The sequence below is a fragment of the Kiritimatiella glycovorans genome, assembly GCF_001017655.1.
In the GTDB taxonomy this organism is placed as follows: domain Bacteria; phylum Verrucomicrobiota; class Kiritimatiellia; order Kiritimatiellales; family Kiritimatiellaceae; genus Kiritimatiella; species Kiritimatiella glycovorans.
The window spans coordinates 687,047-743,981 of sequence record NZ_CP010904.1 but is presented as its reverse complement, the minus strand read 5'-3'; the positions used below and the strand labels follow the sequence as shown (position 1 = coordinate 743,981).

Below are 56,935 nucleotides of genomic sequence, written 5' to 3'. Positions count from 1 at the left end.
CGGCGGCAGGTTACCCCACAACGTCACCTCTTCCCCGCACAACGCGCGCATTTCATCCAACCCGTGTTCAAAGGCGAAATTGAACAGGTTGATGCCGGCCCCGGAGAGATGCGGGGCGCACACCAGCCCTTTGGCATCATTGTGAAAGGCCTTCACACTGAACGGGAACGACTGGAAGATCCGCTCCAGGTAAGGATGGGCGAACTGAAGGTAATCCTCCTCGCCCACAAACCCCACGATGTCGTCGAGCACGAGCACGGCATCGATCGTATCGAACCGCTCCTTCTGATATCCGATCCAGTCGACGACAAAATCGGTAATGGTCTTCAGCAGCGCCTCGCACGCCTCGCGCTCGGTGTAGAGCGCGAGCAGAAACTCGGTGGTCCCCATCAGGAACGAGGCGATATTGAGCGGGCCACGGGATACGGCGAAGCGGATTTCATGGCCGGCCTCGCGCATGGCCGGCTGTGCGCCGGCGAGCCGTTCGATCACGAAAGGCAGCAGCCCGTCCCGGCGCACATCGGGCTTGGCGATCTCGCCCGCCCGGGCCGCCTCGGTAATCACGCGGTGGGCGTGCGGCAGCGCATCGGTCTCCCAGCTGCATTTTGCACCGAACGCCGAGGGTTCGGTACACATCCCGAACTCCGACCAGAACCCCGGGATGAACATCACCTCCGGGAAGGACTCGACCGCATTCAGGTTGGCCTCCAGCCAGGCGCGGTCGGAGGCGTAGTACGAGAGGGTGCTCACCCCGTGCCAGCCCGGCAGCCACGGGCTGTCGATGATGAATCCGACCGGAGGCGTCTCGACCGCCTCCCCCGCAACGATCCGGCATAAAAGTTCCCATTGATGATCCGTCATGATTCACACTCCGCTGTAGGCTGAAAACCCGCCGTCGATGGGGATCACCGCGCCGGTTACGAACGACGCCGCGTCGGAAAGCAGGTAATGGACCGTACCGTAGACCTCGTGCGCCTCACCGAAACGGCCGAACGGCGTCTGATCGATCACCTGCCGGCCGCGCTCCGTGTAGGATCCGTCCTCGTTCGTAAGGAGCCTCCGGTTCTGTTCGCCGATAAAGAATCCCGGCGCGACGGCATTGACGCGCAGACCGTCGCCGTACTTTTGCGCCAGCTCGGTCGCCATCCAGCGCGTGAAGTTCTCCACCGCCGCCTTGGCGTTGGAGTACCCCAGCACGCGGGTCAGCGCCCGCCCGGCGGCCATGGACGAAAAATTGACCACGCACCCCGCGCGCTGTTCCCGGAACGCCTCCGCGAACGCCAGCGTCGGCAGAACCGTGCCCTTCAGGTTCAGATCGAGCACCCTGTCGTAGGCCTCGACCTCCAGATCGAACACCTCCTGCTCCGGACCGATCGTCGCCCCGGCCATATTGCCGCCCGCGCCGTTGATCAGGGCATCCACGCGGCCGAATGTGCGCTTTACCTCGTCGCGCACCTGCGCCAGCCGGTCGCGGTCGAGCACATCACACGGAAACGCCGCGCACTTATCGGAAATGCCCTTCGCCTGTTCCAGCGCCGCGTCCAGGCGCTCCCCCTCCAGATCGAGGTAGACCGCCGTCGCCCCCCGCTGCTGGAGATAGCGCGCCGTACCGCCCGCCAGCACGCCCGCCGCCCCCGTGACCGCGACCACCCGGCCGCCGAGATCAAAATAATCGTTCATACATCAGGCTCCCTCAGCTTTACTCAATGGTTTGAGAATATAGAGTGTTTCTTCGGGACCGGCAAGATCTGATTCATCACAAATACGGCAAGGGCATGAAGAGGGGTCAGCTTCATGTCCTGCTTGTTTTCGTGGCCGATTCCCCGTCATACTGCCCTCTTATTATGGTGAGTCAGCGGAACATTGCGGAGCGGCTGGGCGTCTCGGTGGCGCTGGTCTCGCGCGTGCTTTCGGGCACGGCGGACGAGATCGGCATTGCGGCGGCGACGCAGCAGCGTGTGCTGGAGACGGCGGAGCGGCTGGGGTATGTGCCGAACGCGGCGGCGTTATCGCTGAAGGGCAAGGCGACCCGGACGGTCGGCGTGGCGGTCTACGACTTCAACGACCCCTTTTTCGGGATGATGATTCATCGGATCCAGGAGCAGGCCCACAGGCATGAGTACTCGCTGGTGCTGGCCGGATTTGTCAACCGGGTTCCGGACGAACGGGATCTGCGGCCGCTGCACAAGCACGCGATCGACGCGCTGATCATCGTGGGATCCGACGCCGGGGCACCGTGGCTGGAGTCGTTCACGCAGCTGCCGGTGGTGCGTGTGGGGCACGGTCCTTCAGAGGAGCGCAGCGTGCGGCTGACTACGGACGAAGAGGACGCGGCGGAAAAGCTGATCGATCATCTCGCCGCACACGACCGGCGGCGACTGCGATTTCTCTCTCAGAAACTGCCCGCGCACCGGCTGCGCGAACGCAAGCTGCGCGACGCCGCCCGTGACGCGGGACTCGGATTCACAGCCGCGGCGCCTCAATCGTCCGGCGGCTTCGAGGCCGGATACGAATCCGCGCGCCGGTGGCCGGGCTCGGGAGCGAGGGCCGATGCGCTGGTCTGCGCGACGGATCGCATGGCCATGGGCGCGCTCAAGGCCCTGCACGAGCGCGGGATCGACGTGCCGGGTGAAGTCGCGGTCACGGGGTTCGACGACATCCCCTTCGCGGCAAAGTTTATTCCTGCGCTGACCACCGTCCGCCAGGACGTGGACGCCATGGCCGGGCGCGTTTTCGAATCGCTCATGACGCCCGCCGATCCGGAGGAGATCCTTTTCCCCGGCAAACTGGTCATCCGTGATTCGGGATGAGGGGCTCTTCGCAGATTTTTGTGGTGAGATCCGGGCCGTCCGCGGCCCGGATACCCGTACGCCGAATCGTGCTCGTACTCAACGAAGCGGTCCTCGTGCTTCCCCTTCTGCCCTTTCCCACAAAAATCCACGAATAAAGCGGTTCTGACTTCACGTCGAGCCTATCCCTCTTTTTTCGGTTTGCGTGAGAAGTGTTATGTGAACTGCCGAATTAAAGGTCCGTTCGCCTAATTAAACGGGGGGAATAAGATGAGAACGAATGAGAAGAATGAGTCGCATGAATCTCATGGCTCCCATGACTCTCATCCCGTGCTCCCGCCAAGTGGCGACTACCAAACCCTGCTCTCATTCCAGAAAGCGGAAGTCGTCTACGACATTACCTTTCGCTTCGCGCATAAATACCTGTCGCGCGGCGACCGGACCGTTGACCAGATGATTCAGTCGGCCCGATCCGGAAAGAAAAACATTCTCGAAGGCAGCAAAGCCGCCCTCACCTCCAAGGAAACGGAAATCAAACTCACCAACGTCGCGCGCGCCAGCCTCGAAGAACTGCTCGACGACTACCTCGACTTTCTCCGCGTCCGCGACCTGACCATCTGGGAGCCGAACAGTAAAGAGGCGCTCTTCGTCCGCAATTTAGGACGACAAGAGCCGCAGACCTTTGAACTCTACCGGGAATTTGTCGAAACCCGCCCGCCGGAAACCGTCGCCAACATTGCCATCTGCCTTATTCATCAAACCAACTATCTGGTTGACCAGCAGCTCCGCCGCCTTGAGCAAGACTTCGTTAACCCGTCTTTCCCTGTTCGGCGGCGAAAACGCCTTTTTTCTTCGATTTCAGTTCAAAGGTCTGCCCCACATTTTTTCTTCAGCTCTTCAAGCCGAGGGGGTGGTTGTTCCGGAAGCGTCAGGTTGAGCTGGTGCAGCAGAAGCTGAAGGTCTTTCTCCGGTTGCGTGTAGCGCGGCAGGATCAGGGTGCGCCCGTCGGTCGTGGGCAGGTGCACATCGATCATCTGCACGGCTTTGAACTTTTCCAGGATGGCGCGGGGGGTCAAGCCCGGGGCCCTGGCTTTGGCCCGCTGTTTCAGCGTGACTTGCAGAGCGTAGCTCAAAAATGACACGAAGATGTGCGCTTCGATCCGCTCATCCTTCTGGTGATACACCGGGCGGATATCCAGATCATTCTTCAGCTCCTTGAAGGCCTGCTCGACCTCGTTCAGGACCATGTATTGCTTCCACAGCTCTTCGGGCTGTTCGGCCGCCAGATTGGTGCGCAACAGGTAGGTGCCTTCACCTCGACGGGCTTTACGCAGTTTTTTGCGGTTCAGCCGGAAGTGAAAGCTCTCCGGCGTAACGGCCTCGCGGGGTTGGGGAAGGCGGAGGTCCACCAGACCCCAGGCTTTGCCCGCTTCCTGTTTGGCGGCACCCAGTTTCAGCAAAAGTTCGTCGCGCTTGAGGTTTTTCATGCCCCCCAGTTGATGCAGGCGCTTCCAGAGCTTCTTGAGTTTGCGCTGTCGCATGGAGCGCTCTTTATCGCAGCGACTTCCGCTGCGGGTGAGGACGTAAAGATCCTCCCCGTCGCGGGCCAGCTTGACCTCGATCTGCTCCTGCACCTGCCTCCACGGTTGACCGAAGAGCTGGTCCTCGAGCTTGCTGAGCCGCCCGCGCGGCGTGCCCACCAGATAGCTCGCGCCTTCTGCTCGCATCTGTTCGAGCGCGTCCTCGGTCGGGATGCCCCGGTCCATGATCCAGAGCCGGTTCATCTTCCCGTACTGCGCCTCGATCCTGCGCAGGAAGTCCGGCAGGGTCGTTTTATCCGAGGTGTTCCCGGGCATCACCTCGTAGGCGACCGGAAAGCCCTCGGGCGTGACGATCAGCGCAATGACCACCTGCACGCAGTCGGATCGCTTGTCCCGACTGTAGCCGAACTTGCGCAGCCCTTCGCGTTCGGGCACGTCGCATTCAAAATAGGTGCTGGTCAGGTCATAAAGCAGCACCTCGTAGGAAGCGTCGAACAACAGGCGCCACTGTGTCTTTAGAAACGAAAACAGATCGGCTTTGTGTTCACCGAGTTTATCGAGACAGCGGTAGAGCGTGTTTTTGGCCGCGATGGACTCATCTTCGCCGAGCAGGTCCGCCATGGCACTGGCCTTAAACCAGTCGCGGTGCAGCCGCCACTCGCTGCCCGGATCGAGCAGACGATAGGTCACCAGCGTTTTGAGCACGTGGAGCCAGCCGGTGCCCTTGCGGCTCGCGGGAAGACGGGGGCTCCAGAAACGGTCCAGATCCAGCTCGTTCCACAACTCCATGGCCAGCCAGCATCCGCCCCACTGACGCGGATGATGCAAGCTCAGCCGGGAAAGCCGGATCCGAACGGGATGGGACACCTCCGGCGGCGGCGTGCGGTCTTCCGGGAACAGGCTTATCTGTCGAACCGAATCGGTCGATTCATCCAGCACGTCGAGTGCCGAGCACCATTGAGCCTTCTGGCTGTCGTTGAGTTCGCCCAGATAGAGCAGCGGACGCTTCATGACGCCGCGCCGGGTCCGCACACTTTCAACGATGCTCCAGTAGCGGTGCTCTTTGCCGTCTTTGCGTCGCCTGTGGCACTTCAAATACACAACCCGATTTTTTCACAGAAAATCAAGTCGTCAACCGGCAAGGTCTGCCCCACAGCCCCTTTTGGAACGTGACCCCTTGAAAACAAAGGACGAAACGGAGGTCACACCCCCGAAAAAAGACGTTTGGGCCGCCGAACGGGGAAAGACGGGTTAGAACCGATACCATACGAAATCCAAGTGCCACGCGCATTCCTGTTTGAGGCGAATATTGTTCCCGCATGGTAAGCAGAAGAGCGGCGCGCTCGGAGATCGCGCCCTACCCAAGAGCACAGGACGAATTCACGTATGAAGGAAGGCAGGGGTTCTGCTGTCCAGCAGAACCGTCCGGAAGAGCGGCGCGCTCGGAGATCGCGCCCTACCCAAAGGCTCTGATAGGTTCTGCTCATAAGGAGGATGACATGGGCCTGTTCAATGTACGCGATTTCGGGGCAACGGGTGACGGAAAGACGATGGATACGGCGTCGATTCAGAAGGCAGATCGACATCTGCGCGCAACAGGGTGGCGGGGAGGTGGTCTTCCCGGCGGGGACGTATAGCTGCGGCCAGATCCATTGGAGGGACGGGTTCCACCCCGTCCTTTTTTGCGGTCGGCGTGGAAGCCGACCCTCCACCCCGTCCCTCCACAATGCACGGACCCAAAAAAACCCCGCCGGGAAAAAAAACCGGCGGGGTCATGCTGAATCGTAAGACCAGACGAAACTACCTGTGCAGTTTACGGCGGAGGGCCGCAAGTGTAAGGCCGATAAATCCGAGCAGACCGAACGTGGTCGGCTCCGGAATCACCGTCAACGTCGTATTGTCGTCCGAAATTACAAAGTAATTCGCATAATAATCGTCCTGCGAAGCATTGGTGGTCTGCATCGCCTTGCCGTCGTACGTGATCCCGTTTCCGAGATAGTATTTCCAGACCGCCGGAGTCATCGCACTCGCACCGTTCGTCTCCCACACGATCGAACCCATGAAGTGATTGTCGCCGATCGTCGGATCCCCGTCCGGATCTTCGAACGCCATGGTCGGGATGGATTTTGCGCGAACCTGATGCCACACCCCGGTCCCCCCGGAGAGCAGGGTGAGCCCGCAGTTGGCGTTGATATTGTTGCTCATAATGTTGACCACAGCATTACTGAGCGTGAGCTGTGTGTCCGAAGCGTTGCCGAAGGTCTTGTCGGCGTACACGTTTCCCGCGTAAAGATTCAACAGGTTTGTACCACCCCACGTCCAGAGATTGAGCTTATAGTCGCGGACGATGATGTTCGTATACGACCCGTCATTGCCGGTGTCGTTCAGCGTGTAGACGGTGTCTTTACGGATGGAGAGATCCTCGCCGTAATCCATCAGCGTACCTCCACGCTGCTCGATCCAGAAATCATCGAGCGCCTTCGGGGTCCAGTAGTTCGTACCGGCCATGTTGGGTTCGTTGCCGGTCAGAATCCCCACCCGGTTGCTGCTCAGGTACGGGTTCGCGTTGTTGGTCCAGTTCCAGCCGTTTTCGAGCCGACCGTAACCGGCCGCAAAATCATTCTCAAACCACCATTCCGTCTGCGCATCGGCAACCAGCGTACCCACGAGAACTGCCGCCAAGGCCATACATAATTTTCTCATCCGATTCTCCTCCGTAATGAATCGCTATTCCGTCTCCCTCTCATCCACTCGCACGAAACTATCAGAAAACTCAATCCGTTCAAGAACAAAAATCACTAGCATCCCACTCACGAGGGACGGAAATTGTAATGGCTGACTGACTGGCTACAATCTTCTTCAGTGTCTAACCCAAAGGAGATTGCGTGATGCCAGCCAGTCGAGCCGGGAGTAAGCGTGCCATTTTTCGTCAGGTCTGTGAACTCATTCCGCCGCACCTTGTGCCGAAACTTGCGCGCAAGCACGGGATCAAGTCGAGGGGCATCACGCCCTGGAGCCATCTGGTGAGCATGCTCTATGCGCAGTTCACCCATGCGATCGGGCTGAACGACGTGGTGGACGCGCTGCGCGCCCATCGGGCGCCGATGGCCAGCATCCGTGGCGCCAAGCCACCGAGCCGCAACGGGCTCTCGCACGCGAACAAGACCCGCGATCCGAAAATGGCCGAGGAGCTTTTCTGGTCGGTGCTCGAGTACTTCGAGACGTTGCGACCGGGGTTCGGTGGCGTGAAGTTCCGCCGACTGCCGAGGCGCTTCAAACGAACGGTGTATGCCCTGGACTCCACGACGATCAAGCTGTTCGCCAACTGCATGGACTGGGCGAAGCATCGGCGGCGCAAGGCGGCCGCGAAGCTGCACCTGCGGCTGAACCTGGAGAGCTTCCTGCCGGCCTTCGCGATTGTCGACTCGGCCAGGGGGCACGACAGCACCAAGGCGCACGAGTTGTGCGCAGGCCTCAAGGCGGGTGAAATCGCCGTGTTTGACATGGCCTACATCGACTATACGCATCTGTTCAGACTGGCCGAGCGGGGTATCTTCTGGGTGAGCCGCGTGAAAGAAAGCATGAACTTGCGCTGCGTGAAGCGGCTGGTGAAGAAGCCCGCGGGGCGCATCCTGCGTGACGATCTCGTGCTCGTTCAGAATCCCGGTAAGCGAAAGGACTATCCGAAGCGCATGCGCCGGATCGTGGCCCGCATCGAGATCAACGGCGAGGATCGGATAATGACCTTCTTTACGAACAACTTCGAGTGGGCGGCCTCGAGCATCTGTGATCTGTACAAGGCGCGATGGAACATCGAAACCTTCTTCAAACAGATCAAGCAGACGCTGCACCTGGGCGACTTCCTCGGGCACAACCGCAAGGCGATTGAGTGGCAGCTCTGGACGGCGCTGCTGATGTACGTGTTGCTCCGCTTTCTGCATACCTGCAGCGATTGGGCGCACAGCTTTACGCGGTTGTTTACCTGCCTGCGCGCGGTTCTGTGGCAACGGCTTCATCTGCTCGCTTATTTGAAATCCTATGGGACAGCACAGGGCAGCTTCCGGATGCAATGGGCCCCACAACAAGCCTATTTGCCCGGATTAGGGTTGTCCCCTCTCTGAGATGTGGGACAGCATCGGGCGCATTTAAAAACAGGGGCATCCTTGATCGCGAAAATTATCAAATGAAACATAGCTCGGAGAAAAAGTGCGACCCTTGCAGGGCAAGGGGTTACGTAAGTCCTGTGCCCCGATATGGGGCCTTATGGGATGCTACTGACAGAAAATCAAGTCGTCAACCGGCAAGGTCTGCCCCACAGCCCCTTTTGGAACGTGACCCCTTGAAAACAAAGGACGAAACGGAGGTCACACCCCCGAAAAAAGACGTTTGGGCCGCCGAACGGGGAAAGACGGGTTAAGCAGGGCGGCCTCCGCGAACGCATGACCCGCGCCCGCATCGACTACCGCAATAAAAATCGGTAGCCCAAAAGCTTCGGGCAGGAACATCCCCCGCATCCTTTCCATAAAGTAGAGCACGCGTCCCGCTTGCTTTTCCAGGGTCCGGAACCTGAACACATTCGCGGTCGGCACATCCAATGGAATAATTAAAAAAGGGTTCTGACCCTTTTCTGACTAAAATCATGATTTAGGCGGACTCCTAATTCCGGAGTCGACACCCGGCTCCAGGTGCGGGGGAGCACCCTGGCGGGGAAATAAGCAGCATCGCGGATGACCATTAGCCGGGGGACTCCGACCACCCCATCGCGGTCAAGATGAGGCCCTCCCCCGGCGCGCACCCTCCTTGTGGTCGTTATTCCCCCCGGGCCTCCGCACACCGGTCCAGCCGGGTGGAGAGCGCGAAGAAGGAGGGTACCCAGAGGCCGATAAAGATACCGAAGCGTTCGGCGTACGCCTGCTTCTCGGGCGTCGTCCCGCCGGCCAGAAACCAGACGAGCACGGCCCCGACGATGGAGAGGAATCCGAGCAGGAGACACAGGCGACTCAACAGGCGGTACTGATTCGTGTTCATTAAGCACGCTCCTTTTGATGTTTGCGTTACTGCGGACGGCCTTTCGCTGAAGGTCTTATAGCCGCCGGAAGCCGGGATGTCGAGCCCCTGCCACCGCAACACCTCGTCCTCGTCCCGGCTCCGATTCGGGTTCAGGATGGGGATAAACCATGAAGAACATGAAGGGCATGAAGGTTGGTTGAGGGGGGGCGGAAGAATCAGCATGGGTCCGTGTGATCGGTTTCAACCTCGTGTCGGGCGGTGCGGACCCATTCGGAATTCTCGGAAGAATTCCCGCGACGCACGACACGGGAGCCGAGCAGAACAACCTTCCAGGCTACGAAGACGGGCACGAAGCACAGGCGCAGGTAGATTCTGGCGGGGGCGCGGATCACCGGCGGGCCGCTCAGGACGTGGATCAGTTCCGCCGTCAGCGCCAGGGTCGCCAGAGCGAGATTGAACGCGGCGAACCCATAGTACGCGGCGGAGGCCGCGAGCAGAGCGAGCAGCCACACCGCGAACGTCGCGCCCGCGAGCAGCGCCAGCGGCGGGATGAGCAATTCCATCGCGGCGTCCGCCTTGACCGCGCTCCGCTCGCATACCGCTCCGCGGAGCAGCCGGCCCAGCCAGGTCCGGATGACGGGCATCCGGCCGCCTTCCCAGCGCAGGCGCTGCGGAGCGGCCTCGGCGCTCCCGGTAACCATCTGGCCGTATACATGCGCCCCCGGCGCGAAATGCACCCGAATGCCGCGGTCGGCCAGATAGCAGGCGAGTTCGAGGTCCTCGACGATCGATCCGGCGGGGTAGCCGTGGGCTTCCACAAGCGCGCGGGCAAAGCCCATGCCGTTGCCTTTCAATCCGCAGGACAGCCCCATGCGCTCCCTGCCCAGAGGGCGCAGAAAGTGAAAACAGGCCAGGGCCACCGCGAGCAGCGAAGTGCGCCAGCCTTCGAGCGGATTGAGGACGCCGTAATATCCCTGTATCGCCTGTGCCCCGCGCTTCAGCTCGCGGTCCATGAACCACAGGAAGTCGGCGTTCACCTGCGAATCCGCGTCCACCACCGCCACCGCGTCCCAGCGCCAGTCCATGGGCACCAGCCGTTCGCGCATCGCCCAGTCGAGCGCCTGGCCCTTCCCGCGGTTCTCCGTGTCCGCGCGCTCGAAGACCTCCGCGCCCCCGTCGCGCGCGAGCGCAGCAGTCCGGTCCGAGCAGTTGTCCGCAATCACCGCCACCCGAAAGGCGTCCGCCGGATAGGACATCGCCCGCAGACTCGCGAGAGTCTGCCCGATGACCTGCTCTTCGTCGTGTGCGGGGATGAGCACGATCCATTTCGACGGCCGTTCGCGCGGACCCTCATAGCGTCCGCGGATCAGCCGACGGTCGCGGTTGCGCCAGGCCTGCACGGTCAGCAGGAGGAGGTAGGCGGCGGGGACCGCGCACGCCGCCGCCGCCAGCAAAATCGCGCTGTCGAGGAGGACGCTCATGACTCCCGCGCTTCTTCCGGTGCGCCGAACGTGCGCACCACCCGCGCCGGAGCCCCCGCGGCAAGCGAGTTCGGCGGCACGTCCTTCGTCACCACGCTCCCGGCACCGATCACCGCATTCTTTCCGATCGTGACCCCTTTCAGCACGATGACGCGCACGCCGAGCCAGACGTTGTCCTCGAGCACGATCGGTTTCGACTCACCGAGCGCATTCCGGTCCTCGACCCGGTGGTAGTCGTTGTCCATCAGGCACGCGTAGGAACCGATCTGGCATCCGTTGCCGATGCGGATTTCCTCGTGCGCCGAGAGGCTCGCACCGTAATTCAGGAACACCCGGTCGCCGATCGCGATGCGTCCGCCGGGATGGGTGATGAGTTCCGACCGCACCGTGGTGCTGAAGAAAAGGAAGCGTTCGCCGATCTCGATGCTCCCGCGGTTGATGATCGCCGGCCGGCCGTACACGCGCGGCCGCCGCCCCACGCGCGTACAGCGCCGCAGGTGGACATATCCGAGAAGCATGTGCCAGATACCGGATGCCAGGACCGTCGGTTTCATGATGGATCGATATGGGTTCTTAATTCCATTACTCAGGTTTCAGGTCTCAGCCTTCCCACTCCCTCTTATTCTGACTCTGATTCTGATTCTCTTACTCAGGTTTCAGGTCTCAGCCTTCCCACTCACTCTCCCTCCCCCTCCCCCGCCTCATCAAAGATCTTCCCGATCCGGTCGACGAAGTGATCGAGGGTACAGCGGGCGAGCACGTCGGAGCGGCCTTCCGCGCCGATGCGCAGCGCACGCTCCCGGTTCTCGAGAATGGCGAGGATTTCACGGCGCATCGCTTCGGCGTCCCCGCAGGGTACGATCACCGCGCTTCTCCCGGCGCGCAGACTGTCCAGAATGCCCGGGGATGCGGATACCACCACCGGCTTGCCGACCGCCTGGGCCTCAAGCAGCGTGGTCACCCCGGCCGGCGATTCGACCGGCTGGAGCGGGATGGCCGCCAGCGCGCAGTTGCGGTACAGTTCGCGGAGTTCACCGAATGAAATGCCGCGCTTCAGGCTGACGTTATCGGGCATCCGGCGGTTGCGAAGGCGGTCGCGCCGTTTCGACCAGGGGCTTGAGCCCACGATGGTCAGCGGGATATCCGTATCCCGGAGCGCCTCGATCAGCGTTTCGTAATCGCGGAGTTCTCGGCCCACGCTGAGGACGCCGACCCCCTCGTCGGCGCCGTCCGGGGAGTAGAAATCCTGGTCGACCTGAAAGCCGATGCGATGAATTTTCTTTTCGGGCACCCGGAGCACCTGCGCAGCGAACTTCGCCTGCCGGCTCGTATAACAGATCATCGCATCGATGCGGCTGAAGATGCGGAAGAGGCGGGCGAACCATTTCTTGTGCGGCGGGCTGAGCAGGTGTCCGATCATGACATGCCGCGCGTCCCGACGGAATTTGAGCAGCAGGGCCAGTGGATAGCCGACCTTCTCCGCGGTTGTGAAATAAGCGTCCGCATTACGGCGGAAACCGAGCCAGGCGAGCGCGACATTCGGCCCGGCGATCCTGCGCAGCAGCCGGGCGCACGCCGGCGCGGTCGCGCCGAGGTCGGCGTAGGACAGGATCTCCGCGTCCAGCCGCTCGGCCAGCACGTCGAAATCCTGGCGCGGATGGTCCTCTTCCTCCGCCAGGCGGCGGCGGATCGACGCCACGTCGGCGCTCACCAGGATCAGCGTCTTCTGTTCCGCGGTTGAAGCGTTCATGCCAGCAGCTCCTCGTAGGCGTTCCTGATCTCCGCGGCCACCCGGCGGCAGTCGTAACGCCCTTCCGCGCGTTCGCGGCCCGCACGGCCCAGATCCCTCCGGCGATCTTCGTCTTCCAGAAGCCGCCGCAGGGCGTGAGCCATGCGCAGATAATCGGCGGGCGGCACCAGGTCGGCGCATTCACCGACCACCTCCGGGATGGAGCCCGATTCGGTGGTGATGACGGGAAGTCCGGAGGCGAGCGCTTCGGCGAGGACGTACCCGAACTGTTCCAGCCAGCCCGGACGCGGGATGCTGCCGAGCACGAATACGTCGGCGAGGTTATACGCCTCGTGCATCCGGTCGTAGGGGAAGCGCGTGATCACGGCCCGGCCCCGCAACCCCAGCCGGTCAATGCGCTTCTGCAGTTCCTTTTCTGCGGGACCGCTGCCCGCGAAAACCAGCTTGAGACGCTCGCTGCCGGTGTCTTTGACCAGCTTTTTGAAGGCGTACAGAATCTGGAACACGCCCTTTTCCCAGCGCAGCGTCGCCACGCTCAGGATCACGAAGTCATCCTCACGGATGCCGTATTCCGAAGCGAGGTCTTCCGGCCGGGGTCGCGGTTTGAACCGTTCGACGTTCACGCCCGGCGGCAGCACCCTGATTTTCGCGGGATCGGCGCCCTCCAGCTCCAGGCAGTCCTTCACCCGCGGGGTCATCGCCAGAAACAGGTCCGCGCCCTCCAGCACCTCGTACTTCATGCGCCGCTTCGCGCCGAAACGCTCGGCCGCGAACGGACGGTTCTCCCACACCGTGACCACGAGCTTCGTCCCGTAACGGCGTTTCGCCTGCAGCGCCTGCCAGGAAAAGGCGTTGAACGTCTCCATCGTGTGCGCGATATCCCTGTCCGCCAGCGCCTTCACCAGTCCGAGGTGATAATAGTCCAGCCCGCACGTGGCCTGCAGGAAGAGATCGAAGTAGAATCCCAGCTTCGGGCTGATCACCGTCGCCGGATCGTCGATGCAGTGCAGCTTCCGGATCGGCACACTCACCAGCCCGGTATCGAAGCGGTTGATCATGATCTTGTAGGCCTCGAGTTCGACCTCCGGCTTCATCTGTTCGTAGATCTGCATCTCGAACTGCGAGAGATAGGCGCCGCGTATCAGTCCCACTTTCATGATTTGTCTCCCCCTCGCTCGATCACTCTCGCCGGCGGCGGACCGAACACGGCGCCGGCCGGTATGTCACGGACCACGATCGATCCCGGCTCGACCACCGCGCCCTCGCCGATGGTGACGCCCTTGAGCACGATCGTCCTCGAACCGAGGCGGGCGCCGTCGCCGACCCGCACCGGCCGCCGATCCGCTTCAGTCCCGCCGGGGCCGTGCAGGTCGGTATCCATGACCAGCACATCCACACCGAGACGGCAGCGGGCGCCTATGCGCAGCGATCTCCAGGACACCAGTTCGACGCCCTCTTCCAGAATTGTACCGTCGCCCACGTCGATGTCTCCCTCTGCGCCCGCCCACACGCGCACGCCGGGGCCGATCGTCACGGAACCCATCGCGATCCGCCCGCCCTCGTTCTTCCAGCGCGGCCCCGGCCGTCCGGGAAGAAAGGTCAGCCCGCGGGCGTCCTCGACCGCCCGCGCGGCCGCGGCTCTGCGCCACCCTGTCGACAGAGGATTCATGCCGCCCTCGCTTCCGCCGCGCGGCCGACGATCACCGCGCCCGGCGGATAGGTGCCCTGCACGATCGTGCCCGCCCCCACGATACAGTCATCACCGAGATCGGTCCCGCCGCGGATGACCGCCCGGGCGCCGATCCAGCAACGGTCGCCGATCCGCACCGGTTCCCGCCGCGTATCGCCGTCGCCCGCCGCCGGAACGTTTACGCAATCGCTGATTATGACGTGCCATGAGATCATACATTCGCCGCCGATGCGGATCGACGTCCCCGTCTCAAGCCGTGTGAAGCGGTTGATGTATCCCCCGTCGCCCATCGTAAGGGTGCCTTCGCCGAGACACGTCAGTCGCACGCCCGGATAGAGTGCCACGTGGCCGAGCCGGACGCGGCCCCGCCCGGCTTCGATCCGCGCCCGGGGCAGCCCCCGCACGCAGGCTACGGGCCCCGGTCCTTCCATGGTGCGCGGAAGCGTAAGACCCGCCCCGTAGGACACCCACGCATAGACTTTCCCGCCGTCCCGTGCCAGCCGCATCAGAGCCCGGATCCTTTCCGCCGCCGCGGTCATCGCTCCACCACCCGCTTCACCGCCCGGTTCAGCCGGTCGCCGATCACCGACCAGTCGAAATGTTCGCGCACGAACCGGAGTCCCTCCTCCTTCAGACGCTCCGCCTTTCCGCGGTCGTCCAGCAGTTCCGTGACCGCCGAAGCGAATTCCTCCGGCCGGTCCGCGAGCAGCGCATGACGCCCCTGCTCCAGCGGAATGCCCTCCGCGCCCAGGCGGGTCGAGACCACCGGTACGCCCGAGGCCATCGCCTCCACCACCTTGAACCGCGTCCCGCCGCCCATGCGGAGCGGGACGATAAAGACCGACGACGACCACATGTACGGCCGCACATCGTCGACAAACCCCGTGACCTCCACGTTCGCGGAGGCGTACTGGGCCACCGCGGGGGGCGGACGGCCGCCGACGAGGTAGACCTTGAGGCCCGGCCTCTGCGCGGCCAGCCGCGGGTAGACCTCGCGCATGAAAAAGTGGATGCCGTCCTCGTTCGGGTAGTAGTGGGTCGCGCCCACAAAGACGAGCGAATCGGGCTCGATCTCACGCTCTTCCGGCGGCGCGAAGTCGTCGCAGTCCACCCCGTTGGTGATCAAGGCCGTCTCGAGTCCGGGCACCTCCGATTTCAGCAGGTCGCCGTCGCGATCCGAAGTCACCAGCGTCAGCGCCGCCTCTCCGACCCATTCCAGCTCGCGGCGCTTGAATTTCGCGGCCTCGACGACATTGAAGATGCGTCGCATCGCGCCGCCGCCGTCGCCCGCCATGCGGCGGATGAGATCGTATTCGACGTTGTGTTCGTCGATAACCAGCGGGATACCTTCGGGAAAGCGGAAGCAGCCCATCTGGGCGAACTCGACCAGGATGAGGTCGGGATTCTCCTCGGCGCAGACGCGGTCGATCGCGGTCTGCATCGGCACGGAGAAGTGATTGAGTTCCTGGAACGACCTGGTCGAGAAGAGCGAGCGTGCCTGGAGGAGCCTCTTCGACGACGGCTTATGCGGTATACCTTCGACGCGTTCGCAGAGGGTGTCCATATCGCCGCGGTCCCGCACGGCCTCACCGTCGTGGTAGCACAGCAGCAGGAGCCGGTGCTCCCGGGCGAGCTGCCGCATCAGGTGGTAGACGCGCACCCCGCCGCCGAACTTGGGCGGATACGGGAAGAAGGGGCTGAGCACGAGCACGGTCATGGGGTTCTCCTTTCGAGTGCACGATCGAACACCGCTTCCATGTTCCGGACCTGGGTCTCGATGGAAAAACGATCGAGCACCGTGCTTCGCGCCGTCTCCCCGATCTCCCTGAGCCGCGCGGCGGACTCGGGACGCACCAGCTCCTCGATGATCTCAGCCAGCCGCGCGTGATCGCGCGGCGGGTAGAGAAAACCGTTCTCCCCGTCTCGGATAATTTCCGGGATACCGCCCGCGGAGGTGCCGACCGGGACTTTTCCGCAGGCCATGGGTTCGATCATCACCATGCCGAACGCCTCGTTCCACGCCGCGTTGACCACGATGTCGAGCCCGCGGTAGACGTTCACCATATCGTTGCGGTAGCCGAGGAACGTGGTGCAGTCGTCCAGTTCCGACTCCCGGCACAGCTTCTTCAGGTGGGGCACGTAATCGCGATTATCGCTGAAGATGGAGTCGTCGCCCACGAGGACGAAGTGGACGTGTTCGTGGCGGCGGTGCACCTCCGCCGCGGCGCGAATAAAGGTCTCCTGACCCTTGTCGGGAGCCAGCCGGCTGGCGATTCCGACCAGCAGCCGGTCATCCGGCAGCCCGAGCTCGTCGCGCAGCGAGGACCCGCCCGGGCTGTATTCCCCGGCGTCGAGCCCGTTATGCACGACCTCGATCGGCGGGGTGCGCGGTCCGAGCCACTCCCGGTAGTCCTCGCGCACGGCGGCCGAATTGACCACCACCGCGTCGGCTTCGCGCACCAGGCGGCGGTTGATCGCGTAATCGGCGTGGTGGGTATGGCCGTGATAGACGACGGGCAGCCCGGTCAGTTTCCTGAGCGCGGACGCCAGGTAAACCGCGCGTTTCTTATCGGAGACGTAGATCAGACCGATCTCCTCACGACGGCAGATGCGCCGGATGCGGAGCACGGCCGGCACGAGCCGGAGCAAACTCAGAACATCGCCCAGCCTCCCCCGCCAGCCGCCGCAGGCATCCACGGGCTTGGTCCCCGTATGGATCGGGAACACCGACGCGCCGGCGATCGACCGGAAACCGGCCTCTATGGGCGAGTCCTTCTGGCAGACCGCGTATACGCGGAACCGCGCGCGGTCGATGGCGCGGAGCAGGTTGAAGTGCACGCGCACCACACCGCCCATGGCGTCATTGGTGTCGATCAGCAGAATGCCGGGTCGTTGTTCCTGCGCCAAAACCCTGCCCCCTCTCCAGTGCCCCCCACCTTAGCGGGAGAAGAGGACGTTGGAAACCGAAAGTTGAGGGTAGAGGTTATTCCGCAAATACATAAGGAAGGACATGAAGAGCAGGCAGGATCGTCTGCACGACCCCCCTTTCACGTCCCGCCTTCCCCGCTATTCAAACCACGGGCGGAAGTTGAGTTCGTAGTGCAGGTCGCGGGAGCGTTCCGCGATGGGTTTGGCGGGCACGCCGCCGACCACCCCGTACGCCGGCACGTCCCGGGTCACGACCGCGCCGGCGGCGACGATCGCGCCCTCGCCGAGGGTGACCCCGGGCAGGATCACGGCGCGCGAACCGATCCAGGCGCGGTCGCCGACGAGGATCGGCTCGTCGCGGACCCCGAAACCGGGATCGTCCTTGAGGTGTTCCGAGGTGATGAACATGACTTCGGGCGAGACGCTGGCATGCTTCCCGAACGTCAGCCCCCCGCGGCAGTCCAGCGAACAGTCGCGGTTGATCACCGCGCCCTCCCCGATCCGCACCGCCGCGCCGCCGCGGCGGCAGGGGCGGTAGAAATAGCAGTAGGCGCCCAGAAAAATCGTCGCGTGCGCATCCATCTCGAAACCCAGCACATGCCGGTACCAGCCGCGCCGCACGGCGTGGAACGGGACATGCGCGATCACGTGATTGGTGAGGTAAAGCAGCAGTTTACTCAGCATATATAACTCCGGGGGTGGGTTTCCACTCCCTCTTACTCTGATTCTGACTCTGACTCTGACTCTTCTTACTCAGGTTTCAGCTTTCCCACTCCCTCTTACTCTGACTCTGATTCTGATTCTTCTTACTCAGGTCTCAGGTTTCAGGTTTCTCACTCTCTCTCTCCCCTCCCACTTCCTCTTTTCTCAGCGCCTCCGGCAGGGCCATGGCGACGCCGAGGTAGATCATATTCCGGTAGAACGTGATTTGAAGGTCGTAATAGGCCACGGCGATCTGGCTGGCGATGAAAGTGATGACCATCAGGCACACGGCCTGGCGGTACGGGTCGCGCTGACGGCGGTAGAGGATGGTGGATCGGGTCATCATCAGCCCGAAGAACAACCAGAAGGCCAGGAACCCGACGAATCCCGTCTTGGCCCACATCCAGTAGATACAGTTATGCGGGATATAGTCCCAGAGAGGAAAATCCACGGCGGGAAGCGGGACGAGCACCAGGTACCGGCGCCCGAAGCCGAGCCCCGCCTTATTCTGCCGGATCGTCTGAATCATGTTGTAGTTCTCGATCCTGCGATAGGTGTTGGACGTATCTTCCTCCTCGCCCGTGATGAACACCGACTTGATCTGCCGGACGGGCAGGGCGAGGGTGCTCGAGCTGTTCCAGAAGACGACCGTGTAGACGAGCATCAGGGGCAGGAGCGGGAGGGCGAGTTTCATCGCGAACCACTTCTTCGCACGCGGCAGCAGGAAAAAGACGATGATCAGGCTGAGTGCGAACACCGCATAGGCGATGCGCCGCTGGGTCAGGACAAAGGTGAGAAACGTGGGGGCAAAGCCCGCGGCGAGCACGGCGAATTCCTTCCGTTTCCACGCCCCCGTCAGGAACAGGGCCGCCAGCAGCACGAACATGGTCGACATGAACACCGCGTCCTCGTGCGACGTGATGGCGGGGGCGTCGCCCAGCGACCCGCCGAGGGTCACGAAGTAGCGGTAACAGCCCTGCAGCCCCTTGAACGTGACCCCCAGAATGGCGATCCAGATACAGATCCGCACCTGCGACGGCCGCCGGATGAACTGCACGGCCAACACGTACATCGCGATCAGGTAGAAGAGGGCGCGCACCTCCCACAGCGCGGCCTTCAGGTCGCCGCCGCGGGCGAGTCCGAGCAGCGTAAAGAGGGCGAGCACCCCCGCGAAGAGCACGGCAATCCACAGGTTGGGGCTCCGCCGCAGCGACCAGTCCGGCGAGATCGCCGCGCGAACGAACCAGCTCACCAGCATCAGGAAGATCAGCAGCTCCACCGGATTGAGCGTCGGCTTCGCGTTTATGAGGCCCGCCCACCCCATCAGCCGATAGCGCAGCGACGGCACGATCAGCACGCCGGCGATGACCGCGGCGGCCGCGACCCCGGCGGCCGCGGCGATCCAGCGGGCGCGGGGCACGCGCGGCTCGAGCCACCGGAAGGCCGGGCGCGCGAAACAGCCCGCGCCGATCGCGGCCGCGAGCAGCGCGAACCAAACCGGGTGCAACAGCGGGATCTTCATGGCGGTAAGATTGCTGAAATTCTCATAGAGCGGCACATTGCCGGTGATCGGGTCGGGGATGCCGAAAATCTGGAACTGCTCGAAAATCATCACGGACGCGAGCAGCGCGTAGATGCCGAATTCGAGCCGGTACACGATCGCCACCAGCAGCGCGGCCGCACCCACCGCCAGCGGCACGGCGAACAGGTTCGCCTCCGTCTTCCAGATCAGCCAGACCGCGAACAGGCTCAGCACGATCGCCCAGGCGTTGAGCGCATGCCGGCGTATCGGCTCCCCGTCCCGTGCGGAGCCGGAGGGCGGTGCGGTGGCGCTGTAGTCAGAAGGCGGCATATTTAATCAGGATGAACAGCGTGCTCACGGCGGCGAGCACCAGGACCGTCGAAAAGCGGATCCGGTCGACCGTCATGCCGGCGGCGATATAGAGGGCGATCATGGCCAGCACGAGGTCCATGTTACGTCCAGCGGTAGATCCAGTCGGGTATCCAGTACTCCTCACCGTCGGCCACGCAGCCGATGAGCGGTGCGGCCGAAAGCTCGGACGCCGCCGCGCGGAACCGGTCGCGCCGGGTGGAGTAATAACGCCCCACCAGCAGCACCCCGTCCGCCTTCTCGGCCAGCAGGCGGCCGTGGGCCTGACGGTGCAGGCCGGGAACTTCGGCCACCGTGAGCGTGAACCGGTCGCGCAGTTCCCTGAGGACATCCTCGAACTCGGCCGACTCGAACACCGCGCCGGGGTTGTCGATCGCGCCCCCGGCCGGAAGGACGGAAAGACCCGGGATGCCGGTCTCGTGCAGCGCCTGATCCAGGGAGACGTTTCCGCGAACCAGGTCGGTCAGGCCCGGCTTGCCTGCGGCGCCAAACAGGCGCGACAGGTCCGGCTGCTCGAGATGCGCATCGAGGACCACCGCCTGCTTCCCGGTGTCGACCGCGTACACGGAGGCCAGGTTCGCCGCGAGCAGCGTCTTGCCCTCGCCGGACGCCGGACTCGCGAGCGTCCAGATCGATCCCGAATCGTCCGCGCAGCGTTCGCGTATCCGCAGGTTCAGGGCCCGGATCTTCTCGCGCATGATCTGCAGGGCGCGCTGTTCCTGTGGCGGCAGGGCCTTCGAACCGTCGGCCAGCCATTCCGGCCGCAGCAGCAGGTCCTCCGGAAACGACTCCGGAAGCTCCACCCTCTTCCCGTAAAACCAGCAGGTCACGGATCCGAAAAGCCGGGCGATCATCACGCGCAGCGAGGTGTCGTCGTCCGCGCCCTCCGGAGTGCGCCGGTGGAGACGCGGCAGGGAGCCCACCAGCGGGACCCCCGACGAAGCGGCGAACGCGGACGCGCGCAGGAGTCTCGGGTCGAAGAACTCCAGGGCGACCACGAGGGCGAATCCGATGACCAGTCCGCCGAGCACGCCGGCGGCGGCGTAGAGCTTGCGGATCGGCTGGTAGCGACTGAGGGGGGCCAGCGGCGGATTGATGATGCTGAACCGGTTCTCCTGCTGCTGGACCTCCACCGCCCGCGAGATGCGCGCCTGTTCGAGTTTCATCCGCATCGAGTCGTACACTTCCCGCACATTGGCCACCTCGGTCTTGAGGCGGTCGTGCCGGTTCTCCAGCTCGGGCAGGCGGGCCACGCGCCGGCGAAGTTCTTCAGCCCTCGCGCGGTATTCCTCCAGACTGCGCTGCAGCGCCTGCTGCTCCACCCGCGCCTCCTGCAGCGAGGCGAGCGTGCGCTGGCGTATCGGCGACTGGATATCCTCCGGGGAGGAGGACTGCATCTTCTTTTTCTCCTCCTGGATGAGGTCCCGGACGACCTCCATCTGCCGGTCCACCTTTTCGACTTCGGGATGGGTGGACTCGCGGGTGGAGAGCAGCTCGGCCCGCTTCAGCCTCAGCTCCCGGTACCGGTTCTGGTACGGCGAGTCCTGAACCGCGAAGGCGTCGGACGCGACCGCGGCGGCCTGGTTCGTCAACCGGTCGGAGAGCAGGTCCGCCTGGAGCTTCGCGCGCTGAAGCTCGATCTCCGTCTCCATGACCCGCTCGCGGAATTTCTCCAGATCGCCCTCGATCGCCCTCGCCCGGCGGATCGTATCGATGTGCTCCTGCTCGAACTGCTTGAGCTGCGCCTTGGCCTCGTTGAGTTCGTTCTCGTAATGGACGAGCTGTTTCTCGATGAACGTCACGGCCGTCGACGCCTCTTCGCGGCTGCCCTCGAGGCTGCGCTCGATAAAACGGTTACTCACCGTCTCGACCATCCGCTTGGCGAGTTCCGGGGTGTCGGCCGTGCAGCCGAGTTCGAACGAGTCCTCTTCCAGCGAGATGATGTGGATATTCTTGCGCACGTCGTCGATGAGCCACTCGTGCTCCTGGGGGGACCCCACGTCCCGGTCCAGATCCAGTTCCTCGATGACCTTCTCGATGACGGGCCGGCTGTAGATGATCTTTTTCAGGGTTCCGAGCCGATTGTACTCCTGGAGCGAGACGGCGGTTTCGAAGCGGACGAGCGGATTCAGAATCGACGACTTGGTCAGCATGATCGTGGTCGTCGACATATACGAGGACGGGACCAGAAAGCTGACGAGGATACTGAGCAGCGGCACGGCGACGAGGGGGATCAGGAAGTACCGTTTGCGCCGGAAAAAGATCTCCAGGAAAAACTTCACACTGAAATCCCCCAGCCGGAAGCCGCTCTCGTCATCCTTCCGCTCCACATTTGCTGGCTGCCGTTCGATCATCGTATTTTATGAATCCTTCAGCCTAGTCTTCATCGTCGCCCAGGATGGCGTCCCCCAGCAAAAAGAGGTTGAGCGAAGGCGTAACCTGGCGCAGTACGTAGTTGAAGGTGGCCAGCGCGCGGCGGGGCACGTAGATGATATCGCCGTTCATCACCGCGATTTCCTCCCCGCCGGTCCGCGCGCGCTGAATGGCGGCGAGGTTGACCACCTTGATCTCGGGGTCGCGGCCCTGCCGGCGGCGGATCAGGCGCACTTCCTTCTTGATCGCATTTTCGGTGAGCCCCCCGGCCTTGGCGACCGCCCGCACCACATCCACGCGCCGCGTGCGCGGAAAGGCGCCCGGACTCTGGACCTGTCCGAGTACGTAGTACATGTCCTCCTGATTGCTCCCCACGTACACGGTGTCCTCCGGCATCAGCGGAAGATTGAGCGAGCGGTTGCCCCTGCGGAGGAGTTCGTAGAGGTCCACCTGGATCATCACGTCCTTGCCCCGCACGATGGTGCACGCCCGCATGTCGGCCTGATCGGTCAGGCCCTGGGCGAGCGCCAGCGCGGAAAGGAGCATCGGCCGCCCCTTGAAATTGAATTCGCCGGGCTTGCGCACCTCGCCCAGCACGTAGATGCGGTTATTGAGATATTCGGCGACGAGGATGTCGACGCGCGGGTTGCGGTAAAAGGGCTGCAGATCCTTTTCGATACGCCTGGACGCCTCCTCGCGCGTGAGGCCGTCGATGTCGACCACCCCCACGGCGGGGAGCGTGAGGCGGCCGTCGGGGCCGAGGGTGTACTTGCGGTTCAGCTCGGGGATGTCGGTGGCGAAGATCTCGATGACGTCACCCGGACCGAGCTTGTAGCGCTCGCGGGACACCTCGAGCAGCGAGGGATCGAATGAGTGGCCGTCGCGCGCCTCTTCCGCGGCCGCCTGCGACTCGAAACTGGCGACCATCTCCTCCACGGACGGAGTCCCGGCGTGCCGGCATCCGGCGCCCGCCGTCAGCAGCGCAACGGAGAGCAGCATCAGCGAGAGCTTCACTGCGCGGCCCATCGAAGATGTATTATGCTCATTCCCGGCAACCATAATCGGGCGGACCCGTCTACGACCTCAATCCGTTCCTCCCCAAGGGGAAGGATTTCCGGCCGTGTTTCTCCGAAAACGTACCCGCGCATGCTTACGATGTCAATTTCAGGCATCGAGAGCCGCAATGGCGCGGGGTGCGGCGACTTGCCTACGACGACGGCGGTGAACGCGCCGGGCGATCCGCTCGCGGCGGCGTAGAGGGTGAGTTCGTCGTACTCCGGCCCGGCTCCGCGCCATTCGACCCGCAGGGAGGTATCGCCGAACTTCGCGCCCTTCCCGTCGGCATTGCGGTAGAGACTGAAGGCCCGGCGCGCGGCGGAATCGGCGGGGGGCACAGTCCAGTAGCAGGCGGCGTCGAGACCCTCGCGGCCGAAAATGCCCAGCGCGTCGGCCAGCGCCGCCGCCCCGCTGAAGGCCTGTTCGCCACCCCAGTTGTATTCGGTGACGCCGATCCGCGTGCCCGGATAGTGATCCCTCACCCAGGCGCGCATCCTGGGAATCATGCGCACGCGCCGGCCGATCCAGGAGGGATCGCGGTACTCGGGATCCCACAGCGAGCGCGGCGCCTCCAGCCGCCGCGCCGAGGTGGCGGGGTCGTTGCGCTTCGAGAACACGCCTTCCGCCTGGGGATAGTAGTGGAGGGTCAGGATGTCCAGCAGCCGGGTGCCGTGCCGGCGCTCGTATTCGCGCATCCGCTCCAGGAACCACGGGACGAAATCGCTGCCGTGCGCGCGCCGGTCCGGAGCGCCGGCCGATTCCCGGTCGCGCGCCGACTCGAACCACGCCGGCCATCCCCATAACTCGGGACCTGCAATCGGCGTGTCGGGCGCCTCGTCCTTGAGCCGCACGGCCATATCGGTGAAACGCCGCAGGTATTCGCGGTACGACACCGGCTCGGGATGGACGTCGCGGTGGGTCTTGTCCCAGAGCATCGGCTCGTTGCCGAGGGCGAGCACGATGCGGCGCTGCGCGAACATCTCCGGGAACTCGCGCCGCATCGCGCGGACCCACTGCGCGGCGAAATCCGGGGTCATGGGCCGCGAGGTCAGGGAGGGATCGCCGGGAGGAACGGGAGAGCCGTCGGGACGAACCCCGTCACCGGCGTCGGGCCGGTGCGGATCGGTCTTTCGCTGCGGCCCGTAGCGTTCGACCGGAAAGCTGTACGACGAGGTATCCTTCGCCACCCACCCGACGAGCGGGACGGTCACGATTGCGGCGGCTCCGTGGTCGCGGCAGCGACGCAGAAAACGGCGCCAGGCGTTGCTCTCGACCGCCACGTTCTCGAAATACCAGTCGGCGCCGGTGTTCCAGGCGTTGCCGAGTTCCCAGTTGTAGCGCGACGCCGTGTTGCCGCCCCAGCGGACGAACGGGATGGCGAGCTGTTCGATATCGTCCTCATCCGCCGCCGCGACTCCGTAGATCCGTTCGGAGATGGGGCGAGCGTCCTCATTCGGCCGGATCACCGCATGCCATCCGGCGACCGCGTCCGGATCCCCGCAGGCCGCGCTGAACCCCGCCAGCATTCCGAGCGCCGCAATCCATCTCCGGCGGGGACTAAACCTCATCGCTCTGCTCCCCTTCGAGAGAACGCACCGTCTTCGCCGGAACCCCGGCCGCGAACACGTGGGCGGGGAGATCGCGCGTCACCACGGCGCCCGCGCCGACGATGGTTCCGGGGCCGATGGTCACCCCCGGGAGCACCGTGACCCGCGCCGCGAGCCAGGCGCCGTCGCCGATCGTGATGGGCCGGGGCGAGCGCTCGCCCGCGCGAAACCCGGGCGCTCCGACCGCGTGGCCCACCGTCGTGAAGAGACCATCCATGCCCAGCGAAACGCCGTCCCCGACCCGTATCGGCGCCGCGGCATCGAAGTAGAGCCCGTCATTCAAAAAACAGTCGCGCCCCACGGTGAGCCGACCGACGCGCCCCGCCCCGCCCCTGAGCCGGATCGGGCCGAGCACGACCGTTCCGCGGCCGATCTTCATCCCGGCCCACCGGTACAGCCGCGAGCGCAGCCGCCCCATCGCGCCCGCGGGCAGCGGGGCCTCCAGCAGGCTCGCCAGACCCCAGCGCGGCGAGACCGGTCCGCATTCCTCGCGCCAGAGTTCACGCCACTTGTCGATTGCATTCGTCATCGTCACGCCGCCCTTCCGCGCCGATCCCCGGAGTCTCCGGTGTGGTGAACTTTAACCCACTCAGGTCTCAGGTTTCTTACTCAGGTCTCAGGTTTCAAACTCTTCCTCTGACTCTGTCCTCTTACTCAGGTCTCAGGTTTCAGGTTTCTCACTCCCTCTTACTCAGGTCTCAGGTTTCAGGTTTCTCACTCCCTCTTACTCAGGTCTCAGGTCTCAGGTTTCTCACTCCCTCTTACTCAGGTCTCAGGTCTCAGGTTTCTCACTCCCTCTTACTCTGACTCTGATTCTGATTCTTCCTCTTCCTCTTCCTCACCGCATGATCCCCCGCACGAGATTCTCAATGTGGGCATGCGGCAGGAGATCCACGCCGAACCAGGATTTCATGAAATACAGGAACACGATACCGAAGAATCCGAGGGCGATCCAGATCCCGACGGCGACGGTGACGAGGGCCGTCGCGCGCACCAGGAAGCGGCCGAACTGGACGAGGCTGCGGTTGAGAAAGCGGGCCCAGCGTTCGGCGCGGCAGGGCCAGCTCTCCAGTTCCTGCTTGAACCGGTCGTGTTCCGCCGCGACGTACTCCGCGGTATCGAGGATGTCGTATTCCAGCGCTGCGTATTCGACCGCCGCACGCAGTTCCGCGGTCGACACCGGCTTCCCGATCATCCGGAACAGTCGCGCCTCATTGATCCCGCGCCGCATCATTTCGGGGTCCGTATAGCCCGTAAGCAGGATGCGCTGTATCTTGGCGTCGCGTTCCAGAAGCATTTTCAGGAACGCGCACCCGTCGCCGTCGGGAAGTTTGAAATCACACACCGCGACCTTGGGCGAAAACTGCTCCAGCACGGTCTCGGCCTCCGCGATGCTCCCCGCCGAGCGCACCTCCCACGCGTCGCGGAGCATTTTTTCGCACAGTCTGCGGACCGATGGTTCGTCATCGACCAGCAGCACCCCGGCGCCGATTACGGACTCCGTCATACCTATCTTCCGCGCGGCGGGGTCAGGCGGTTCCCAGCGCTTCCTCCCGCGACCCGTACACGCGGATAATCCTTTCGAGTTTCACCAGGCTCACGAGCGAGCGCACCTGTTTGACGAGGTTACAGACCGCGAGATCGCCGCCCTGCTGGGCCGTGCAGCGGAGAAGAGCGAGGAGCACGCCCAGACCGGCGCTGTCGACGAACCGCACCCGGTGCATATCGAGCACCACGCGGGTTCCCTTCACCTCTTCCATCTCGCCGCGGACGAAGTCCTTGACCTCTTCCGTATTGGCTGCGTCGAGATGTTCGAACGGCACCTCGATGAATTGCGTCCGCTGTGCTTCGACGTCCATAACCCCTCCCGCACTGACAATGACCGCGCTACTGCCGCGCCGGACGCATCTAAGCACCCGCGCGCACCTTTGTCACACACAAACGGGGGCCGGGACACTGCGGACTCGACACCGCCCCGGCGCCGCGGCAATATGCGTCCGCAGCAAGGGAGGCGGAATGAACATCCTCGTACTGAACGGACCGAACCTGCAGCTTCTGGGCACGCGCGAGCCCGAGCTGTACGGCGTGGAGACGCTGGAGTCCATCCGCACCCGGATGGAGGAGCGCGCGGGCGAGCTGGCGGAGCAGCTCGATGAACCGATCGGACTCGAGTTCCGTCAGTCCAACCACGAAGGCGATCTGGTCGACTGGATCGGCGCTGCGCCGGGGCAGGCGGATGGGCTGGTGATCAATCCGGCGGCGTACACGCACACCAGTCTGGCTCTCGCCGACGCCCTGAAGGCCGTCGCCGACCGCGTCCCCGCCGTGGAGGTACACCTCACGTCCATCCAGGCCCGTGAACCCGTGCGCCACGCGAGCCTGACCGCCCCGGCCTGCATCGGACAGATCGCCGGATTCGGAGGACTGGGCTACGTACTCGCGCTCGAAGCGCTCGTCGACGCCCTTTCATCGACGTGACGAGGGTTTCGCCGCAGGAAATAATCGGAGGGTCGACGATCGCGTGACCTTTCGCGCGCGCTTCGCGGTGTCCTTCCCGATCAGCCATCATGTCCTTCCTGTCTCCATGACGGGTGCCGGTATCGATTTTGAAGCCGCGCCCGTGCTGTCGGGTGATTTGCGGCCGCCCCCCGCTCGCGGACAAAACATTCTACGAATAACCCTTTGGATACGGCTCTATTCCACAAACACCGGGTTGGCGACGAGGCGCACGGGATAGGCGCCTTCGACATAACAGCGGTAGTAGTGCCGTTCGCCGGAGCGAATTTCGTCGTCGGTCCACGCCAGCTCGAACGGCGGCGTGGCATGCTCTTCCCGCCAGAGTGTTCCGTCGCGGATCACGGCCACGCGGACGGGTTCATTCGTCGCGCTGCCGCCCACGGAGAGTTGCACGGTCGCCGCACCGTCGGAGGTCCGCGCGTAGCCCCCGCAATACACGCCGTTCACCGTGAAGTCGCGGAGGGTGAGTCGTTCGTCCGTCGACGGATTGCGGCGGCTGGCGTAAAAGCGGCCGCGACGCAGGGCACCCATCAGGGCGTCGCGGGTGAGCGCGGGGGCGCGGATGACGGTGTCGACATTTCCGAGCTGCTTGCCCGCATGGCCCTCTTCGCGGTAGAGCATTTCGCCGATGCCCCACACGGGGCGCATCCGGGCGCCCTGGAGCACCTCGCGGAGCACCGTATCCCAGCGCGACCCTTCGCGGTAGAGGGTGGTCTCCTGTTCGTAGAGCACGCCGAAGGCGTGGTAGCCGCGGGTTTTGCTGAGCACTTCGGGATACGGACGCGTATCCATGGTCAGCGGGCCCCATTCGTGGTGATCGAAGGCCTCCGGGTGCGCCCAGTAGACAAACGCGCCGTGGCGCTGACCGTAATCGATCACCCGCTGTTCCGTATCGCAGTCCCTGCGCGCGCCGTACAGGTCGTACCGATCGAAGGAGCCGAACACGATCTCCAGGATTGCGGCCGCGGCGATCAGCGGCAGCAGGGCGAGCACGAGGTACCGTCCTTTCCAGGCGCGCAGCGAGAGACGGTCCCAGCGCGAGGCCGCCGCCGGGAACCACAGGTATCCGCTCGCGAGCACCAGGACAGCACCCACGAGCAGGGCCACCAGCCCCCGGGCCGCGCGGTCGCGACGGGGCAGGAATCCCAGCGTGGCCGGGATGCGGCGGATCACCCGCGGTTTTTCGCACCCCAGCAGCATCAGATTGCGCTGGGTGTTGTGCAGGGTCCAGCGCGGCGGCGCGATGCGGTCGTCCCAGTAGTGGCGCGGGATGACTTCGACCCCCGGCACGAACAGCACCCCCGAGCCGGACTCATTATAACGCCGGATCTCCCGCAGGTAGCGGCGCGGACCCAGGGTCATCACGGAGGGCAGATTGTAGCGGACCGCGGCGAGGTGGCGGAAGGGGGGCGGACCGTATTCCGCCTGCAGCGCGTGGCTGTCCGTCAGGAACACGGCGTCGATACCCCGCCGCTCCGCGAGGGCGGAAAGCTCCTCCAGCCCGTACACGCCTCCGTACGAGGCCCGGGAGTGGATATGCACGGCGCAACGGTAGTCGTCCGCACGGGCGAACCCCGCGGCCAGCGCGATCCCTACCATGAAGGCTGCGATACGGCGCGATCTCATAGGCCCTCCCGTCTCCCGCACAATAGTCGGCTTTGTTTGCTTGAGGAAGGCGAAATGTCCACTTATCCTCGCTCCCGGAGGCTGCCGTAATGCGTTGCGCGATACACCAACCGCAGTTCATGCCTTGGCTCGGGTATCTGAACAAGATTGCTCTCGCGGACGTATTCGTGTTCCTCGATCACGTCCAGTTCAAGAAGAACGAGTACCAGAACCGCAACCGCATCCGCACCCCCGGCGGGTGGATGTGGCTGACGGTGCCCGTGCGCTTCCACTTCGGCGATCCCATCCACGACGTGCAGCCCGCCGCGGGAGAACCCTGGCGGCGCAAGGTCCTGACCGCGATCAGCACGAGCTACGGGAAGGCGCCCTACTACCGGGAATACCGGGACTCGCTCCACGAGCTGATCGACCGCCCCTGGCGGGACCTGGCGCAGCTCAACGAGGCCACCGTGCGCTGGCTGTGCGACGCGTTCGGGCTGGAGACCGCCTTCGAGACCGCCTCGGCCCTCCCGCAGACGCGCAGGGAACCCACGCGTCGCCTGATCGACCTCTGCCGTCATCTCGGATGCGACACGTACCTCAGCGGGAAGGACGGCCCGCACTACATGGATACCGGCGCCTTCGACGAAGAGGGGCTCGACCTGCATCTTCAGCACTTCGAGCATCCGGCGTACCCCCAGGTGGTCGCCGGCGCGGAACAGGAGTTCGAGCCGTGCATGTCGGCGCTGGACCTGCTCTTCAATGCCGGGCCCGAACGGGGCCGCGAACTCATCGTCGGCTCGGGAACGGCGAAACCCTACCGGAAGGAGGCGGCGTATGAATCTGCTGGCCATCGGGGCTCATCCTGACGACATCGAATACGGGTGCGGGGGTACGCTGCTCAAGGCGGCGGACGCGGGCCACCGGATCCACCTGCTCGTCATGACGTGCGGCATCGACGAGGCCACCGCCGGCGTCCGGCAGCAGGAGCAGGAACGCGCGGCAGACCTGCTCGGCGCGGAATTGAACTGGGGCGGATTCAGGGATACCTCGCTCGTCTACGGCCGCGAACTGATTACGGTGGTCGAGTCGGCCGTGGAACGGATCGAGCCGGACCTCGTGCTGGTCAACTCCCCCGAGGACTCACACCAGGATCACCGCGCCCTTGCCAAAAGCACCTCCGCTGCGTGCCGGTACGTGAAGAACCTTCTCTATTACCACGACTACACCTCGATCGACTTCCGCGGTCACACGTTCGTGGACATCGGCGAGGTCCTCGGGCGCAAGGTCGATCTGCTCTCCGCCCACGCCTCTCAGACCGGCAAACCGAATCCGGCCGGGCTGGACATGTGCGCCAGCGTCCGCGCCCTGGCGATGTACTACGGATTCGTCGCCAAAGTGCGCTACGCGGAGGCCTTCGATCCGCTGCGCGTAATGCTTCCCCTCTGAACGCATTTATATTAACCTCATCGCATAAGGAACGATATGCGCGCCGCCATCCTCAACGGGAGAGTCGTTATGTTGACCGCACTCAAACTGTCCGCGCCGGCGATTGCCGCCCTCGCGCTCGTCTCGTGCATCAACCGCCCCCCGGAAGTCACCCCCCCGAACGCGGAGGCGCTCAATCCCGCGGCGGCCACCCGGCTGCGCGAGAGCTGGGACAAGGATGTCGCGCCGTTCACGACCGCCACGCCTTCCGCCGAGACCCTGTGGCAGATCTACTCGCTTCTTCCGGTCACCAAGGTGACCGCGGAGGAAATGCCCAATCTCGAACAGCACCTCGAGCAGGCGGGACCGCGCGGTATTGTGGAGATGACCTCGGTAACCTCGCACGACCTGGGTGAAACGGAGCGCAATCTGCTCTCCCGCTGGGTTGAGAAAGGCGGCATCCTGTGGATGCGCGGCGACTGTTCGTTTGAATCGGCGTTCGGCATCCGCTGGCTGGCGCTCCCCAAAAAAGACGCCCCCGACGTCCTTCTGGCCCGGGTCGTGAACCTGGCCTCCGACCACCAGGAAATCCCCTATCACCCGCTCAACATCGGGGTCTACCGCGTCCGCATGGTGCGTCACGGGTATTACATCCCGCATTCGGACTATGCCAAAGAGGCCTTCCGGACCGTCTTCCGCGAATCGGGGCTGGCGGTCTTCGGCGAGCTTCCGCTCGGCAAGGGTTATTTTGTGTTCGACGGCAGCCGCGGCGATAAGCGGCGCAAAGCGCCGTTCGACGGGTTGTACGGGTTCGACGCCGGCACGTTCTGGCTCAATTTTTTCCGCCGCTACACGGAACTCGAAGACCGTATCGTGGAGATGACGGCCGACGACGGCCCGGAATCATGATCCCGCACTCCAGGCCCGAAACGGACGACGCCGGGGAAGACGCCGTCGCGGAGGCGCTGCGGGGCCGCCGGCTCGGCCAGGGCCCTGAAACGGAAGCGCTGGAACGGCAGCTCGAGGAACGGTTTCAGGGTCGCCGGGCGGTAGCGGTCTCTTCGGGGACGGCTGCGCTTTACCTGGCCCTGGCGGTCGTTGCGCGGAGTCCGGAGGGCGAAGTCCTGATGCCCTCCTTCACCTGTCACTCGCTTTACGCCGCCGCCCATCACGCCGCCCTTCGCCCGGTGTGCGTCGATCTGCCCCCCACCGGCGTCGTCCCCCGGGCGGAGGCGGTCGCCTCCCGGATCAACGACCGCACCTGCGCCGTCATCCTCCCCCACACCTGCGGATTCGCCGCGCCGGTGGAGGCACTTGCAGACTGCGGCCTTCCGGTCATCGAAGACTGCGCCCAGTCGCTGGGCGGCGCCCTGCCCGGCGGCCGGCCCATGGGTATGGCGGGATCGTTCGCCATCCTGTCCTTTTACGCCACCAAGCTGGCGCCCGGCGGCGAGGGCGGAGCGGTCCTGGTAAACGACGACGGCTGCGCGGAGGAGCTGCGGCGGTTGCGGGACTGCGATAAGGGCGAGCCCGACCCGCGGGCCTTCAATTTCAAGATGAGCGACCTCCACGCCGCGCTCGCCCGCCGCTCGGTGGACACCCTGGAAACCCGCCGGCGGCGGCGCGAATGGCTCGCGGACCGCTACGACGAGGCCGCGGGCCCGCTCTCGCTCCGGCGGCGGATGAGCGGCACACCTGCGCCGCAGACCCTCTGTTTCCGCTATCTTCTCGATTGCGGAGAGCGGGCCCGCGCAGTCGAGGACTTCTTCCAGCGCCGCGGCATCGCGGCCCGCCGGCCCGTCCGCCGCCCCGTCCACCGGGCCACCGGCGACCGCTGTCCCCGAACGGAGGACGCCTTCGAGCGCTACCTCTCCATTCCGCTCTACGCCGCTTTGACGGAAGAAGAGGCGGACTTTACAGGCCGGACGCTCAGCGCGGCCCGAAAGGAGCTGCATCTGTGAGCGAAGAGGATTCGAGACTGCCTTTTTTCACGGGGGGGACGATCGGCGGCACCGGGTGCCTCGTGCTTTTCGCGCTCGCCGCGCTGATTACCCGTTTCGCCTGGACGGGGCTTCGTCATGTAACCCTCGTGGCCTTCGTCACCGCGGCGGCGGTGTTCGTGCTCACCCCGCCCGTAATTCAACTCGGCCGGCGTCTCGGCGCACTGGACATCCCCGACCCCGGTTCGCGCAAGATTCATGAATACAGCGTGCCCCGCTGGGGCGGCATTGCGCTGTATGCGGGCATCCTGATCGGCGTGCTGTCGGGCTACCACTCGATATTCGAAGTGCGCATCGTCCTGCTCGCCACCGCCCCCGTATTTCTTGTGGGTGTCATCGACGACTATGTAAGTGTGCGCGCGGGATTGCGTTTTCTCGTGCAGCTCGCCGCGACGTTCATCCTGATCGCGGGCGGAATCCGCGTCACGTTCCTTCCGCCGACGTGGTGGGGTCATGCGCTGGAACTGGGAATTACCGTGCTCTGGGTGGTGGGCATCACCAACGCGGTCAATTTCCTCGACGGAATGAACGGACTGGTCTCCGGCCTCGGCGCGGGCAGCGCGTTCGCCTTCACCGCGCTGGCCCTGATGCTCAACCAGCCCGCGCTGGCCTACTGTTCGGCGGCACTGGGCGCCGCCTGCGTGATCTTCCTGGGCTACAACACGCGGCCGGGACGCATCTTCCTGGGCGACAGCGGCAGCACCACGATCGGATTCATGCTCGCGGCGCTGGGCCTGCTCGGAACGTGGTCCGAGTCCCGGGGCCAGAACATCACCTCGTTCCTGGTTCCCGTCGTCATCCTGAATGTCGCCATCTATGACATGATCTTCACCACCGTCGCGCGCATCGCGGACGGCCGGGTGCGGACCGTCCGGCAGTGGATCAACTACACCGGCAGGGACCACATCCATCACCGCTTCAATATGCTGGGATGGAGCCACACGCAAACCGTGCTGGTCGTCTGGCTGCTCAACTTCTCCATCGCCCTCGACGCCCTGGGACTGATCCATTCGACCCTGCTCGAATCGCTGGTCATCGCTCTCCAGGTCGTCCTCCTGTACGTCTTCGTGGCTATGCTGGAACACGCCGCTCTGAAGAGGAGAGGGGCGGAGTCAGAATCAGAATCAGAATCAGAGTCAGAGTCAGAGTCAGAGTCAGAGTAAGAGGGAGTGAGAAACCTGCAACTTGAGACCAGAACAAACAGTTTGAATTCCCCGACGGGCCCGGGTAAAGTCCGAGCCATGAGCACGGTAATGCCTGATCTATGCGAGTTCTGGGGGGTTTCCGGGGCGCCGTTCGCCAATCATACCGACCCCCGGATCTACTTCGAGAGCCGGGGGCACGAGGAGGCCCAGGTGCGGCTGCGGCTGGCTATCGAGAAGCAGCACGCCTTCACGCTTCTCACGGGCGATTACGGCACCGGCAAGACCCTCCTCTGGAACTGGGTTTCAAGCCGGCTCGATGCGGCGCGGTATGTCACCGGCCAGGTGGTCAATCCGCTGCTCGAACCGGTGGAACTCCTCCGCGAAATCTCCTTCTGCCTGGGCTGGGAACTGAAGGGGGAAACCAAATACGACGTGGTGCACGGGATCAACGACCTGCTTCAGCGCACCTCTTCGGCGGGACGGCATATCGTGCTGGCGATCGACGAGGCGCACCTGATCCCCGACGCGCGCGTTTTCGAGGAACTGCGGATGCTGCTGAACTACCAGCCCGATTACCGGCCGCTGATCACCGTGGTGCTCCTCGGCCAGACCGAACTCGGCGAACAGCTCAAAAAGGTGCCGCCCCTCGCCCAGCGGCTGGAACTTAAGTGGCACCTGCCCCCGCTCGATCCCGACGAAACCGAGCCCTACATCCGTCACCGGCTGCGGAAGGCCGACGGACCGACCGATGTCTTCGATCCCGCCTGCTACGAAGTCATCGCCACCGAATCGCGGGGCAACCCGCGCGAGATCAACAGGATCTGTGACCTGGCGCTGACCGCCGCCGCCATGGCGGATTCCAGGAAGATCGACCTCGACCTTCTGCAGGAGACCTGCAGGGACTTGAACTGAAGCGAAAGGGAATATCATGGAAAGGCCCAAGCGAGTTTTAATCGTCGAGGACGAGCGACCCGTCCAGCAGCTGCTCTCCAAGCTGCTCCGCCGCATGAACCTCGAATACGACCTGGCGGGCAACGGCGAAGAGGCGATGAAGAAACTGGACTCCTCGCCCGGCCTCTACCGGATCATGATCGTGGACCTTCTGCTCCCGAAACTGACCGGGTGGGACCTGCTGGACTACGTGCGGCAGAATCCCCTTTTTGAACAGATGAAAACGATCATCCTCACCGGCGCCAACACCTCCGAGCAGGAGACGGAAAAACTGTCCGGTTCCTGCGACGCGGTCGTGCAGAAGGGTGAATTCACGATCGAATCGTTCGAGCAGACCCTGCGGGGGCTGATGGCGGATTGAAGATCAGGTCTGCGTTGATGGCTTTCCATTCCGGCACGAGCACGGATCAAATGGAGGGCACGATCTTCCACGCTTCGCTCGTGGGAACGGCGCTGCGCGCCTCGTGGAAACGCTGCGCTCGTGGCAACGGCCTTCGGCCTCGGGGGGGATCGTGAAAACGGCGCTACGCGCCTCGTGGGAACGCTGCGCTCGAGGCAACGGCGCTGCGCGCCTCGGAGAAACGGCCTTCGGCCTCGGGACAACGCTGCGCTCGTGGAACGGCATTTCCCCCGACTTCCACGAGGCCCGTATGGGCCGTTGACACGATCTCCCCCCGACTTTCACGAAACCCGCGAAGCGGGTTGTTGCCACGATCTTCCACGCTTCGCTCGTGAAAACGGCGCTACGCGCCTCGTGGGAACGCTGCGCTCGAGGCAACGGCGCTGCGCGCCTCGGAGGAACGGAGCTTTCCCCGACTGCCACGAGGCCCTTGGGCCGTTGACACGGTTTTCCCGACTGCCACGATCTCCCCCACGCTTCGCTCGTGAAAACGGCGCTGCGCGCCTCGGGACAACGCTGCGCTCGGGGAAACGGCACGTCCCCGACTGCCACGAGGCCCTTGGACCGTTGACACGACTCTCCCCCCGACTTTCACGAAACCCGCGAAGCGGGTTGTTGCCACGATCTTCCACGCTTCGCTCGTGAAAACGGCGCTACGCGCCTCGTGGGAACGCTGCGCTCGAGGCAACGGCGCTGCGCGCCTCGGAGGAACGGAGCTTTCCCCGACTGCCTCGAGGCCCGTATGGGCCGTTGACACGGTTTTCCCGACTGCCACGATCTCCCCCACGCTTCGCTCGTGAAAACGGCGCTGCGCGCCTCGGGACAACGCTGCGCTCGGGGCAACGGCGCTGCGCGCCTCGGAGGAACGGAGCTTTCCCCGACTGCCACGAGGCCCGTAAGGGCCGTTGCCACGACTCTCCCCCCGACTGCCACGAGGCCCGTATGGGCCGTTGACACGACTCTCCCCCCGACTGCCACGAAGCCCGTAAGGGCCTGCCACGATCTCCCCCCCCGACTTTCACGAAACCCGCGAAGCGGGTTGTTGCCACGAAACTACCCCCCCCCTCCCCCGACGGCATCCCTTATCACGTCCCACGTCCCCGCGGCGCAGCTGCCCGGCGCAAACTTACGTTCCGCGCGTTCCCTCGCCCGGCGTCCGAGCGCGTCCCGCCCGGCCTCGTCTTCGTCCATGGCCCGCGCCATCGCCTCGGCCGCCGTCTGCGGCGAAGGATCGTCGAACGCGATCCCCGTGTCCCCGACCACCTCCGGCATGGACGCGGCGCGGTGATAGACCGCCGGACAACCCGCGGCCATGGCTTCGAGCAGCGGCAGGCCGAACCCTTCGTAGCCCGACGCCGTCACGAACCACCGCGCGTGGGCGTAATGACGGCGCAGTTCGTCGTCCGGCAGCCCCGACCGCAGCTCGACCAGGTCTTCCAAACCCTTCTCCCGGATCAGCGCCTCGATCTTCGCGCGTTCTTCCGGTGGTGCGCCGCCGACGAGCACCAGCTTCCATCTCCGCTCCCGGAACCGTTCACGCAGCAGACCGCAGGCCCGGACCAGCGTGTCGACGTGCTTGTACGGTTTGAACGTACCCACGTAGAGCATGAATGGTCGGTCCACGGGGGACCCCCCCGGAAGCGGGCGGTCCCACGCCGCCGGGTAGTCATTGTATACCACCGTGATTTTTCCGGCCGCCGAGGGTTCGAACGATATGAGATCGCGCCGCGTGCAGTCCGAGATCGCGATCACCCGCACCGCCCTGCGCAGCGACGCCCTGAGCTGGGCCTTCACCAGCGCGCGCTTCAATCCGCGCGGACCGTCCGGGAGGTGGAGAAAGGCGACATCCGGAACGCTCAGCACGACCGAAGCCGGACACCGCAGGGGGGCCTTGTAGTACGGCGAGAAGAAGATGTCCGCCTCCCATCGGCGGGCCAGATGCGGCAGACCCCACTGATCCGCGAGCTGCGTCTGGCGGACCGGGACCGCGACCCGGCGGAACCGCGGTCCCGCCAGTTCCGGCGGCATCGCCGCGGGGTCGCCCGCCAGGATGCACTCGGGAGCATCCCCCTGGTCTTTCAGCGGAAGGAGGATGTTGAGCAGGTAGCGCCCGATCCCCGTGATCCGGCCGGGCACGAATTCGCGCGCGTCGACGAGCACTCTCATCGTTCGCGCTCCAGATCGTCGTACAGCCGCTCCAGCCCGTCGATCATCGCCTCCAGACTGAACAAGCCGGCCCGGGCCCGGCCCGCCGCGCCCATCTTCCGCCTCCGATCCGGGTCGCCCGCCAGTTCCAGCATGGCGGCCCCGAGTTCGTCCGCCGACTCCGGAGGGAACAGCAGCCCCGTTTCCCCGCCCGCCACCACGTCGTTGAGCCCTCCGACTGCGGAGGCGATGACCGGCAGACCGGCGGCCGACGCCTCGACGGCGGCCCGGCCCATCCCCTCGTTGCGCGAGGCGAGCACGAACCCGTCGATCGCGCCGAAAAAAGCGCGGGGGTCACCGGTCCAACCCGTGAAGAGAACGTGATCTCGGACGCCCAGTTCATCCGCGAGGCGTTCCAGCGCGGAGCGTTCCGCCCCGTCGCCCGCCACAAGAAAGAAGAGATCCCGGTTTTTCTCGCGTGCGGCGGCGAACCCGCGAAGCGCGATGTCCACGCCTTTCACCGGTTCCAGGCGTGCAAGTGTTCCGAACGCCGTCGCGTCCTCCGGCACGCCGAAGCGCCGCCGCGCCTCCGGGCCGGGCCCCGGTCCGGCATAGCGCCCGAGGTCCACCCCGCTGGGGATCACGGCGTACCGGGATTCCCGTCCGATGTTCAGTGCGAGTTCCTCGTCACGCTCCGTGGCCGTAAGCGCGACCAGCCGGTCCGTGAATCCCGCCGCCCAGCGTTCGAGTGCGAGATAGAAACGCGCGACCGGCGGGGAGAAATAGCCGCCGAAGACGTGCCCGTGCGGCGTATAGACGATGCGGGGCACGCGGCACCACCGGCCCGCGATCCTTCCGAGCAGCCCCGCCTTGGACGAATGCACGTGGAGGATATCGGGACGTTCGTGGCCGATGAGGCGCACGAGACCGAAAAGCGCACGCAGGTCATGCCACGGATGGATATCGCGTCGAAGGGCGGGAAGGATCGTCACGTCCCCGCGTCGCGCCGTCTCCGGCGGCGCCGATCCCGTGATCAGCCTCACGCGCCGGCCGCGTTGCGACAACCCGTCGATGCTGAGCATCGTATTGACGGCCGAACCGCCCCCGTCGATACGGGTGATCACGTGCAGGACATAGGGCCGTCGATCCATGGATCGAACTTAATGCATCCCGGACGCGGTTGGAATCCGATTTTTGCGCGCGATGCGTGAGAGCTACATCCACTCCACCGTAAACCGCTGAATAATCTCCCCCCGCACACGGAAACCGCAGCCGTGCTTGAAATACTTCTCCCTGCGCATCGCCTCGGAACGCGATTCAAAATGCTCCCAGTAGACCAGGAAAGGCGATCGCATCCGCCGCGTCCAACGACTCATCCCGTCCCGATGCTCGTAGTAGCGAAGGATCAGGTGGCTGGTGTGCCCGACGTAGGACAAGCCCGTCTCCGGACAGTAGAGGATATATACGAAATACACGGCTGGATCGAACCGTTGAGGAACATGGGGTGAATGACGGGATTTGAACCCGCGGCCTCCAGGGCCACAACCTGGCGCTCTAACCAACTGAGCTACATCCACCGTAGAAAATGAATCGATCAGGGTACGGATTCAGACCGGGAAATCAAGGCTTTACCCAAAAACACAGCCTCCAAGGCCATCCTGCTGGACAGCAGGACTCTAACCAACTGAGCTACATCCACCGTAGAAAATGAATCGATCAGGGTACGGATTCAGACCGGGAAATCAAGGCTTTACCCAAAAACACAGCCTCCAAGGCCATCCTGCTGGACAGCAGGACTCTAACCAACTGAGCTACATCCACCGTAGAAAATGAGTCGTCAGGGTACGGATTCAGACCGGGAAATCAAGGCTTTACCCAAAAACACAGCCTCCAGGGGGTGCACGTGTAGGTTGGTTCGGGGAGGAGGAGGAATCAGAGTAAAATAGAATCGAAACCGGGCTTCACCTCCGGGTCATAGAGCACATGATACGTACGCGTACTCGGAGCGCCGAAGGTGCGATCCCACAGCCCCGATTCAAGAAATCGAGTACGAGAAGCGCTCCGCTGAGTAAGAGTCCGATATTACCGGGCTGTCCCAATGTTGAATTCAGGAACAACGGGGTTTCAGTTTATAATTTGTAAATATTCGGCACACGATTTAGACTCCCGCTTCCAAAAGGCAGGAAATACCCTGCTTGTTCAAAGAAGGAGGCGGTGAGATGGATTCGATGTTATTTGCGACGATTGTGGCGATTACCAGCGTTTTCGGCCTGGGAATGACCATGGCGCTGCTGGGCTCGGTTAAACTCAGACTGACCCGGAACCTCGGCATCGACGATGCCCGCATGGGGCGACTCTTTTCGGTCTACAATTTCAGCAACCTGATCTTCGTGCTCCTGGCGGGCATGCTGTGCGACAAGATGGGGTTCAAGGCCGTGGCGATTATGGGGTATGTGCTCGGCGCGCTGGCTATTTTTCTGTTCGGCAAGGCAAACAAATACGGCGCCGCGATCCTCGGCTGCGTGCTGCTCGGAATCGGCGGCATGTTCATGAACTCCGTGGGCAACACCATGCTCACGTACGAATCGATCCTCTTCGAAGACGCCAGCACCTCCAATAATTTCGGTAATGTCTTTTTCGGTATCGGCGCCTTCTGCGTGCCGCTGATCACGGCCTGGCTGTTCCGCAAAACGACGTATGCCGCCACCCTGACGGCACTGGCCTGCATTATTCTCGTGCCTGTGGTGTTCGCGATCTTCGGGACCTTTCCCGAGCCGCCCACCGGATTCAGCATGGCCAAGGCGGCGGAACTGATTATGCAACCCCACATCATTCTCGGCGCTCTCGCGCTGATGTGCTACATCGCCCTCGAGGTATCCATGGGGGGCTGGATCACCACCTATATGAGTCACCTGGGCGCGACGGAAGAACGCGCCTCGCGCGCCCTGTCCGGTTTCTGGGTCGCCGTCATGGCCGGACGCCTGCTTGCTTCGCTGGTGGTGGCGCGAATCTTCATCGGCATGGGAACGAGCCTGGATCTCGCGGGACCGTGGTTCATTCTCGGGCTGGGCCTTGTCGCCGCAATCACCCTGTTCTCCATGGTGAAAATCCATGCGCTCGGCGCAGCCTCGCTTGCCGTGATCATAACCGGACTGGTATTCGCTCCGGTGTTTCCCACGGTGATCGGCGTCACACTCTCGCGTACCGCCGCCGAGCTGCGCGGTTCGGCCTTCGGCCTGATTTTCGCGGTGGGGCTGGTCGGCGCGATCTTCCTGCCGGCGTGGATGGGCGCGATCTCCAGCGGCGAGGGCAGGACGATCAAGGATAGCATGAAAGTCGCCGGCGGCACGGCGGTCGTGCTGGCCGTGCTGGCGCTGATCATGGGGCTCGCGCTCCGTGCCCCGGTCGGTGGCTGAACGCGAAGGTTCAGCCACAGGGACGGGCGGCGTTCGCCCGTCCCGCCCGGCATCCTCCGCGCCCCTCGCTGAGGAGAGCCGCGGACTTCGTTAACGATCACGCATGTATGAACAGAAAGCTGTTCCGGGCGATCAGATCGCCGGCAGGCGCTGAAGGAAGAAGTTGCTTTTTTTCTCGGCGCCGATCGTGGTGGGGGCGCCGTGACCGGGGTGGACGCGGCACCGGTCTCCGACCCGGGCGAGCAGTTTCTTCAGCGAATCGCTCAGCACCTTCGCATCGCCGGAAGGCAGGTCCGTCCGCCCGACGCTGCCCTGAAACAGCGTGTCGCCGGAAAAGAGTACCTGTTCATCCTCAAAGTGAAAGCATACTCCGCCGGGGGAGTGGCCGGGGGTCGTTATGATCCTGTAGCGCAGTCCCGCGTCTTCCCAGATCTGACCGTCGGCCAATTCGCGTTCGATGGTGTCCGGCCGCTCCGGAACCCCGTAATACCCCGGGATCTGGTTGCGGTCGTCAAAGGCCCACTCCGCGTCGGCGGGATGCATCGCCACAGGGGCGCGACGGCGACGGTGGAGTCCGCCGAGCGCGTTGAGGTGGTCGGCGTGACCGTGCGTAATCAGGTACGCCGCAACCTCCCATTTCTTTTCCCTGAGCACGCGGTCGATGCGTTCCCCTCCCGCACCGGGGTCAATGACGAGTGCGTGGGTATCGTCCCCCGTGACCAGGTAACAGTTGACTTCGAAAGGTCCGGTGGCGAGGGTCTCAATCTGCATGGTCGATATCCGGGGTTGAATGTTCCACTCTACCGCCTCGCGTGAGACGTCGGCTCGTGATCGGGTGAAGCGTTCCTGACTACCATGTCCCACAACCGTGATCCAGTCTTTTTGGAATGAAGCGGTTTTTTCCGGGGAAACTCCCGAAAAGCGTGCGGGCTTGACCCGGTCGGTCCCGCAAAGGATAATGGGCGCCCGGTTTCTACAGGATGAACCGCTGAAAAGGAGAGATTGTGATGGATCGTCGGCGTTGTGTACAGGATGCATTGAATCACCGGACTCCGGAAAAATTGCCGGTGGACTTCGGAGCTACGGCGGTGACCGGAATCCACGTCTCCGTGGTGGCGGCGCTCCGTGAACATTTCGGACTGGATCGCCATCCGGTCAGGGTCACTGAACCCTACCAGATGCTCGGCGAAATCGAACCGGACCTGATGGACGTGCTGGATGTGGACGTCGTGCCCGCGGCGCCCAGCGGAACCATGTTCGGATTCCCTGCGGGGAACTGGAAGGAATGGCGTACCCCCTGGGGGCAGGATGTCCTGGTGCCCGGCGATTTCAACACCACGACGGAGCCGAACGGCGACATCCTCATATATCCCGAAGGAGACACCTCCGCGCCACCCTGTGCGAAAATGGCGAACGCGGCGTTCTTTTTCGACACGATCATCCGCCAGGAGGAGATCGACGACGACCGCCTGAATCCCGAGGACAACCTTCAGGAGTTCGCCCCCGTCGGCGAAGAGGATCTTGAATACTGGCGCGGCGAGATCGACCGCGCCGCCGCGACCGGTCGGTCCGTGATCGCGAATTTCGGCGGCACCGCCTTCGGAGACATCGCACTGGTCCCCGGCCCCATGCTCAAGCACCCGAAGGGTATCCGCGATATCGAGGAATGGTACATGTCACTCGTGATCCGCCGGGACTATGTCCATGAAATCTTTCAGAAGCAGTGCGATATCGCCATCGGCAACCTGGAGAAGCTCGCGCCGGTGGCCGGCGACAAGGTCGATGCGGTCTTCATCTGCGGCACCGACTTCGGTACGCAGAAGGGCCAGTTCTGCTCGCGCGAGGATTACCGCGAACTGTGGCTCCCCTACTACAAGCGGGTGAACGACTGGATTCACGAGCACACCCCCTGGAAGACTTTTAAGCACTCATGCGGGGCGGTGGACCCGCTGATTCCCGACCTGATCGAATCCGGCTTCGATATTCTGAACCCGGTGCAGTGCTCCGCCGAAGGCATGGACCCGCAGCACCTGAAGGATTCGTACGGCGATCAAATGACTTTCTGGGGCGGGGGCGTGGATACCCAGCACACGCTGCCCTTCGGCTCACCGGAGGACGTGAGGCGGCAGGTGGCGGAACGTTGCCGGATCTTCGGCCAACAGGGCGGATTCGTCTTTAATACGATCCATAATGTCCAGGCGCGGACCCCCGTGGAAAACCTCGTCGCTATGCTGGACGCCGTGCGCGAGTATAACCGGCCGTCCGCGTAAAAGACGGAGTCCATTTTTTTGGAATGACTCTTCCCCTGGAATAGCCCGATTCACTATTTCCGTACGAATCGCGCCACGAATCCGCCGTGGGCGTGGACCTTGATCAGCAGCGGGTCATGCAGGGCCCGCACTTCGGTCACGGCGCGGGCCAGCTTATGCGGGTCGTCCTCGGCTTCATGCAGGATCGTGGCCTGCCAGTGGCCGTCTTTCAGGAAGAACGTGCCGAGCGAATACTCGAAGGCCTCGTCGGTGCCGTTCATGACCGCTACCCACCACTCTTCGCCCTTGCGGCGCGCGAACGCCGCCACCCGCCCGATCTCGCTTCCCGCGATCGCCCGCGTCTCATCCCAGCTCACGGGCATGGCACGCATCATGTCGAAGGCGAGGCTTTCGCGATAGACGTCCGTTGAATCCGCCCAGGCGTGCACCGGCGAGCTGAAAATCACCGCCGAGGCGAACTGCAGTCCCGCCGTGGTATCGCCCATACGGTCCGGGCGCAGGGTCATCGGACTGAAGTCGGCCGGACCCGCGATGAGCCGGGTGAACGGATACACGCAGTATTGCGACGCGGGCAACGCGTAGCCCTCGTTTCGGTTGTGATCGAGGCCCCGGATCGCTTCGCGCGTCATCTCGTTGGGCCAGGTCCGCATCTGGCCCGCCGCTTTGCCCGTATCACGAAAACTCACCATCAGCTCCCGCGCCGCGGCCTCCCGGAGCAGCTGCATGCTCAACGCCAATGTGTCCTGAGATTCGCCGCTCAACCCGTTAAAGGTGACCCCTTCGACCATCGCCTTCCCGCAGCGGTCGAAGAACGCCTTCCGCTCATCCGCACTCTCAAGGCGGGACCGCCGGTCTTCTTCCGTGCTCACCGATATCCAGACTCCGATATCGCGGTTGCCCGCATATTCCACCAGTTCGCGGAGGCGTTCCCAGCGCCGGTCTCCGCGCCCCCAGCCGAATTCCGGATCTTCCCAGCCCGCGCCGACCCTGAAACTCCCGCACCCCAGAGAGGAAGCTTCATCCACCAGCGCCTTCTGCCGGTTCCAGCGGGCGCCCTCGCGTCCATGAACCCATTCCGGCCGGTAGCAGGTCCCGGGCTCCAGCCACCCGGTGCGCATCGCCTCGGGAAACAGGTGCCGGTCCGGTTCGGGAGCGAGGTGATGGATCACCCGCGACTGTACGAGCTGATCGAGGTGATCGGCCGCCAGCACCACGCGCCACGGCGACGTGAACGGTCCCTCCATCGTCCAGCCCTGCGGGTCGTGGATGAAGCGGCTCTGCAGCAGTCCGCCCTCATCCAGCCTCAGACTCATGCCGCTGTAACGCAGCACGTCGGCCTCGGCAATCATCACAAACCGGCCGTCGGGCAGCTCGGCCGTCACCGGAAGACCGAATTCGGTTTTCTGATCTTTATGCTGATCGAGGCGCCAGCGCCGCCATTCGGCTTCAAAGGTATGCGGATCGTCCTGCGCCCAGAACACGGTCTTTCTCGGGAAATCGAAGGCGGTGACCTCGCCGACGACCCGGTGCGTCCCCTCGCCCGGGATCTGATAGCGCCAGGCGATGCCGGTGTCGTAGGCGCGCACGTCGAGCACCCAGTACTCGTCGTAAGGGTAGTGCCATACCTTGAGCCTCAGGCCGTCGGCGTGATGGCGCGCCCGCGAAGCGCGCCCCCGCGTGTCGTATCGCTCGCGCACCGCGTAGCGATTCAGTACCTCCAGCTTCACGTCGTCGCCCAGCTCCACCCCGTCGACCGTGATTCCGATCGGCGAGCGCTGGAGCACCGTCTCCCAGCCGCGCTGCACCTGAATCGTGAGCTGGCCACCGGGATGCACGTCCACCTCGGCGCTGACCCGCCCCAGCGGACTGATGACGGTATGACGGTAGACTTCGCCGCGGAATTGCGGCCAGACGCCGGGATAAGCCATTCCGGCGCTGAGAGAGAGATCGATCGCCCCCGCCGGGAGCCCCGTGACCCAGCACCCCGCGAGCAGCACACACAGCAGCTTTTTCATTCGAACGCTCCTTACGGTCGGGAAACGAAAACCTACGCAGGAGTATTGTCACGTTCACCTTTTATTTTACCAGAACATAATCGGGGAGGCATGGGGGAGGGTCTGGAGTGAGAGGGCTGAAACCTGATGGCTGAAGAGCATGAAGGGGTGAACATCATTCTTACTCTTACTCGTACTCGTACTCGTACTCGGAGCGCCGAAGGCGCGATCCTTTATCCCATTCAAGAGATCGAGCACGAGTACCGCTTCGCTGAGCACGAGTATGCGTACGTTGTGACGCAAGCGGATTTCTAATCCAGCCGCTACGATTTCAGTCGTTCCACAAAAATCCACGAAGAACCACTTTTACTTAGGTTTCCGGTCTCCCTCAATCTCTCCCCCCACGCAGCCTTCAGGTCTCAGCCTTCCCGCTCAGTTTCTGAATCTCCCCCGCCACTTCCTCGGCGGAGCCGGCGGAGGCATCGATGTGCAGGTCGGCCCAGCGCTCGTAGAGCGGGCGGCGTTCGCGAGCGAGCTGTTCAAGGGAGAGACCGGGGCGACGCACCATGCCGCGCTGACCGCCCTCCCCGATCCGCCGCCGCAGCGTGTCCACGCCGCAGTCCAGCCAGACCACCGGGCCGAGCGAGCGCAGGTGCGTCATCGCGGCGTCGCTGTAGACCGCGCTTCCGCCGGTGGCGATGACGCATCGTTCCGCACGCAGCGCCCGTAGGGTCTCCTCTTCCAGCCTGCGGAAGCCGTCGAGCCCGCGCCGCTCCAGCACCTGCTGCAGTTTCATGCCCTCCGCCTGCTGGATGCGCAGATCGGTGTCGATGAATCCCCGTCCGCTGCGGCGTGCGAGCAGCACCCCGACGGTACTCTTGCCCGAGCCGGGCATCCCGATCAGCACCACATTACGGCCGCGGGGGCCGGGAGATTGACTTTGTTCGGCGGTCTTCATGCCGTAGGATATAGCATCGCCAACGCGGGAGATAAATCGGGATGGACAAGAAACTTTTTCTGATCGACGGCATGGGGCTGATCTACCGGGCCTATTTCGTCTTCCTGCGCAATCCGCTGATCACCTCCGACGGGGTGAACACGTCGGCCGTGTTCGGCTTCCTGAACGCCCTGGTCGAAATCCAGGAAAATCAGGAGCCGACGCACATCGCGGTGGCGATCGATGCCGGGGGACCCACCTTCCGCCACGAGGTCTTTCCCGAGTACAAAGCTCAGCGGGAGGAGACGCCCGAGGGCATTGTCGAGTCCGTGCCCATTATCCGCGAGATGCTCGACGCGTTCCACATACCGGTGCTCATGGAGGAAGGGGTGGAGGCCGACGATGTGATCGGCACGCTCGCACGCCATGCGCCGGAAGAGGGCTACGAGTCCTACATGGTCACCGCCGACAAGGATTTCGCACAGCTGGTGAACGACCACGTCCACCTCTACCGCCCGGGCCGCAAGGGCGGTCCGCCCGAAATCCTCGGCGCGTCCGACGTCCGCGAACAATGGGGCATCGAAAACCCCGGACAGGTCGCGGACATCCTCGGCCTCGCCGGGGACACCTCCGACAACATCCCGGGCGTGCCGGGGATCGGAGAAAAGACGGCCGGGAAACTCATCCGGCAGTTCGGCTCGGTCGAAAACCTCCTGGCGCATACCGACGAGCTGAAGGGCAAACAGCGCGAAAAGATCGAGGAGAACCGCGACAGGGCCCGGCTCTGCAAGCAGCTCGTGACCATCCGCTGCGACGTACCGCTGCAGGTGCGGCTCGAGGACTTCCGGCGGCGGGACCCCGACGCCGCGAAACTCCGGACCCTCCTGCGGAAGTACGAGCTGAAATCCGTCGCTCGTCGGCTTTTCGGCGAGGAACCGGCGCCGAAACCGGTCGCCGCCGAGACCGGTGAAGCGGCGCAGACAGAGCTGTTCGCCATGGAGGAGACCGCCGGGGAACCCCGGGATGTGAGCACCATCGCAGACACCCCGCACGACTATCATGCCGTATCGACGGAGGAGGACCTCAAGGCGCTCCGCCGTACGCTCAAGGCGAGTGGAGCGTTCTGTCTCGATACCGAGACCACCTCGCTGCATCCGGAGACGGCGGAGCTGATCGGCCTCTCTTTCGCGGTCGAACCGCACGAGGCGTGGTTTGTCCCGGTGGATGCGTCCAGCCTCGAAACGGTGCTGGATCTTCTGAGGCCGGTGCTGGAAGACGACGGTCTGATCAAGATCGGCCATAACCTGAAATTCGATCTCTGTGTCCTGCGCTGGCAGGGGATCCGGGTTCGCGGTCCCTGCTACGATACGATGATCGCGCATTACCTGATCGATCCCGACCAGCGGCACGGCATGGACCACGTCGCCGAGACGCTGCTTCATTACCGCCCGATCCCGATCCGCGAACTGATCGGGGAAAAGGGCCGCGAACAGAAGACGCTGCGCGACGTCCCCGCGGACCGTCTGCGGGAGTATGCCGCCGAGGACGCCGACATCACGCTGCAGCTCTGGCGCCGACTTGAACCCATGCTGGAGGAGGCCGGACAGCGGCGCGTGTTCTACGAGATCGAAAGCCCGCTCGTGCCCGTGCTCGCCGAAATGGAGTGCGAGGGGATTGCGCTCGATACCGCGGCGCTGGAACGCTTCGCCGCCCGGCTCGAAGAACAGCTTCGGGAACTGGAACGGATCATTTACCGGGAGGCGGGGATGGAGTTCAACCTCAACTCCCCCAAACAGCTCGGCGAAGTCCTGTTCGACCATCTGAAACTAAAGGCCAAACCGAAAAAGACCCGCACCGGACAGTACGCGACCCACGAAGCCGTGCTGGAGTCCCTGGCGACGGAACACGAAATCGCGGCGCGACTCCTCGAACACCGTCGGCTGATGAAGCTGAAGGGCACCTATGTCGACGCCCTGCCCCGGTACGTCGTGTCTTCCACCGGGCGGGTCCACACCCATTTCGCCCAGACCAACACCGCGACCGGGCGGCTGGCATGCCACACACCCAACCTTCAGAACATTCCCATCCGGCGCGAGGAGGGACAGGAGATCCGCCGCGCCTTCGTCCCGCGTTCGGAGGAGTTCACCCTGCTGGCCTGCGACTACTCGCAGGTGGAGCTGCGCATCATGGCCGACCTGAGCGGCGATACGGGGATGCGGGAGGCCTTCGAGCGGGGCGAGGACATCCATGCTGCCACGGCATCCCGGATCTACGGGGTCGAGCCCCCGTCCGTCGACCGCGAGCTGCGCCGGCGCGCCAAGACGGTTAATTTCGGCCTCATCTACGGTATCTCGGCGTTCGGCCTCGCGCAGCGACTCGTCATCCCCCGCGAGGAGGGCGCGGAAATCATCGAGCAGTATTTCACGCAATACCCCGGCGTGCGCGAATACATGGAGCGCACGGTCGCCGCCGCACGCGAGACCGGTTACGTGGAGACAAAGACGGGCCGCCGCCGGCATATCCGCGACATCCACGTCCGCAACGCGACCGTCCGCGGCGCCGCGGAACGCAACGCCATCAACGCCCCCATACAGGGGACGGCGGCCGATATGATCAAGCTGGCCATGATCCGCGTCCGGGACCTGATCGACCGCGAAGGTCTGCGCTCACGGATGCTCCTGCAGGTCCACGATGAACTCGTCTTCGACCTCCACCTCGAGGAACAGACCGAGCTGGTCCCCCGGATCGAGAAAATCATGCGCGAGGCCCTGCCGCTCTCCGTGCCCGTCGTCGTCGACTCCGGCACAGGAGCGAACTGGCTCGAGGCACATTGAGATCGGGCGGAGAGAATGAGGAGTGGGAAACCTGAAACCTGAAGGCTGAAGGCTGAATTCCCCCGGGGGCCCCCATGTGGAACTCAGGTCAGGCTTCCCACTCCCTCTGACTCTGAGATCTTACTCAGGTTTCAGGTTTCTCACTCACCTCCCACTCTTACTCTGATTCTGATTCTGACTCTAACTCTGACTCTGATTCTGACTCTAACTCTGACCCTGACTCTGCCCCCACCTTCTTGCCCCGCCTTCTAATCCGTCTTCAGCGGGCCGCCGGGAGTGTTCCGGATGATCGTATGCTCCGGTGTTTTGCGGGAGGGCTCCGGATAATCCTTGGTGTAGTGCAGTCCCCGGCTCTCCCGCCGCCGCTGTGCGGAGCGGACGATCAGTTCGGCCACGGCGGCGACGCTGCGCAGTTCGAGAAGGTCGCGCGTGATGAGGTAGGCGCAGTAGTAGTTGCGCACCTCTTCGCGGATCGTCGTGATCCGCTTGCGGGCGCGCGCGAGGCGGCGGTCGGAGCGTACGATGCCCACGTAATCCCACATCACCGAACGCACCTCGTTCCAGTTGTGTTCGACGACGACCGCCTCGTCGCTGTGGACGGCGTCGCCGTATTTCCAGGACGGGATCCGGTCCTCGATCGTTCCGTCCTCGTCCGCGGCATAGTCCGCCATGCGCTCCGCCGCTCGGCCGGCGCAGACCAGCGCTTCGAGCAGCGAATTGCTTGCGAGGCGGTTGGCGCCGTGCAGACCGGTGCTGGCCACTTCGCCGCAGGCGAAGAGCCCCTTCATTTCGGTCGTCCCGTCGGTGCCGGCGATGACCCCTCCGCAGGAGTAGTGGGCGGCGGGCACGACCGGGATGGGCTGGCGCGCCATGTCGACACCGAACCGGAGGCAGGTCTCGTAGAGGTTGGGGAAGCGGCCGCGGAGAAACTCCTCCGACTTGTGCGTAATGTCGAGGTAGACGCAGGGGTCGCCGCGGCTTTTCATGATGTGGTCGATCGCGCGCGCCGTCACGTCGCGCGGCGCCAGGGACCCCTGCCCGGTGAACTTATGCATGAACGGCCGTCCGGCGGCGTCGATCAGTTCCGCTCCCTCGCCGCGGACCGCTTCGCTGATCAGGAAGGACTTGGCGTGCGGGTGGTAGAGGCAGGTCGGGTGAAACTGGATGAACTCCATATCCCGCACGGGGAGCCCCGCGCGCCAGGCCATGGCAAGCCCGTCGCCGGTGGCCACATCGGGATTGCTCGTATAGAGATAGGTCTTGCCCACGCCGCCGGTCGCCAGCAGCGTGGCGCCCGCCCGGACGGCGAGCACCTCGCCCGTGTCGCTGCTGAAGAAATAGGCTCCCACGCACCGGTTCGGCCCGTCCTGTCCCAGCCATCCGGTGGTGACCAGGTCGATGGCGGTCCAGTTTTCGATGACCTTGATGTCCGGCTCTTCGTTGACCCGGCCGAGAAGGACGCGGATCAGTTCTCCGCCGGTGATGTCCCCCACATGGAGGACCCGGCGACGCGAGTGTCCGCCCTCCTGCCCCAGGTCGTACTCGTCGGGATGGCGTCCCTTGCGGGTTGCAAACCGGAGTCCGAGCTGCTCCAGCTCGCGGATGCGGTCCGGTCCCGCCTCCAGGATTTCGCGGGCCACGGACTCCTCGCTCAAACCGCAACCGGTGCGCAGGGTGTCCTGGAGGTGCTGGCCGATCGAATCGTCTTTATCGACCACGCAGGCGATCCCGCCCTGGGCGTAGTTCGTATTGCTTTCGGTGCGGGCGCGCTTGGAGACGACGAACACGCGGCCGTGCCGGCTGAGATGAATCGCGGCCAGCAGACCCGCGGAACCGGAACCGATCACGAGAAAGTCGCAATCGAGCGTCTTCATCGCGGCGGGGGGCGGGCGTCCGGGGGACTGCGGGGTCATACCTTCTCCCCGCGGATCCGGTTCTTCTCTTCCTCGGCCTCTTCTCGGAGGCGGTTGATTTCAGCGGTTTTCGCCCCTTCGAGTTCCTGGACGGCGGCGTGGTCTCCGGTCGCACGCGCATCCTGTATCCGCTGGTCGTAGAGGATGCTCTGCTCCGCGACGCGGGCCCCGGTCTTCGTATCGACCTCCGCCAGCGCCTGCTTCTGTCCCGCCGAGAGACTGGACTTCTCTCCGCCGAGGCGTTCGAGCGCCAGTTCGTAGGCGCTTTTGATCTCCTCTCCCATAATCGACCTCCTTCGGTTGATGCCGTCACCGACGACGGCATTTTCCGACAAAGACCGCGCGGTTGAAAGACAAAGATCAGAAATAGACGCACGGCACGGATGGACTCCTGAGTTCCACATGGGGACCCCCGGGGGAATATCGTACTCGTACTCAGCGAAGCGGTACTCGTACTCGAATTCCTTGAACCAGGGGATGGACCTGTTCGTAGTAGCGCCGCACGCACCCGAAGGGCCAAGGCGCGTGATACCGTTCGTAGTAGCGCCGCACGCGCCCGAAGGGCCAAGGCGCGTTATCCGTTCGTAGTAGCGTCGCACGCCTGCCCCCGGCAGGCCAGGCGCGTGAAGATAACGGCCCTGGCCCTGCTTCGCAGGCCTGCGGGCCTACTACGAACTTTTTCCGCTGCGCGGGCCTGCGGGCCTACTACGAACGCAAGAGAGCGCGCACGATCTCTTTGCCTGTGCTCTTCTCATTTATCTTTGCGGTCCCGGCGCCTTTGCGAGAGAACTTTCTTGTGTTTTCGACCACGAATTGCCGATGACACGGATGGACTCGACCCGGGGAACCTCTCCGGTTAGGTTGAGTCGGAACACGCGAGAGCAACGCAACGGACAGGAATGCGAAGGAGTGGAAATGATACGCAAAGGCGGACGGTATGTGGTGATGGGACTGCTCAATGCGGATTCGATCGCGTATGCGGCGGGACGCGCCATCGAGCAGTTCGGCGGCGAAGTGATCTACACGGTCCAGAACGAGCGGATGCGGAAGATCTTTTTCGACCGCGGGTCGAGCGGTCTCTCGCAGCGGGACAAGGACGCGATGCGCATCGAGTACTGCGATGTGACCGTCGAGAACGAGATCCGCAACCTCTTCGACAAGACGGGGCCGATCGACGGCGTACTCCATTCGATTGCGTTCGCCAATCCCAAGACGTGCCTCGGCGACCACTTCTATACGAACTCCTGGGAGGATCTCAAGCAGGCCTTCCACATCAGCTGCGTCTCGCTGGCGCCGGTGACCCATTTCGCGCAGGAGCGCATGACACGCGGCGGATCGGTCGTTGCGCTCACCTTCGAATCGCAGGTCGCCTTCCCCTACTACAACTGGATGGGCGTCAATAAGGCCGCGCTCGAGGCCGCCGTGCGGGCGCTGGCCCGCGAGTACGGCAAAGAACACGTACGCGTCAACGCCGTCTCGGCCGGCCCGCTGACCACGAAGGCGGCCAAGTCGATCCCGCATTTCGCCCATCTCTCGCGCACTTGGAAGAAGATGAGCCCCCTGCCCTGGGATCCCGTCAAGGACAAGGAGAACGTGGCGCAGTCGGTCGTCTTTCTGCTCGGCGAGTATTCAAAGAAGATCACCGGCCAGACGATTCACGTCGACGGCGGAGTCTCGGCCATGGGCGGTCAGCTGCTCCCCTCCGAACGGCCGAAGGTCAGCAAACCCGCGAAGGCGCTGAAGGGGTAACGAGGATCGGTCCTCTTCATCCCCTCGCCTTCGCTCACCCCACCTCGACCACGCTCGGGGTATAGTCCTCGGGCGGCTCGTAGCCCATCAGCACGAGGCTGGTGGCGGCCAGGCTGCTGATGCCCAGATCCGGGTGGCCGGAGAGCCGGGCGTTCGACTGCCCTGAGGGGTCGTAGACGTAGACCGGAACCGGATTGAGCGAGTGGGCGGTCTTCGGTCTGGGCCGGCCGTGTTCGTCGCGCAGGATTTCCCCGGTCTTCTTATCGCGTGCGGCCATATCGTCCGAGTTCCCGTGGTCGGCGGAGGCGATCAGTGCTCCGTTCGTCTTCTTCACCGCCTCCATAATCCGCCCCACGCCCTCGTCCACGGCCTCGATCCCCCTGATGACGGCCTCGAATACGCCGGTATGGCCGACCATGTCTCCGTTCGGGTAGTTCAGCCGGATGAAGCGGTACCGGCCGCTTTCGATCGCCTCGACCGTCTTGTCGGTAAGCTCCTTCGCCTTCATCTCCGGCTTGTCTTCGAAGGGACAGCGGTCGGACGGGATTTCGACGTAGTCCTCGTAGTCCGGATTGAATTTTCCGGAGCGGTTGCCGTTGAAGAAATAGGTCACGTGACCGAATTTCTGGGTCTCGCTGAGCGCGAGCTGCTTCACCCCGGTCTTCGAGAGATACTCGCCGATGGTGCGGTCGATATGCGGCGGCGGGACGAGAAACTTTTTCGGGATCTCGAGATCACCGTCGTACTGCATCATCCCGGCGAATTTCACGTCGGGCCGCGGACCGCGGTCGAACTTGTCAAACGGGTCCTCGTCGAACGCCCGGCTCAGTTCGATGGCCCGGTCGCCCCGGTAATTGAAAAGAATCACGCTGTCGCCGTCGCGCACCGGACCGACCGGGGCGCCGTCGCGTTCGATCACAAACCCGGGCAGGTCCTGGTCGAGGATGCCGGGCTTCTCTCCGCGGAAGGTTTCGACCGCCTCGCGCGCGCTGGAGAAGGCGCGTCCCTCGCCGCGCACGTGGATCTTCCAGCCGCGGGCGACCATGTCCCAGTCGGCCTCGTAGCGGTCCATGGTGATGTTCATCCGGCCACCGCCGGAGGCGATGGCGTAATCCACCCCGTGTTCCGCATTGAGATCTGCGAGAAATCCCTCGAAGTCATCGATATACTCCAGCGCGGACGTCGGGGGCACGTCGCGCCCGTCGAGGAGCGCGTGGATCCTGACGGTTCCGACGCCTTCGTCTTTCGCGCGGCGGAGCATGGCGCGCAGGTGATCGAGATGGCTGTGCACGTTGCCGTCGGAGAAGAGGCCGATGAAGTGCAGCGTCGACTTCCGCTCCTTGACGTTGCCGGTCAGCTCCCGCCAGACCTCTCCGTCCCAGAGCACGCCGTCCTCGATGGCCGTATTGATCCGCGCCGCGCCCTGGTTGAAGATACGTCCCGCCCCGATGGCATTATGGCCCACCTCGCTGTTGCCCATATCGCCGTCGGTGGGCAGCCCCACGGCCGTGCCGTGCGCTTTGAGCTGCGAAGCGATGGCGTGTTCGGCCAACCAGTCGATATTCGGCGTCTTCGCCCGGTGGACGAGATTGCCTTCGTCCTGTCTGCCGATGCCGATACCGTCCATGACGACCAGCACGACCGGACCTTCAACCCCCGCGAAACGGGGATGTTTTTTCAGTGATTCCATGATGCGTTCCCTCCGTGAATAAAGTGGGGGCGAAGTATGGCAGAGACCCGACCGCCGGGTCTAGCCCGGATTACTCGCCGGCGTAATCATCCCCGTGCTCGTACTCAGCAAAGCGGTACTCGTACTCGAATTCCTTGAATCGATGGATGGGATCGCGCCTCCGGCGCTCCGAGGACGCGTACGAGTAAGAGTACGAATTATGTGCACCCCCCTCAACCAACCTTCATGTCCTTCATGTGAAGGTAGGGATTCTGCTGGACAGCAGAAGGCCGTCCGCAAAAAGAGCGGCGCGCTTAGCCTGTCCGCCGAAGGCATAAAGGGCCGAAGGCGGAGAGATCGCGCCCTACCCGCAAATCGCAAAGATGAATGAGAAGAGCACAGCCAAAGAAATCGTGCGTTCTCTCTTACGTTCGTAGTAGGCCCGCAGGCCTGCGAAGCAGGGCCAGGGCCGTTATCTTCACGCGCCTTGGCCTGCCGGGGGCAGGCTTGCGGCGCTACTACGAACGTTTGTCGTCTTCCATCCCGCCTCTTTCCCGAACGGCTCCACCACAAAAATCTGCGAAGAACCGGTGAATCCCGATTTCGATCCCGAATAACCAGAAACCTACGAAGCACCCATGTTCTTCGGCGAATACGAAGCCCGCAGCGAGCCCGCGCCTTCCCCGACGTCGGCCCAGCGATCGAGATCGAGCTGTATATCGGCGACCTCGCAGGTGCTCATCTCGCCTTCGACACCCGGAACGAGGTACGCCAGCAGCCCCTCCATCGAAGGATTGTGACCGACCAGCGCGATGTGCCCGAACTCATCCTCCTGATTCCGGATGACCTCGAGCAGGTCGGGCACGCTGTTCCGGAAGATACGCGGATCCTCGCACAGCGGAGCCCCCAGGGCTTCGGCGAAATACCGCGCGGTCGCCGCAGCGCGTACGGCGGGACTCGTGACGATCACCGATGGACGGAACGCTTCCGCTTTGAGCTTCGCCGCGATTTTCTTCGCGTCATTGCGGCCCCGTTCATTCAGGTCGCGATCGAAGTCCGTGCCCCGATCCCCCTGCTTCTCCGCTTTCCCGTGACGAATCAGTGTCACCCGCTTCATGGCCTCATCCTCCCTGCAGGCCGAAGAGTCGTTCGGCATTGCATCTTGTCTGTTCAGCGATGTCCTCCACGCGGCTTCCCCGCTGTTCGGCCAGGGTCTCCGCGACCCGGATCACGTGCGCGGGTTCATTGCGTTTCCCGCGGTGCGGCACGGGAGCGAGATACGGCGTATCCGTCTCGATCAGCAGCCGTTCCGCCGGGATCGTTTTCGCCGCCGCGCGAAGGGCCTCGGCATTTCTGAAGGTGATGATACCACTGAAACTGATAAAAAAACCAATGTCGACCAGGGCCTCCGCAAACGCCTCGCCGCCGGTGAAGCAGTGGAGGACGCCCGGCGGCGACGGAGCCCCGGGGCGGGCCGCGAATGCGCGCAGCGCCGTGAGCGTGTCGTCGTCGGCCTCACGCGAATGGATCACGACGGGTTGATGCACTTCGGCGGCGATCGCGAGCATCCGCTCGAACAGCTCGCGCTGGGCTTCGCGCTCCTCCGGTCCGTGGTAATGGTAGTCGAGTCCGATCTCTCCGAGTGCCACGCACTCCGTCCGGCGGAGCCGCGTGCGCAATCCCGCCTCGTCCGGGGAGCGGCCGGCCTGATCGCGGTCGCATCCCGCCGAGGCGAAGATCGAGCCCGGATACCGTTGCGCCCATTCGAGGGCGGTTTCGTCGGCCTCCGGCCGCCCGCCCACGGCGAGGATCCGGTCGACGCCCGCATCGCGCGCGCGCGCCAGGCCCGCCTCGATCTCCTGCGCTCCGCCCAGTCCGTCCAGGTGCACGTGGGTATCGAACAACCTCATCCGCGGGCCAGAAAGTTTTCGAGCAGTCTCCGGCCCTCGACCGTCAGGATCGATTCGGGATGGAACTGGACGCCCTCCACGGGGTGCTCCGCATGGCGCACCCCCATGATCTCGTCCTCCTCCGTCCACGCCGTGAGGGTCAGATCCCCGGGCAGCGAATCCCGGTCGATGATGAGCGAGTGATACCGCGTGGCCTCGAAGGGATCGGGCAGATCGCGGAACACGCCCCGTCCGTCGTGGTGGACCGGCGACGTCTTTCCGTGCATCAGCCGGGCCGCGCGGACGATGCGCGCGCCGTAGACCGCGCCGATACACTGGTGACCGAGACAGCAGCCGAAAACGGGGATCTCCGGACCCAGGGCGCGGATCACCTCGCACGAGACGCCCGCATCCGGCGGGCCGCCGGGACCGGGGCTGATCACGATGCGTTCGGGGCGCCGCGCCCTGACCTGATCGACCGTGATCTCGTCGTTGCGATGCACTTCCGTCTCGACGCCCAGCTCCCCGAGCTGCTGGACGATGTTGTACGTAAACGAATCGTAGTTATCGATCACCAGGATCATGGCGACACCTCCCCGCGCGCTTCGCGGAAGCGTCCGGCGAGCGCCAGCGCCGTGAGCATACCCCGCGCCTTGTTGCGCGTTTCCTCGTACTCGTTCGCGGGCACGGAATCGGCGACGATTCCCGCGCCCGCCTGCACGTAGGCCTTGCCTCCGTCGAGGATGATCGTGCGGATCGTGATGCAGGTATCGAGGTTGCCGTCAAAGCTGATGTAGCCCACCGCGCCGGCGTAGGGGCCGCGTTTCATCCGTTCGAGTTCGGCGATGATCTCCATGGCCCGGATCTTCGGCGCTCCGCTGACCGTCCCCGCGGGAAACGTGGCCCGGAGCAAATCGTAGCCGTCATACCCCGGGGCGAGGGTTCCGGTGACGTCCGAGACGATGTGCATCACGTGGCTGTAGCGTTCGATCGTCATCAGGTCGGGAACCTGCACGCTGCCCGCGCGGCAAACGCGGCCGATATCGTTGCGCGCGAGGTCGACCAGCATGATGTGCTCGGCGCGCTCCTTCGGGTCGGCCAGCAGCTCGGCCTCCAGCCGCCGGTCCTCGACCGCATCGAGGTGCCGGGGCCGCGTGCCGGCGATCGGGCGCACCTCGACCTCGCCCTCTTCGCAGCGCACGTGGATCTCGGGCGAGGACCCCACCAGCGAGCTGTCCTCCATGTCCAGCAGGAA

General features: G+C 64.0%; 51 protein-coding genes and 1 tRNA gene (2 of these 52 cut by a window edge). 15 read left to right on the top strand and 37 right to left on the bottom strand.

What is annotated here, in order from left to right; translation table 11 throughout:
• Together L21SP4_RS03165 and L21SP4_RS03160 are read right to left on the bottom strand one after the other, a co-directional pair.
• On the bottom strand, positions 1-861 hold the 5' portion of the coding sequence (locus L21SP4_RS03165) for a uroporphyrinogen decarboxylase family protein (protein ID WP_052881300.1). 174 nt of this gene lie to the left of the window's left edge; 861 of the gene's 1,035 nt are visible here — the first part of the coding sequence; the start codon lies at positions 859-861; its stop codon lies off the left edge, out of view.
• 3 nt (positions 862-864) lie between these two features.
• Positions 865-1,680, bottom strand: a complete 816-nt coding sequence (locus L21SP4_RS03160) for an SDR family oxidoreductase (RefSeq protein ID WP_052881299.1) — start codon at positions 1,678-1,680, stop codon at positions 865-867.
• A gap of 164 nt (positions 1,681-1,844) precedes the next feature.
• On the opposite strand from L21SP4_RS03160, the gene L21SP4_RS03155 reads away from it, so the two are divergent.
• Positions 1,845-2,810, top strand: a complete 966-nt coding sequence (locus L21SP4_RS03155; RefSeq protein ID WP_160300650.1) for a LacI family DNA-binding transcriptional regulator — start codon at positions 1,845-1,847, stop codon at positions 2,808-2,810.
• Positions 2,811-3,059: 249 nt separating this feature from the next.
• Entirely contained in the window at positions 3,060-3,746 is a 687-nt protein-coding gene (locus L21SP4_RS12270; protein WP_082116488.1) for a four helix bundle suffix domain-containing protein, read from the top strand.
• On the opposite strand, the gene L21SP4_RS03150 is transcribed toward L21SP4_RS12270, so the two are convergent.
• Both L21SP4_RS03150 and L21SP4_RS03145 read right to left on the bottom strand, forming a co-directional pair.
• Entirely contained in the window at positions 3,653-5,431 is a 1,779-nt protein-coding gene (locus L21SP4_RS03150; protein ID WP_052881116.1) for an IS1634 family transposase, read from the bottom strand. The two genes, L21SP4_RS12270 and L21SP4_RS03150, sit on opposite strands and share 94 nt — an antisense overlap.
• Positions 5,432-6,130: 699 nt before the next feature.
• Positions 6,131-7,033: a PEP-CTERM sorting domain-containing protein gene (locus tag L21SP4_RS03145; protein WP_144413732.1), complete on the bottom strand. Its 903-nt coding sequence runs from the start codon at positions 7,031-7,033 to the stop codon at positions 6,131-6,133.
• Between the two features lie 185 nt (positions 7,034-7,218).
• Here L21SP4_RS03145 and L21SP4_RS03140 point away from each other — a divergent pair, with 185 nt between their 5' ends.
• Positions 7,219-8,451: an IS4 family transposase gene (locus L21SP4_RS03140; protein ID WP_052881296.1), complete on the top strand. Its 1,233-nt coding sequence runs from the start codon at positions 7,219-7,221 to the stop codon at positions 8,449-8,451.
• 688 nt (positions 8,452-9,139) lie between these two features.
• Here the strand turns inward: L21SP4_RS03140 and L21SP4_RS03130 are convergent.
• The 18 genes from L21SP4_RS03130 to L21SP4_RS03050 form a co-directional block, all read right to left on the bottom strand.
• Complete coding sequence (locus L21SP4_RS03130) at positions 9,140-9,358, bottom strand: hypothetical protein (protein ID WP_052881294.1); 219 nt, start codon at positions 9,356-9,358, stop codon at positions 9,140-9,142.
• A 197-nt stretch (positions 9,359-9,555) separates the two neighbouring features.
• Positions 9,556-10,821 carry a glycosyltransferase family 2 protein gene (locus tag L21SP4_RS03125; RefSeq protein ID WP_052881293.1) on the bottom strand — a complete coding sequence of 422 codons (1,266 nt, stop codon included), beginning with the start codon at positions 10,819-10,821 and terminating at the stop codon, positions 9,556-9,558.
• The gene (locus tag L21SP4_RS03120) at positions 10,818-11,375 is read right to left on the bottom strand and encodes an acyltransferase (RefSeq protein ID WP_052881292.1); all 558 of its coding nucleotides are present in this window, start codon (positions 11,373-11,375) and stop codon (positions 10,818-10,820) included. Before L21SP4_RS03120 ends, L21SP4_RS03125 begins: the two co-directional genes overlap by 4 nt.
• 122 nt (positions 11,376-11,497) lie before the next feature.
• Positions 11,498-12,571, bottom strand: a complete 1,074-nt coding sequence (locus tag L21SP4_RS03115) for a glycosyltransferase family 4 protein (RefSeq protein WP_052881291.1) — start codon at positions 12,569-12,571, stop codon at positions 11,498-11,500.
• Complete coding sequence (locus L21SP4_RS03110; RefSeq protein ID WP_052881290.1) at positions 12,568-13,728, bottom strand: glycosyltransferase family 4 protein; 1,161 nt, start codon at positions 13,726-13,728, stop codon at positions 12,568-12,570. The genes L21SP4_RS03115 and L21SP4_RS03110 overlap by 4 nt, the downstream gene beginning before the upstream one ends.
• Positions 13,725-14,240, bottom strand: a complete 516-nt coding sequence (locus L21SP4_RS03105; protein WP_052881289.1) for an acyltransferase — start codon at positions 14,238-14,240, stop codon at positions 13,725-13,727. The genes L21SP4_RS03110 and L21SP4_RS03105 overlap by 4 nt, the downstream gene beginning before the upstream one ends.
• A complete protein-coding gene (locus L21SP4_RS12695; protein ID WP_052881288.1) occupies positions 14,237-14,800 on the bottom strand; it encodes an acyltransferase in 564 nt (187 codons plus the stop codon). Before L21SP4_RS12695 ends, L21SP4_RS03105 begins: the two co-directional genes overlap by 4 nt.
• Positions 14,797-15,978 carry a glycosyltransferase gene (locus L21SP4_RS03095; RefSeq protein ID WP_052881287.1) on the bottom strand — a complete coding sequence of 394 codons (1,182 nt, stop codon included), beginning with the start codon at positions 15,976-15,978 and terminating at the stop codon, positions 14,797-14,799. The genes L21SP4_RS12695 and L21SP4_RS03095 overlap by 4 nt, the downstream gene beginning before the upstream one ends.
• A complete protein-coding gene (locus tag L21SP4_RS03090; protein WP_052881286.1) occupies positions 15,975-17,168 on the bottom strand; it encodes a glycosyltransferase family 4 protein in 1,194 nt (397 codons plus the stop codon). The genes L21SP4_RS03095 and L21SP4_RS03090 overlap by 4 nt, the downstream gene beginning before the upstream one ends.
• A gap of 159 nt (positions 17,169-17,327) precedes the next feature.
• Positions 17,328-17,873, bottom strand: coding sequence for an acyltransferase (locus tag L21SP4_RS03085; RefSeq protein WP_052881285.1), 546 nt, complete (start codon positions 17,871-17,873; stop codon positions 17,328-17,330).
• Positions 17,874-18,006: 133 nt separating this feature from the next.
• A complete protein-coding gene (locus L21SP4_RS03080; protein ID WP_052881284.1) occupies positions 18,007-19,743 on the bottom strand; it encodes an O-antigen ligase family protein in 1,737 nt (578 codons plus the stop codon).
• On the bottom strand, positions 19,730-19,864 hold the full coding sequence (locus L21SP4_RS13345; RefSeq protein ID WP_256381200.1) for a hypothetical protein: 135 nt from the start codon (positions 19,862-19,864) through the stop codon (positions 19,730-19,732). The genes L21SP4_RS03080 and L21SP4_RS13345 overlap by 14 nt, the downstream gene beginning before the upstream one ends.
• 1 nt (position 19,865) lies before the next feature.
• Positions 19,866-22,136, bottom strand: a complete 2,271-nt coding sequence (locus L21SP4_RS03075) for a GumC family protein (protein WP_052881283.1) — start codon at positions 22,134-22,136, stop codon at positions 19,866-19,868.
• 22 nt (positions 22,137-22,158) lie between these two features.
• Positions 22,159-23,181, bottom strand: coding sequence for a polysaccharide biosynthesis/export family protein (locus L21SP4_RS03070; protein WP_052881282.1), 1,023 nt, complete (start codon positions 23,179-23,181; stop codon positions 22,159-22,161).
• Positions 23,166-24,779, bottom strand: a complete 1,614-nt coding sequence (locus tag L21SP4_RS03065) for a glycoside hydrolase family 44 protein (protein ID WP_082116486.1) — start codon at positions 24,777-24,779, stop codon at positions 23,166-23,168. Before L21SP4_RS03065 ends, L21SP4_RS03070 begins: the two co-directional genes overlap by 16 nt.
• Complete coding sequence (locus tag L21SP4_RS03060; RefSeq protein ID WP_052881280.1) at positions 24,769-25,347, bottom strand: acyltransferase; 579 nt, start codon at positions 25,345-25,347, stop codon at positions 24,769-24,771. The genes L21SP4_RS03065 and L21SP4_RS03060 overlap by 11 nt, the downstream gene beginning before the upstream one ends.
• Before the next feature lie 309 nt (positions 25,348-25,656).
• The gene (locus L21SP4_RS03055; RefSeq protein WP_052881279.1) at positions 25,657-26,325 is read right to left on the bottom strand and encodes a response regulator; all 669 of its coding nucleotides are present in this window, start codon (positions 26,323-26,325) and stop codon (positions 25,657-25,659) included.
• A gap of 22 nt (positions 26,326-26,347) precedes the next feature.
• Positions 26,348-26,677: an STAS domain-containing protein gene (locus L21SP4_RS03050; RefSeq protein WP_052881278.1), complete on the bottom strand. Its 330-nt coding sequence runs from the start codon at positions 26,675-26,677 to the stop codon at positions 26,348-26,350.
• A 157-nt stretch (positions 26,678-26,834) separates the two neighbouring features.
• Between L21SP4_RS03050 and aroQ the strand changes: the two genes are divergently transcribed.
• Positions 26,835-27,296: a type II 3-dehydroquinate dehydratase gene (aroQ, locus tag L21SP4_RS03045; RefSeq protein ID WP_052881277.1), complete on the top strand. Its 462-nt coding sequence runs from the start codon at positions 26,835-26,837 to the stop codon at positions 27,294-27,296.
• Positions 27,297-27,512: 216 nt separating this feature from the next.
• On the opposite strand, the gene L21SP4_RS03040 is transcribed toward aroQ, so the two are convergent.
• On the bottom strand, positions 27,513-28,961 hold the full coding sequence (locus tag L21SP4_RS03040) for a PHP domain-containing protein (RefSeq protein WP_052881276.1): 1,449 nt from the start codon (positions 28,959-28,961) through the stop codon (positions 27,513-27,515).
• 89 nt (positions 28,962-29,050) lie between these two features.
• On the opposite strand from L21SP4_RS03040, the gene L21SP4_RS03035 reads away from it, so the two are divergent.
• The 7 genes from L21SP4_RS03035 to L21SP4_RS03005 all read left to right on the top strand — a co-directional run bounded on the left by L21SP4_RS03035 (position 29,051) and on the right by L21SP4_RS03005 (position 34,825).
• On the top strand, positions 29,051-29,809 hold the full coding sequence (locus tag L21SP4_RS03035; protein WP_052881275.1) for a WbqC family protein: 759 nt from the start codon (positions 29,051-29,053) through the stop codon (positions 29,807-29,809).
• On the top strand, positions 29,778-30,389 hold the full coding sequence (locus tag L21SP4_RS03030; RefSeq protein ID WP_052881274.1) for a PIG-L deacetylase family protein: 612 nt from the start codon (positions 29,778-29,780) through the stop codon (positions 30,387-30,389). The genes L21SP4_RS03035 and L21SP4_RS03030 overlap by 32 nt, the downstream gene beginning before the upstream one ends.
• A 69-nt stretch (positions 30,390-30,458) precedes the next feature.
• Entirely contained in the window at positions 30,459-31,277 is an 819-nt protein-coding gene (locus tag L21SP4_RS03025) for a hypothetical protein (RefSeq protein WP_144413731.1), read from the top strand.
• Positions 31,274-32,329 carry a DegT/DnrJ/EryC1/StrS family aminotransferase gene (locus L21SP4_RS03020; RefSeq protein ID WP_052881272.1) on the top strand — a complete coding sequence of 352 codons (1,056 nt, stop codon included), beginning with the start codon at positions 31,274-31,276 and terminating at the stop codon, positions 32,327-32,329. Before L21SP4_RS03025 ends, L21SP4_RS03020 begins: the two co-directional genes overlap by 4 nt.
• On the top strand, positions 32,326-33,531 hold the full coding sequence (locus tag L21SP4_RS03015; protein WP_052881271.1) for a glycosyltransferase family 4 protein: 1,206 nt from the start codon (positions 32,326-32,328) through the stop codon (positions 33,529-33,531). Before L21SP4_RS03020 ends, L21SP4_RS03015 begins: the two co-directional genes overlap by 4 nt.
• 90 nt (positions 33,532-33,621) lie before the next feature.
• A complete protein-coding gene (locus tag L21SP4_RS03010) occupies positions 33,622-34,425 on the top strand; it encodes an ExeA family protein (RefSeq protein WP_052881270.1) in 804 nt (267 codons plus the stop codon).
• 16 nt (positions 34,426-34,441) lie between these two features.
• A complete protein-coding gene (locus L21SP4_RS03005; RefSeq protein WP_052881269.1) occupies positions 34,442-34,825 on the top strand; it encodes a response regulator in 384 nt (127 codons plus the stop codon).
• A gap of 1,092 nt (positions 34,826-35,917) precedes the next feature.
• On the opposite strand, the gene L21SP4_RS03000 is transcribed toward L21SP4_RS03005, so the two are convergent.
• From L21SP4_RS03000 to L21SP4_RS02985, 4 genes are all read right to left on the bottom strand, one after another.
• Positions 35,918-37,030: a glycosyltransferase family 4 protein gene (locus L21SP4_RS03000; protein ID WP_082116482.1), complete on the bottom strand. Its 1,113-nt coding sequence runs from the start codon at positions 37,028-37,030 to the stop codon at positions 35,918-35,920.
• The gene (locus L21SP4_RS02995; protein ID WP_052881267.1) at positions 37,027-38,160 is read right to left on the bottom strand and encodes a glycosyltransferase family 4 protein; all 1,134 of its coding nucleotides are present in this window, start codon (positions 38,158-38,160) and stop codon (positions 37,027-37,029) included. Before L21SP4_RS02995 ends, L21SP4_RS03000 begins: the two co-directional genes overlap by 4 nt.
• A gap of 63 nt (positions 38,161-38,223) precedes the next feature.
• The gene (locus tag L21SP4_RS02990; RefSeq protein ID WP_074041371.1) at positions 38,224-38,484 is read right to left on the bottom strand and encodes a GIY-YIG nuclease family protein; all 261 of its coding nucleotides are present in this window, start codon (positions 38,482-38,484) and stop codon (positions 38,224-38,226) included.
• A gap of 25 nt (positions 38,485-38,509) precedes the next feature.
• Positions 38,510-38,586 (bottom strand) — tRNA-His (locus tag L21SP4_RS02985).
• A gap of 642 nt (positions 38,587-39,228) precedes the next feature.
• Between L21SP4_RS02985 and L21SP4_RS02980 the strand changes: the two genes are divergently transcribed.
• Entirely contained in the window at positions 39,229-40,425 is a 1,197-nt protein-coding gene (locus tag L21SP4_RS02980; protein ID WP_052881265.1) for an MFS transporter, read from the top strand.
• Positions 40,426-40,557: 132 nt separating this feature from the next.
• On the opposite strand, the gene L21SP4_RS02975 is transcribed toward L21SP4_RS02980, so the two are convergent.
• Positions 40,558-41,196 carry an MBL fold metallo-hydrolase gene (locus L21SP4_RS02975; RefSeq protein ID WP_052881264.1) on the bottom strand — a complete coding sequence of 213 codons (639 nt, stop codon included), beginning with the start codon at positions 41,194-41,196 and terminating at the stop codon, positions 40,558-40,560.
• Between the two features lie 236 nt (positions 41,197-41,432).
• Between L21SP4_RS02975 and L21SP4_RS02970 the strand changes: the two genes are divergently transcribed.
• Positions 41,433-42,695: a uroporphyrinogen decarboxylase family protein gene (locus L21SP4_RS02970; protein WP_052881263.1), complete on the top strand. Its 1,263-nt coding sequence runs from the start codon at positions 41,433-41,435 to the stop codon at positions 42,693-42,695.
• Positions 42,696-42,748: 53 nt separating this feature from the next.
• Here L21SP4_RS02970 and L21SP4_RS02965 read toward each other — a convergent pair whose 3' ends face one another.
• Together L21SP4_RS02965 and L21SP4_RS02960 are read right to left on the bottom strand one after the other, a co-directional pair.
• Positions 42,749-44,710: a glycoside hydrolase family 97 protein gene (locus tag L21SP4_RS02965; RefSeq protein ID WP_052881262.1), complete on the bottom strand. Its 1,962-nt coding sequence runs from the start codon at positions 44,708-44,710 to the stop codon at positions 42,749-42,751.
• Between the two features lie 391 nt (positions 44,711-45,101).
• Positions 45,102-45,647 (bottom strand): shikimate kinase, encoded by a 546-nt coding sequence (locus L21SP4_RS02960; protein ID WP_052881261.1) that lies wholly within the window; start codon positions 45,645-45,647, stop codon positions 45,102-45,104.
• A 41-nt stretch (positions 45,648-45,688) separates the two neighbouring features.
• Between L21SP4_RS02960 and polA the strand changes: the two genes are divergently transcribed.
• Entirely contained in the window at positions 45,689-48,460 is a 2,772-nt protein-coding gene (gene polA / locus L21SP4_RS02955) for a DNA polymerase I (RefSeq protein ID WP_052881260.1), read from the top strand.
• A gap of 248 nt (positions 48,461-48,708) precedes the next feature.
• Here polA and nadB read toward each other — a convergent pair whose 3' ends face one another.
• Positions 48,709-50,373: an L-aspartate oxidase gene (nadB, locus tag L21SP4_RS02950; protein ID WP_201774675.1), complete on the bottom strand. Its 1,665-nt coding sequence runs from the start codon at positions 50,371-50,373 to the stop codon at positions 48,709-48,711.
• Positions 50,370-50,657: a hypothetical protein gene (locus tag L21SP4_RS02945; protein WP_052881259.1), complete on the bottom strand. Its 288-nt coding sequence runs from the start codon at positions 50,655-50,657 to the stop codon at positions 50,370-50,372. The genes nadB and L21SP4_RS02945 overlap by 4 nt, the downstream gene beginning before the upstream one ends.
• 631 nt (positions 50,658-51,288) lie before the next feature.
• Here L21SP4_RS02945 and L21SP4_RS02940 point away from each other — a divergent pair.
• Positions 51,289-52,122 (top strand): enoyl-ACP reductase FabI, encoded by an 834-nt coding sequence (locus L21SP4_RS02940; RefSeq protein WP_052881258.1) that lies wholly within the window; start codon positions 51,289-51,291, stop codon positions 52,120-52,122.
• 34 nt (positions 52,123-52,156) lie between these two features.
• Here L21SP4_RS02940 and gpmI read toward each other — a convergent pair whose 3' ends face one another.
• The 5 genes from gpmI to trpE all read right to left on the bottom strand — a co-directional run.
• Positions 52,157-53,812: a 2,3-bisphosphoglycerate-independent phosphoglycerate mutase gene (gene gpmI, locus L21SP4_RS02935; RefSeq protein WP_052881257.1), complete on the bottom strand. Its 1,656-nt coding sequence runs from the start codon at positions 53,810-53,812 to the stop codon at positions 52,157-52,159.
• A 604-nt stretch (positions 53,813-54,416) separates the two neighbouring features.
• Complete coding sequence (locus L21SP4_RS02930) at positions 54,417-54,908, bottom strand: SixA phosphatase family protein (protein WP_052881256.1); 492 nt, start codon at positions 54,906-54,908, stop codon at positions 54,417-54,419.
• Positions 54,909-54,912: 4 nt separating this feature from the next.
• Complete coding sequence (locus L21SP4_RS02925) at positions 54,913-55,701, bottom strand: TatD family hydrolase (RefSeq protein WP_074041370.1); 789 nt, start codon at positions 55,699-55,701, stop codon at positions 54,913-54,915.
• Positions 55,698-56,264 carry an anthranilate synthase component II gene (locus tag L21SP4_RS02920; protein WP_052881254.1) on the bottom strand — a complete coding sequence of 189 codons (567 nt, stop codon included), beginning with the start codon at positions 56,262-56,264 and terminating at the stop codon, positions 55,698-55,700. Before L21SP4_RS02920 ends, L21SP4_RS02925 begins: the two co-directional genes overlap by 4 nt.
• A protein-coding gene (trpE, locus tag L21SP4_RS02915) for an anthranilate synthase component I (RefSeq protein ID WP_052881253.1) crosses the window boundary here: on the bottom strand, positions 56,261-56,935 show its final stretch. 855 nt of this gene lie beyond the right edge of the window; 675 of the gene's 1,530 nt are visible here — the last part of the coding sequence; its start codon lies off the right edge, out of view — the gene reads right to left on this strand; the stop codon is at positions 56,261-56,263. The genes L21SP4_RS02920 and trpE overlap by 4 nt, the downstream gene beginning before the upstream one ends.

Bases quoted from the DNA above. Each gene is read 5' to 3' on its own strand.
- L21SP4_RS03160 (WP_052881299.1), bottom strand. From the start codon at position 1,680: ATGAACGATTATTTTGATCTCGGCGGCCGGGTGGTCGCGGTCACGGGG.
- L21SP4_RS03155 (WP_160300650.1), top strand. From the start codon at position 1,845: ATGGTGAGTCAGCGGAACATTGCGGAGCGGCTGGGCGTCTCGGTGGCG.
- L21SP4_RS12270 (WP_082116488.1), top strand. From the start codon at position 3,060: ATGAGAACGAATGAGAAGAATGAGTCGCATGAATCTCATGGCTCCCAT.
- L21SP4_RS03145 (WP_144413732.1), bottom strand. From the start codon at position 7,033: ATGAGAAAATTATGTATGGCCTTGGCGGCAGTTCTCGTGGGTACGCTG.
- L21SP4_RS03140 (WP_052881296.1), top strand. From the start codon at position 7,219: ATGCCAGCCAGTCGAGCCGGGAGTAAGCGTGCCATTTTTCGTCAGGTC.
- L21SP4_RS03130 (WP_052881294.1), bottom strand. From the start codon at position 9,358: ATGAACACGAATCAGTACCGCCTGTTGAGTCGCCTGTGTCTCCTGCTC.
- L21SP4_RS03125 (WP_052881293.1), bottom strand. From the start codon at position 10,821: ATGAGCGTCCTCCTCGACAGCGCGATTTTGCTGGCGGCGGCGGCGTGC.
- L21SP4_RS03120 (WP_052881292.1), bottom strand. From the start codon at position 11,375: ATGAAACCGACGGTCCTGGCATCCGGTATCTGGCACATGCTTCTCGGA.
- L21SP4_RS03115 (WP_052881291.1), bottom strand. From the start codon at position 12,571: ATGAACGCTTCAACCGCGGAACAGAAGACGCTGATCCTGGTGAGCGCC.
- L21SP4_RS03110 (WP_052881290.1), bottom strand. From the start codon at position 13,728: ATGAAAGTGGGACTGATACGCGGCGCCTATCTCTCGCAGTTCGAGATG.
- L21SP4_RS03105 (WP_052881289.1), bottom strand. From the start codon at position 14,240: ATGAATCCTCTGTCGACAGGGTGGCGCAGAGCCGCGGCCGCGCGGGCG.
- L21SP4_RS12695 (WP_052881288.1), bottom strand. From the start codon at position 14,800: ATGACCGCGGCGGCGGAAAGGATCCGGGCTCTGATGCGGCTGGCACGG.
- L21SP4_RS03095 (WP_052881287.1), bottom strand. From the start codon at position 15,978: ATGACCGTGCTCGTGCTCAGCCCCTTCTTCCCGTATCCGCCCAAGTTC.
- L21SP4_RS03085 (WP_052881285.1), bottom strand. From the start codon at position 17,873: ATGCTGAGTAAACTGCTGCTTTACCTCACCAATCACGTGATCGCGCAT.
- L21SP4_RS03080 (WP_052881284.1), bottom strand. From the start codon at position 19,743: ATGCCGCCTTCTGACTACAGCGCCACCGCACCGCCCTCCGGCTCCGCA.
- L21SP4_RS13345 (WP_256381200.1), bottom strand. From the start codon at position 19,864: ATGGACCTCGTGCTGGCCATGATCGCCCTCTATATCGCCGCCGGCATG.
- L21SP4_RS03075 (WP_052881283.1), bottom strand. From the start codon at position 22,136: ATGATCGAACGGCAGCCAGCAAATGTGGAGCGGAAGGATGACGAGAGC.
- L21SP4_RS03070 (WP_052881282.1), bottom strand. From the start codon at position 23,181: ATGGGCCGCGCAGTGAAGCTCTCGCTGATGCTGCTCTCCGTTGCGCTG.
- L21SP4_RS03065 (WP_082116486.1), bottom strand. From the start codon at position 24,779: ATGAGGTTTAGTCCCCGCCGGAGATGGATTGCGGCGCTCGGAATGCTG.
- L21SP4_RS03060 (WP_052881280.1), bottom strand. From the start codon at position 25,347: ATGACGAATGCAATCGACAAGTGGCGTGAACTCTGGCGCGAGGAATGC.
- L21SP4_RS03055 (WP_052881279.1), bottom strand. From the start codon at position 26,325: ATGACGGAGTCCGTAATCGGCGCCGGGGTGCTGCTGGTCGATGACGAA.
- L21SP4_RS03050 (WP_052881278.1), bottom strand. From the start codon at position 26,677: ATGGACGTCGAAGCACAGCGGACGCAATTCATCGAGGTGCCGTTCGAA.
- aroQ (WP_052881277.1), top strand. From the start codon at position 26,835: ATGAACATCCTCGTACTGAACGGACCGAACCTGCAGCTTCTGGGCACG.
- L21SP4_RS03040 (WP_052881276.1), bottom strand. From the start codon at position 28,961: ATGAGATCGCGCCGTATCGCAGCCTTCATGGTAGGGATCGCGCTGGCC.
- L21SP4_RS03035 (WP_052881275.1), top strand. From the start codon at position 29,051: ATGCGTTGCGCGATACACCAACCGCAGTTCATGCCTTGGCTCGGGTAT.
- L21SP4_RS03030 (WP_052881274.1), top strand. From the start codon at position 29,778: ATGAATCTGCTGGCCATCGGGGCTCATCCTGACGACATCGAATACGGG.
- L21SP4_RS03025 (WP_144413731.1), top strand. From the start codon at position 30,459: ATGTTGACCGCACTCAAACTGTCCGCGCCGGCGATTGCCGCCCTCGCG.
- L21SP4_RS03020 (WP_052881272.1), top strand. From the start codon at position 31,274: ATGATCCCGCACTCCAGGCCCGAAACGGACGACGCCGGGGAAGACGCC.
- L21SP4_RS03010 (WP_052881270.1), top strand. From the start codon at position 33,622: ATGCCTGATCTATGCGAGTTCTGGGGGGTTTCCGGGGCGCCGTTCGCC.
- L21SP4_RS03005 (WP_052881269.1), top strand. From the start codon at position 34,442: ATGGAAAGGCCCAAGCGAGTTTTAATCGTCGAGGACGAGCGACCCGTC.
- L21SP4_RS03000 (WP_082116482.1), bottom strand. From the start codon at position 37,030: ATGAGAGTGCTCGTCGACGCGCGCGAATTCGTGCCCGGCCGGATCACG.
- L21SP4_RS02995 (WP_052881267.1), bottom strand. From the start codon at position 38,160: ATGGATCGACGGCCCTATGTCCTGCACGTGATCACCCGTATCGACGGG.
- L21SP4_RS02980 (WP_052881265.1), top strand. From the start codon at position 39,229: ATGGATTCGATGTTATTTGCGACGATTGTGGCGATTACCAGCGTTTTC.
- L21SP4_RS02975 (WP_052881264.1), bottom strand. From the start codon at position 41,196: ATGCAGATTGAGACCCTCGCCACCGGACCTTTCGAAGTCAACTGTTAC.
- L21SP4_RS02970 (WP_052881263.1), top strand. From the start codon at position 41,433: ATGGATCGTCGGCGTTGTGTACAGGATGCATTGAATCACCGGACTCCG.
- L21SP4_RS02965 (WP_052881262.1), bottom strand. From the start codon at position 44,710: ATGAAAAAGCTGCTGTGTGTGCTGCTCGCGGGGTGCTGGGTCACGGGG.
- L21SP4_RS02960 (WP_052881261.1), bottom strand. From the start codon at position 45,647: ATGAAGACCGCCGAACAAAGTCAATCTCCCGGCCCCCGCGGCCGTAAT.
- polA (WP_052881260.1), top strand. From the start codon at position 45,689: ATGGACAAGAAACTTTTTCTGATCGACGGCATGGGGCTGATCTACCGG.
- nadB (WP_201774675.1), bottom strand. From the start codon at position 50,373: ATGACCCCGCAGTCCCCCGGACGCCCGCCCCCCGCCGCGATGAAGACG.
- L21SP4_RS02945 (WP_052881259.1), bottom strand. From the start codon at position 50,657: ATGGGAGAGGAGATCAAAAGCGCCTACGAACTGGCGCTCGAACGCCTC.
- L21SP4_RS02940 (WP_052881258.1), top strand. From the start codon at position 51,289: ATGATACGCAAAGGCGGACGGTATGTGGTGATGGGACTGCTCAATGCG.
- gpmI (WP_052881257.1), bottom strand. From the start codon at position 53,812: ATGGAATCACTGAAAAAACATCCCCGTTTCGCGGGGGTTGAAGGTCCG.
- L21SP4_RS02930 (WP_052881256.1), bottom strand. From the start codon at position 54,908: ATGAAGCGGGTGACACTGATTCGTCACGGGAAAGCGGAGAAGCAGGGG.
- L21SP4_RS02925 (WP_074041370.1), bottom strand. From the start codon at position 55,701: ATGAGGTTGTTCGATACCCACGTGCACCTGGACGGACTGGGCGGAGCG.
- L21SP4_RS02920 (WP_052881254.1), bottom strand. From the start codon at position 56,264: ATGATCCTGGTGATCGATAACTACGATTCGTTTACGTACAACATCGTC.